This window comes from Niallia sp. NCCP-28 (assembly GCF_023168165.1).
Taxonomy (GTDB): Bacteria; Bacillota; Bacilli; order Bacillales; family Cytobacillaceae; genus Niallia.
On record NZ_BQYJ01000002.1, the window covers coordinates 865,071 to 922,741 of the forward strand.

54 protein-coding genes, 1 pseudogene and 1 other annotated feature (1 of these 56 only partly in view) are annotated in these 57,671 nt (G+C 36.3%); of the genes and pseudogenes, 51 read left to right on the forward strand and 4 right to left on the reverse strand.

All coding sequences use genetic code 11. From position 1 onward, the window contains the following. Positions 1-40 precede the first annotated feature (40 nt). The 4 genes from NCCP28_RS08685 (at position 41) to coaD (ending at position 2,569) form a co-directional block, all read left to right on the forward strand. A complete protein-coding gene (locus NCCP28_RS08685) occupies positions 41-490 on the forward strand; it encodes a YlbF/YmcA family competence regulator (RefSeq protein WP_248560991.1) in 450 nt (149 codons plus the stop codon). 250 nt (positions 491-740) lie between these two features. Next, positions 741-1,016: a YlbG family protein gene (locus tag NCCP28_RS08690; protein WP_248560992.1), complete on the forward strand. Its 276-nt coding sequence runs from the start codon at positions 741-743 to the stop codon at positions 1,014-1,016. A 488-nt stretch (positions 1,017-1,504) separates the two neighbouring features. After that, positions 1,505-2,071 carry a 16S rRNA (guanine(966)-N(2))-methyltransferase RsmD gene (rsmD, locus tag NCCP28_RS08695; protein WP_248560993.1) on the forward strand — a complete coding sequence of 189 codons (567 nt, stop codon included), beginning with the start codon at positions 1,505-1,507 and terminating at the stop codon, positions 2,069-2,071. A gap of 3 nt (positions 2,072-2,074) precedes the next feature. Beyond that, on the forward strand, positions 2,075-2,569 hold the full coding sequence (gene coaD, locus NCCP28_RS08700) for a pantetheine-phosphate adenylyltransferase (protein ID WP_248560994.1): 495 nt from the start codon (positions 2,075-2,077) through the stop codon (positions 2,567-2,569). Between the two features lie 41 nt (positions 2,570-2,610). On the opposite strand, the gene ylbJ is transcribed toward coaD, so the two are convergent. Further along, complete coding sequence (gene ylbJ, locus NCCP28_RS08705) at positions 2,611-3,831, reverse strand: sporulation integral membrane protein YlbJ (RefSeq protein ID WP_248560995.1); 1,221 nt, start codon at positions 3,829-3,831, stop codon at positions 2,611-2,613. Between the two features lie 331 nt (positions 3,832-4,162). Here ylbJ and NCCP28_RS08710 point away from each other — a divergent pair, with 331 nt between their 5' ends. Continuing rightward, complete coding sequence (locus NCCP28_RS08710; RefSeq protein ID WP_248560996.1) at positions 4,163-4,954, forward strand: patatin-like phospholipase family protein; 792 nt, start codon at positions 4,163-4,165, stop codon at positions 4,952-4,954. 462 nt (positions 4,955-5,416) lie between these two features. Here the strand turns inward: NCCP28_RS08710 and NCCP28_RS08715 are convergent, their stop codons facing one another. Beyond that, entirely contained in the window at positions 5,417-6,628 is a 1,212-nt protein-coding gene (locus NCCP28_RS08715; RefSeq protein ID WP_248560997.1) for a nucleotidyltransferase, read from the reverse strand. 358 nt (positions 6,629-6,986) lie between these two features. Between NCCP28_RS08715 and NCCP28_RS08720 the strand changes: the two genes are divergently transcribed. The 4 genes and pseudogenes from NCCP28_RS08720 to NCCP28_RS08735 all read left to right on the forward strand — a co-directional run bounded on the left by NCCP28_RS08720 (position 6,987) and on the right by NCCP28_RS08735 (position 9,109). Continuing rightward, complete coding sequence (locus NCCP28_RS08720) at positions 6,987-7,496, forward strand: YceD family protein (protein WP_248560998.1); 510 nt, start codon at positions 6,987-6,989, stop codon at positions 7,494-7,496. A 99-nt stretch (positions 7,497-7,595) separates the two neighbouring features. After that, positions 7,596-7,769, forward strand: coding sequence for a 50S ribosomal protein L32 (rpmF, locus tag NCCP28_RS08725; RefSeq protein ID WP_016200993.1), 174 nt, complete (start codon positions 7,596-7,598; stop codon positions 7,767-7,769). Positions 7,770-7,891: 122 nt separating this feature from the next. Further along, a pseudogene (locus NCCP28_RS08730) lies at positions 7,892-8,355 on the forward strand (2-thiouracil desulfurase family protein). Between the two features lie 178 nt (positions 8,356-8,533). Continuing rightward, positions 8,534-9,109: an RsfA family transcriptional regulator gene (locus NCCP28_RS08735; RefSeq protein ID WP_248560999.1), complete on the forward strand. Its 576-nt coding sequence runs from the start codon at positions 8,534-8,536 to the stop codon at positions 9,107-9,109. Between the two features lie 158 nt (positions 9,110-9,267). Here NCCP28_RS08735 and NCCP28_RS08740 read toward each other — a convergent pair whose 3' ends face one another. Beyond that, positions 9,268-9,690, reverse strand: a complete 423-nt coding sequence (locus NCCP28_RS08740; protein WP_248561000.1) for a GNAT family N-acetyltransferase — start codon at positions 9,688-9,690, stop codon at positions 9,268-9,270. A 218-nt stretch (positions 9,691-9,908) separates the two neighbouring features. Between NCCP28_RS08740 and NCCP28_RS08745 the strand changes: the two genes are divergently transcribed. From NCCP28_RS08745 to pyrE, 42 genes are all read left to right on the forward strand, one after another. Next, positions 9,909-10,802 (forward strand): ketopantoate reductase family protein, encoded by an 894-nt coding sequence (locus NCCP28_RS08745; protein ID WP_248561001.1) that lies wholly within the window; start codon positions 9,909-9,911, stop codon positions 10,800-10,802. Between the two features lie 15 nt (positions 10,803-10,817). After that, positions 10,818-11,207 (forward strand): DUF3397 domain-containing protein, encoded by a 390-nt coding sequence (locus NCCP28_RS08750; protein ID WP_248561002.1) that lies wholly within the window; start codon positions 10,818-10,820, stop codon positions 11,205-11,207. Positions 11,208-11,522: 315 nt separating this feature from the next. Beyond that, positions 11,523-13,157, forward strand: coding sequence for a bacillithiol biosynthesis cysteine-adding enzyme BshC (gene bshC, locus NCCP28_RS08755; RefSeq protein WP_248561003.1), 1,635 nt, complete (start codon positions 11,523-11,525; stop codon positions 13,155-13,157). A gap of 263 nt (positions 13,158-13,420) precedes the next feature. Continuing rightward, entirely contained in the window at positions 13,421-13,852 is a 432-nt protein-coding gene (mraZ, locus tag NCCP28_RS08760; RefSeq protein WP_248561004.1) for a division/cell wall cluster transcriptional repressor MraZ, read from the forward strand. Positions 13,853-13,951: 99 nt separating this feature from the next. Then, the gene (gene rsmH / locus NCCP28_RS08765) at positions 13,952-14,884 is read left to right on the forward strand and encodes a 16S rRNA (cytosine(1402)-N(4))-methyltransferase RsmH (RefSeq protein ID WP_248561005.1); all 933 of its coding nucleotides are present in this window, start codon (positions 13,952-13,954) and stop codon (positions 14,882-14,884) included. A gap of 23 nt (positions 14,885-14,907) precedes the next feature. Continuing rightward, entirely contained in the window at positions 14,908-15,270 is a 363-nt protein-coding gene (ftsL, locus tag NCCP28_RS08770) for a cell division protein FtsL (RefSeq protein WP_248561006.1), read from the forward strand. Continuing rightward, positions 15,270-17,420 (forward strand): penicillin-binding protein, encoded by a 2,151-nt coding sequence (locus NCCP28_RS08775; protein WP_248561007.1) that lies wholly within the window; start codon positions 15,270-15,272, stop codon positions 17,418-17,420. Before ftsL ends, NCCP28_RS08775 begins: the two co-directional genes overlap by 1 nt. A gap of 255 nt (positions 17,421-17,675) precedes the next feature. After that, on the forward strand, positions 17,676-19,589 hold the full coding sequence (locus NCCP28_RS08780; protein WP_248561008.1) for a stage V sporulation protein D: 1,914 nt from the start codon (positions 17,676-17,678) through the stop codon (positions 19,587-19,589). 490 nt (positions 19,590-20,079) lie between these two features. Then, positions 20,080-21,549 carry a UDP-N-acetylmuramoyl-L-alanyl-D-glutamate--2,6-diaminopimelate ligase gene (locus tag NCCP28_RS08785; RefSeq protein WP_248561139.1) on the forward strand — a complete coding sequence of 490 codons (1,470 nt, stop codon included), beginning with the start codon at positions 20,080-20,082 and terminating at the stop codon, positions 21,547-21,549. Further along, the gene (locus NCCP28_RS08790; RefSeq protein WP_248561009.1) at positions 21,546-21,986 is read left to right on the forward strand and encodes a hypothetical protein; all 441 of its coding nucleotides are present in this window, start codon (positions 21,546-21,548) and stop codon (positions 21,984-21,986) included. The genes NCCP28_RS08785 and NCCP28_RS08790 overlap by 4 nt, the downstream gene beginning before the upstream one ends. A 1-nt stretch (position 21,987) precedes the next feature. After that, complete coding sequence (gene mraY / locus NCCP28_RS08795) at positions 21,988-22,962, forward strand: phospho-N-acetylmuramoyl-pentapeptide-transferase (protein WP_248561010.1); 975 nt, start codon at positions 21,988-21,990, stop codon at positions 22,960-22,962. Continuing rightward, the gene (murD, locus tag NCCP28_RS08800; protein ID WP_248561011.1) at positions 22,963-24,315 is read left to right on the forward strand and encodes a UDP-N-acetylmuramoyl-L-alanine--D-glutamate ligase; all 1,353 of its coding nucleotides are present in this window, start codon (positions 22,963-22,965) and stop codon (positions 24,313-24,315) included. Positions 24,316-24,497: 182 nt separating this feature from the next. Then, a complete protein-coding gene (gene spoVE, locus NCCP28_RS08805; protein ID WP_248561140.1) occupies positions 24,498-25,598 on the forward strand; it encodes a stage V sporulation protein E in 1,101 nt (366 codons plus the stop codon). A 577-nt stretch (positions 25,599-26,175) separates the two neighbouring features. Beyond that, entirely contained in the window at positions 26,176-26,943 is a 768-nt protein-coding gene (locus NCCP28_RS08810; protein WP_248561012.1) for a cell division protein FtsQ/DivIB, read from the forward strand. After that, on the forward strand, positions 26,940-27,641 hold the full coding sequence (locus NCCP28_RS08815; protein WP_248561013.1) for a DUF881 domain-containing protein: 702 nt from the start codon (positions 26,940-26,942) through the stop codon (positions 27,639-27,641). The genes NCCP28_RS08810 and NCCP28_RS08815 overlap by 4 nt, the downstream gene beginning before the upstream one ends. A gap of 311 nt (positions 27,642-27,952) precedes the next feature. Continuing rightward, positions 27,953-28,678, forward strand: coding sequence for a DUF881 domain-containing protein (locus NCCP28_RS08820; protein ID WP_248561014.1), 726 nt, complete (start codon positions 27,953-27,955; stop codon positions 28,676-28,678). Continuing rightward, on the forward strand, positions 28,678-29,028 hold the full coding sequence (locus tag NCCP28_RS08825) for a small basic family protein (protein WP_248561015.1): 351 nt from the start codon (positions 28,678-28,680) through the stop codon (positions 29,026-29,028). Before NCCP28_RS08820 ends, NCCP28_RS08825 begins: the two co-directional genes overlap by 1 nt. Positions 29,029-29,234: 206 nt before the next feature. Beyond that, positions 29,235-30,524 (forward strand): cell division protein FtsA, encoded by a 1,290-nt coding sequence (gene ftsA, locus NCCP28_RS08830; RefSeq protein WP_248561016.1) that lies wholly within the window; start codon positions 29,235-29,237, stop codon positions 30,522-30,524. 112 nt (positions 30,525-30,636) lie between these two features. Beyond that, positions 30,637-31,812, forward strand: coding sequence for a cell division protein FtsZ (gene ftsZ / locus NCCP28_RS08835; RefSeq protein ID WP_248561017.1), 1,176 nt, complete (start codon positions 30,637-30,639; stop codon positions 31,810-31,812). Positions 31,813-32,506: 694 nt separating this feature from the next. Further along, positions 32,507-33,442 carry a sigma-E processing peptidase SpoIIGA gene (spoIIGA, locus tag NCCP28_RS08840; protein ID WP_248561018.1) on the forward strand — a complete coding sequence of 312 codons (936 nt, stop codon included), beginning with the start codon at positions 32,507-32,509 and terminating at the stop codon, positions 33,440-33,442. A 43-nt stretch (positions 33,443-33,485) separates the two neighbouring features. Beyond that, on the forward strand, positions 33,486-34,205 hold the full coding sequence (sigE, locus tag NCCP28_RS08845; RefSeq protein WP_248561019.1) for an RNA polymerase sporulation sigma factor SigE: 720 nt from the start codon (positions 33,486-33,488) through the stop codon (positions 34,203-34,205). Between the two features lie 149 nt (positions 34,206-34,354). Then, the gene (gene sigG, locus NCCP28_RS08850; protein ID WP_101178672.1) at positions 34,355-35,134 is read left to right on the forward strand and encodes an RNA polymerase sporulation sigma factor SigG; all 780 of its coding nucleotides are present in this window, start codon (positions 34,355-34,357) and stop codon (positions 35,132-35,134) included. A gap of 225 nt (positions 35,135-35,359) precedes the next feature. Next, the gene (gene pgeF, locus NCCP28_RS08855; RefSeq protein ID WP_248561020.1) at positions 35,360-36,190 is read left to right on the forward strand and encodes a peptidoglycan editing factor PgeF; all 831 of its coding nucleotides are present in this window, start codon (positions 35,360-35,362) and stop codon (positions 36,188-36,190) included. Beyond that, the gene (locus NCCP28_RS08860) at positions 36,184-36,861 is read left to right on the forward strand and encodes a YggS family pyridoxal phosphate-dependent enzyme (protein ID WP_248561021.1); all 678 of its coding nucleotides are present in this window, start codon (positions 36,184-36,186) and stop codon (positions 36,859-36,861) included. The genes pgeF and NCCP28_RS08860 overlap by 7 nt, the downstream gene beginning before the upstream one ends. Before the next feature lie 13 nt (positions 36,862-36,874). Continuing rightward, positions 36,875-37,360: a cell division protein SepF gene (locus tag NCCP28_RS08865; protein WP_248561022.1), complete on the forward strand. Its 486-nt coding sequence runs from the start codon at positions 36,875-36,877 to the stop codon at positions 37,358-37,360. Between the two features lie 6 nt (positions 37,361-37,366). Then, positions 37,367-37,630, forward strand: a complete 264-nt coding sequence (locus NCCP28_RS08870) for a YggT family protein (protein ID WP_248561023.1) — start codon at positions 37,367-37,369, stop codon at positions 37,628-37,630. Between the two features lie 108 nt (positions 37,631-37,738). Next, complete coding sequence (locus tag NCCP28_RS08875) at positions 37,739-38,509, forward strand: YlmH family RNA-binding protein (RefSeq protein ID WP_248561024.1); 771 nt, start codon at positions 37,739-37,741, stop codon at positions 38,507-38,509. Positions 38,510-38,828: 319 nt separating this feature from the next. Next, positions 38,829-39,326: a DivIVA domain-containing protein gene (locus NCCP28_RS08880; protein ID WP_101178665.1), complete on the forward strand. Its 498-nt coding sequence runs from the start codon at positions 38,829-38,831 to the stop codon at positions 39,324-39,326. 60 nt (positions 39,327-39,386) lie between these two features. Further along, positions 39,387-39,628, forward strand: a binding site (T-box leader). A 151-nt stretch (positions 39,629-39,779) separates the two neighbouring features. Then, positions 39,780-42,551: an isoleucine--tRNA ligase gene (gene ileS / locus NCCP28_RS08885; RefSeq protein WP_248561025.1), complete on the forward strand. Its 2,772-nt coding sequence runs from the start codon at positions 39,780-39,782 to the stop codon at positions 42,549-42,551. A 378-nt stretch (positions 42,552-42,929) separates the two neighbouring features. Next, entirely contained in the window at positions 42,930-43,214 is a 285-nt protein-coding gene (locus NCCP28_RS08890) for a hypothetical protein (protein ID WP_248561026.1), read from the forward strand. Between the two features lie 243 nt (positions 43,215-43,457). Next, on the forward strand, positions 43,458-43,946 hold the full coding sequence (lspA, locus tag NCCP28_RS08895; RefSeq protein WP_282579537.1) for a signal peptidase II: 489 nt from the start codon (positions 43,458-43,460) through the stop codon (positions 43,944-43,946). Continuing rightward, positions 43,939-44,850: an RluA family pseudouridine synthase gene (locus tag NCCP28_RS08900; protein ID WP_248561027.1), complete on the forward strand. Its 912-nt coding sequence runs from the start codon at positions 43,939-43,941 to the stop codon at positions 44,848-44,850. Before lspA ends, NCCP28_RS08900 begins: the two co-directional genes overlap by 8 nt. A gap of 180 nt (positions 44,851-45,030) precedes the next feature. Beyond that, positions 45,031-45,573 carry a bifunctional pyr operon transcriptional regulator/uracil phosphoribosyltransferase PyrR gene (gene pyrR, locus NCCP28_RS08905; protein WP_248561028.1) on the forward strand — a complete coding sequence of 181 codons (543 nt, stop codon included), beginning with the start codon at positions 45,031-45,033 and terminating at the stop codon, positions 45,571-45,573. A gap of 194 nt (positions 45,574-45,767) precedes the next feature. Beyond that, entirely contained in the window at positions 45,768-47,078 is a 1,311-nt protein-coding gene (locus NCCP28_RS08910; RefSeq protein ID WP_248561029.1) for a solute carrier family 23 protein, read from the forward strand. Between the two features lie 198 nt (positions 47,079-47,276). Further along, complete coding sequence (locus tag NCCP28_RS08915; protein WP_248561030.1) at positions 47,277-48,218, forward strand: aspartate carbamoyltransferase catalytic subunit; 942 nt, start codon at positions 47,277-47,279, stop codon at positions 48,216-48,218. Continuing rightward, the gene (locus tag NCCP28_RS08920) at positions 48,181-49,467 is read left to right on the forward strand and encodes a dihydroorotase (RefSeq protein WP_248561031.1); all 1,287 of its coding nucleotides are present in this window, start codon (positions 48,181-48,183) and stop codon (positions 49,465-49,467) included. The genes NCCP28_RS08915 and NCCP28_RS08920 overlap by 38 nt, the downstream gene beginning before the upstream one ends. Beyond that, the gene (locus NCCP28_RS08925; RefSeq protein ID WP_282579538.1) at positions 49,464-50,561 is read left to right on the forward strand and encodes a carbamoyl phosphate synthase small subunit; all 1,098 of its coding nucleotides are present in this window, start codon (positions 49,464-49,466) and stop codon (positions 50,559-50,561) included. The genes NCCP28_RS08920 and NCCP28_RS08925 overlap by 4 nt, the downstream gene beginning before the upstream one ends. Next, entirely contained in the window at positions 50,548-53,760 is a 3,213-nt protein-coding gene (gene carB / locus NCCP28_RS08930; protein ID WP_248561033.1) for a carbamoyl-phosphate synthase large subunit, read from the forward strand. Before NCCP28_RS08925 ends, carB begins: the two co-directional genes overlap by 14 nt. Next, on the forward strand, positions 53,757-54,536 hold the full coding sequence (locus tag NCCP28_RS08935) for a dihydroorotate dehydrogenase electron transfer subunit (protein WP_248561034.1): 780 nt from the start codon (positions 53,757-53,759) through the stop codon (positions 54,534-54,536). Before carB ends, NCCP28_RS08935 begins: the two co-directional genes overlap by 4 nt. Next, the gene (locus tag NCCP28_RS08940; RefSeq protein ID WP_248561035.1) at positions 54,533-55,474 is read left to right on the forward strand and encodes a dihydroorotate dehydrogenase; all 942 of its coding nucleotides are present in this window, start codon (positions 54,533-54,535) and stop codon (positions 55,472-55,474) included. The genes NCCP28_RS08935 and NCCP28_RS08940 overlap by 4 nt, the downstream gene beginning before the upstream one ends. Continuing rightward, the gene (gene pyrF, locus NCCP28_RS08945; RefSeq protein ID WP_248561036.1) at positions 55,446-56,162 is read left to right on the forward strand and encodes an orotidine-5'-phosphate decarboxylase; all 717 of its coding nucleotides are present in this window, start codon (positions 55,446-55,448) and stop codon (positions 56,160-56,162) included. Before NCCP28_RS08940 ends, pyrF begins: the two co-directional genes overlap by 29 nt. Continuing rightward, positions 56,159-56,782: an orotate phosphoribosyltransferase gene (pyrE, locus tag NCCP28_RS08950; RefSeq protein WP_248561037.1), complete on the forward strand. Its 624-nt coding sequence runs from the start codon at positions 56,159-56,161 to the stop codon at positions 56,780-56,782. The genes pyrF and pyrE overlap by 4 nt, the downstream gene beginning before the upstream one ends. Positions 56,783-56,835: 53 nt before the next feature. On the opposite strand, the gene NCCP28_RS08955 is transcribed toward pyrE, so the two are convergent. Further along, a protein-coding gene (locus NCCP28_RS08955) for an Rqc2 family fibronectin-binding protein (RefSeq protein ID WP_248561142.1) crosses the window boundary here: on the reverse strand, positions 56,836-57,671 show its 3' portion. 877 nt of this gene lie beyond the right edge of the window; the window shows 836 of its 1,713 coding nt (coding positions 878-1,713); the start codon falls outside the window, past its right edge; its stop codon occupies positions 56,836-56,838.

Sequence of the window (57,671 nt, forward strand, 5' to 3'; positions counted from 1 at the left end):
AGCTATTTCAAGTAAAATATAGTTGGAGGTGAGCGGATACGTGCTTGCTACAACTGAAATAATTATTATTCAAGAAGAAGCAGAGGCAATTGCTGAAATGATCGTAGATTCAGATGTCGCCGAACAATATCGTATTTGTTTATCCAATTTAAATACAAACCAAAAAACGCAGCAAAAAATTCTTCGTTTTAATGAAATGAAGGATCTTTATGAAGAAGTGCAGCGTTTCGGTAAATATCATCCTGAATATAAAAAGGTAATGATGGATATTCGAGTGCTGAAGAGGGAAATGGATCTTGATCATCATGTAGCTGCATTTAAAGTGGCAGAAAATAATCTGCAAAAACTCCTTGATGAGATAAGTGTTATGATTGGCCGGTCTGTATCGGAATATGTAAAGGTTCCTACAGGAAATCCATTTTTTGATGAAATTTCTGGCTGTAGTTCTGGAGGATGCGGTAGCGGCGGCAGTTGCAGTTGTTCTGCCTAAAATAAAGGGTGGCGAAAGCATATATATAAGGCTATCGCCGCCATTTTTTATATTTCAGTTAAGGTTTGATAAGCTGTTTGTTTGCTTGTTTTTTGTGTAAAAAACTACTATGATCGATGTACAGCAGCTAATAAGAAAAGACATTCAATGGATAAATATACATAAATTATAATAGAAATCTATTCTGGTTTGCTATTGATGGTATGGCAGAATAAATGAAAAATACAGAAATGGATGAAGGAGATATAACATGCTAGGGCAAAGACAAGGGATTATTGTTTGGCTATACTCGTTAAAACAAGCCAAAACATTACGAAGATTTGGAAATGTTCACTATATATCAAAAAGATTAAAATATGTGGTTATTTACACAAATCAAGAGGATGTAGAACAAGTGATGGCAAAAATCAACACCTACTCTTATGTGAAAAAAGTAGAGCCATCTTATAAACCATATTTGAAAGTGGAGTTTGAAAATTCTAAACCCGATAAAGCGAAAGAATACGATTATAAAATGGGCATATAAAGCGAAGGAGACAATCTTTTGCTTTTTTTATGCATAAAAATAAAAAAACCCGCAAGCGATACTGCTTACAGGTTCCTTCTATATCCTTTAAAAAGGAAAGAAGGTAAAGGGAGAGGAGAAACCGGAGGAAGAACTTATGGGGAAACGTAAGTCTTCTCCGCGGTTGGCAACAACATCCTCTTATTAGATGCTGTTGTTTACAGTATTGCCAATGAACAGGTTCTTATACATTAGAAAAAAATTTTAGAGAATACTCAGCAAAAATACACTCTTTTAAAAAGTAAGCTAGATGAAAAATGTTTATTTTATAGCCGAATTATTTTCAAAAGCGAAAGAATGTTGGCTGCATACTTTGTTTATGGTAGGATAGGAAAGGATAAAGTAGAAGTCAAAGATTTATTGGCGGTTTTTATTGCTGCACAATATGAAAATTAAGTTTTTTAATAAGGATAAATAGTTTATTTATTAAAAGTATAGTGGTGATTACAATGAGAGTAGTTTCTGGAGAAAATAAAGGAATTCCGTTAAAAGCAGTCCCGGGAAATTCTACTAGACCTACAACGGATAAAGTAAAAGAAGCAATATTTAATATGATTGGCCCCTATTTCAGAGGAGGCATCGCCTTAGATTTATTTGCAGGAAGCGGTGGCCTTGGAATTGAAGGATTAAGCAGAGGCTTGGCGCAGGCAGTATTTGTTGATAGAGAAGGGAAAGCTATTGCTACAATAAAATCCAATCTTGCTGCCTGCAAATTAGAAGATAAAGCAGAAATATACAGAAATGATGCCAACAGAGCAATAAAGGCACTTGTAAAAAGAGAACGCAGCTTCGATTTCATTTTTTTGGATCCGCCGTATAAGCTGCAACAATTAGAGCAGCTCCTTTCTACCATTGAAGAGGAACACTTGCTCAAAGCAGACGGGGTTATTGTTTGTGAGCATAGCTCTGATGTCGTTCTGCCAAAAAACGTTGGCCGTCTAGAACAGATAAAATATGAAAAGTATGGGATTATTGCGATTTCTATTTATCATTTTACATCTTGGGTGGAGGAATAAGGTATGGCTAGTATTGCAGTATGTCCTGGAAGTTTTGACCCTATTACATATGGTCATCTTGATATTATTAAAAGAGGAGCAAAAGTATTTGGGCAAGTTTCTATTTGTGTTTTAAATAATTCAAGCAAAAAACCTTTTTTTACAGTGGAAGAGAGGCTTGCATTAATTAAAGAAGTAACAAAAGACATTCCTAATGTAACGGTGAATTCCTATGAAGGATTATTAATTGACTACGCCAAAAGCATTCAGGCAAATGCGATTATACGCGGATTGAGGGCAGTATCTGATTTTGAATATGAAATGCAGATTACCTCAATGAACCGTGTATTAAGCGAGGAAATAGAGACCTTTTTTATCATGACCAATAATCAATATTCTTTTTTAAGTTCAAGTATTGTAAAAGAAGTAAGCAAATATAATGGCGACATATCGGAATTAGTTCCTAAAGTGGTAGAAGAAGCTCTCACAAAAAAGTACCAAGCACTAAAAAAAGTTTGATTATACATAAAACCCCCGTTCAAGAGGAACGGGGGTTGTTCTTATATTGTTCTGTTTTTCATGCGCCCCAGCAATATAAAACAATAAAAAAGCAAACAACCAATGGTAAATACGGGGCCGAACGTCGATAATTTTTCAAAAGCTGTTTGTATGAATGAAGAAGAGTCTCCTAATAGATCAGGAACTGCCATAGCTGGTTTTTCTGAAGTGAAAAAATGCTTGGCGAAAAAGTCCCATGAAAGAAATGTATAAAGGCATGCAAATAAAGCTTGTAAAATTCTTGCAAAGAAAAATGGTTTAAAGCGGATATCTGTTTGTGCAAGGATACTCGCTACTTGTGCTTGTACGCTTAAGCCGCTAAACCCTAGGATAAAGCTTGTAATAATTGCCTTATGCATCAGCGTGGCAGATTCTGCATCGCTTGTTAGCTTGCTGCCCAGTGTGATTTCAAAAATTCCTGCAATAAAAGGAATGCTTAAATCGGCTGGAAAATGAAACAGCTGAAAAAAAGACTGGAGAAATTGTGCAAAAAAAGATGTGATATGTAGGTGAAATAATAGACGATTGATGACGGAAAAAAGAATAATAAATCCACCGACCATAAGGAGAGACTGGATGGAAGAACTGACGGCATCGCCAAGCAGCTTTCCGATAGGCCGCTTATCCTTTAGGCGGGTACGATGCAGTTCCGTTAATGCTTTGCGCAAAGAAGGTCTCCTAATTTTTTCTGTTTTTTTCTTTTCATCTTTGCTGCCATAAAACCTCATACAGATGCCCACCGTAAAATTAGCCAAATAATGGGCGAATGCCAGCAAAAACCCCAGTTTCGGATTATGAAAAAAAGCAGCAGATACAGCGCCGATAATAAACATGGGATTGGAAGCATTGGAAAAGGAAGCAAGCCTTTCTGCTTCTATTTTTGTTAATTGCTTTTCTTCGCGTAGTCTCGCTGTTAATTTTGCCCCTGTTGGAAATCCGGATACCATTCCCATTGCCCAGACAAACCCGCCAACTCCTGGAACCCGAAAAAGGGGTCGCATCAAAGGCTCTAATAAGACACCTAGGAAACGGACAACACCAAATCCAATCATTATTTCTGAAAGAATCAAAAAAGGCAGCAAGGATGGAAATACGATGGTCCACCAAGTATTAAGTCCTTTTTTTGATGCGTCTACTGCAACGGCAGGAAAGGCTATTAAAGCAAATGCCAAAAGAGATGCAGATAAGGCCAATAAAATAGTTTTTATTTTTGAACGGTACAAATAAGGCACCCTCCTTTGTTATTGAAATGATTTTATAAGCAGTGCCAAAAAGAACAAAATAAACGTATAGTGCATAATAAAAAGTAGAAGCAAATATACCTGCTATTTTTTCGATTGTCTTGTGAACCTCGTCCTATTTATCTCCTTATCCTTCAATATACTCATATCTAAAAAAAAAAGACCATAAGATTGATAAGCAAAGGTGTTTTTAAGAGAAGGAGAGGAGAAACATTTTCGATTATGAAACCTTTTTAAAGGTTCAAAATAGAAAGTGCATCCCAGTATATGAATGAATATATTTTTCAATAAAATTGGAGAGGGGGAAAAAGGAATGGGGCCTCCAAAAATAGGGTTAGCGTTGGGATCAGGCGGGGCAAGAGGATTCGCTCATATTGGTGTAATAAAAGTTTTAACAGAAGAGAATATACCAATAGATTTTATTGCTGGAAGCAGCATCGGATCTATTGTTGCAACACTTTACGGAGCCGGATTAGATATAGAGCGATTATATGATTTATCTAAATTTTTTAAACGAAAATATTTTTTAGATTTTACTGTGCCGAAAATGGGATTTATTGCTGGTAATAAAGTAAAGGAAATGATTCGTTTATTTACATTTGGGAAAAATATAGAAGAATTAGATATTCCTGTATCCGTTGTTGCGACAGATTTATTATCAGGGGAAAAAGTTGTGTTTTCAAAAGGTCCCATTGCAGAAGCGGTTCGAGCAAGCATTTCCATCCCAGGGATTTTTATTCCTGAAAAAATAGATGGCCGCCTTCTCGTAGATGGCGGTGTGATAGATCGTGTGCCAGTTTCAGTTGTCAGAGAAATGGGAGCTGATCTAATTATTGCGGTCGATGTTGCGAATGTAAATATAACAGCGGAAATTAACTCGATTTATGATGTGATTATGAGAAGTCTTGATATTATCCAAATGGAACTAGTGAATAGCAGAGAAATAGCAAGTGATTTTATGATTCGTCCTCCTGTTGAAATGTTTAACAGCAAAGCATTTACTAATCTAGAGAAAATTATTGAACTGGGTGAAGAAGAAACAAGGAGACAAATGGGAAATATAAAAAAAATGATAAAAGATTGGGAACTGGAAAATGGTGTTTAAAGCTATAGTTATAAAAAAGAAAGCAGAGATAATGTGAAATTCTCCTGCTTTCTTTTTTATAGGCTGTCTTCTTAAAATTTGTTGTTTTTAACAGGGGAAATGGGAGAAGAAAGACGTAGAAGCCTGAAAAAACAGGAAGGATTTCTACAGGAACTGTATGCGACGAGGTGTCTTGGCGCCCATTCGCAGTATATTAAGCTTGCATCTTCAAAAGCAATAATCTATAGCAAAAAAAAAGTTTGTATAAATAAAGTTTCTAGATAGGGAAAAATTAATTCTTTGTCATATCTTAACCGGCTTTTGTCCACCGTCTAAGGGATTATAAGAGAAGAAGAGGAATCTAGATGGATAGAAACTTGCCCGTATAAAAGCCTAATTGGTTTAACTAACAATCAGTGGGGAGGAAGAAACCTCCACTGATTGAAGTTTCACTTTATCTATAATTTAAGAAATCTTGTTCTTTTATTTCATAATAGGCGGCTGGCTATATTCCAATTTTGTTAATTTCTGCTGAAACGAAAGCGGGGCCCCTAGTGAATAGATCGCAGCTGCTTTACTGTCCAATGCGATTTGTTTATTGTGAAAACTAGACAGTTTGCTTACAACAGGAAGAAGAAAAGCCTTTTTCTTTTCCTTTAAATAAAGCCTCCCGCTGGCTGTACTTCCTAATAAACGAATATAAGTGGGTTCTGACATTTTTTTTATATCTGTTTTTTGGGTATTAGTTAAGATATGAGTGCAAATGCGCTGTAATCTTGTCCAAGTATATCGTTTTGTTTTCACTAGCGTTAAAAAATGATGGAAGGACTCTGCTTTTTTAATACTAGCAAGCAATCGATGCTCCAATCCTTCTTCTACTTCGTATATGCCAGACAATTCATCTGCTTTTGTCTGCAGCAATCGGAATTTTAAATAGGGCCAATAATTTTCCCACTGCATATAAACGCCGTATTCCATTTGGAATGCTTTCAGAATAGCGCTTGTATGTGCAGGGATATAAGGTGCAATTGTTTCTCTGCTACTTTTGGCATCCAATAGCTGTTTGCGAATGCTAGTAGCGCTTGCAATGGTTTCAGAAGAAAAGTCTGTATCATGATAATTGGCATCTTTGCGGGTTATGGTGACCAATTGGATAGCTAGTTTAAGTGAACGAACTGCTTTTACATATTGAAACCCTAACATATTATTTGGTTTGCTTAAATCTGGCATGGCCATTTTCTTTTCTTTCAGCTGCAAAAATGCAAGAGAGGCAGCTTTCGGATAACTATTCCCTTCAGTCATAAAAGCCTTTAGTGACTGTTCATAACTTGTTTTATTCTCTTCAAGGAGAGAATAAGCATTGTAAAAGGATTGGATATCCCCTGACTCACTTCCAAAACATATAAAGTCGCATCTGAGGCTATCTAGGAGGCGAATGGCACCATAAGCGAATATTTCAGCATGTTGTGTGGCAAAGACATAAGGGAGTTCAATAACAAGATCTATTCCATGCTGCAAGGCCATATCTGCCCGGTGCCATTTGGAAACAACAGCAGGTTCGCCTCTTTGGAGAAAAGGGCCGCTCATTACAGCAATAACAATATCTGCATTTGTTAATTCTTTTGCTTTTTGTATATGATATAAATGTCCATTGTGCAGTGGATTGTATTCGACGATTAAACCAACAGCTTTCATGTGCATTCTCCTTTCTTAAATCGTGTTTTTTAGGCGATGATTAGTTTCAGGCATTGTTAAGGAATGGTTAAATACATGCAAATTTGCTAAAAATAGAATACAGGAAGTTGCAACTATAAGCTAGTTTAGTATACTGATTTTTAGGAGATGACAGTATTGTGAAAATTTAATAATAGAGCTCCATTTCCCATAAATATTAGCCAAAAAACGGAAGACTTGCAATTCTTCTTATTATGGGTACAATAAATAAGAATGTATTTAAAGCTCTAAAAAACTAACATTTAGACTGTAAAGAAAAAATATTGACAAATAATTATATGAAAGCTATAATTACCTTTGTTGCCTTGAGGTGATATATATGAAATGGACGTTAAGCCAGTTACAAAAATATCGAAGTAAGGGATATCCAATTGATGAAACGATAAATGTAGATAGTATTAAAAAAGTCGACCCATCGATTAGAAGGGTTTCGCCGATTCATGTACTAGGTCGCACAGATATTGATTCGACAAAAGTGACTTTTCATTTGCAAATTAAAGGGTCCTTAATATTACCTTGCTCTCGTACTTTAGTAGACGTGGATTATCCAATTAATGTTGAAACAACAGAAACTTTTCTCTTAAAGGTTTCCGAATATGAAACAGATGTAGAGGAAGTTCATCAAGTAAATGGTGATGTGATTGACTTAATGCCAATCATAGAAGAAATCCTTTTGCTTGAAGTGCCTATGCAAGTTTTCTGTGAAGATAGCAAAGAAGAAGGTGCTCCTCAATCTGGTCATGATTGGGAAGTGATTCAAGAGCAAGATAAACAGGATAAAATTGATCCTCGTCTTGCTGAGCTTGCTAAGTTTTTTGAAAACAAGTAAATAATGCCCGATTATTCGTTGGCAGAACAAAAGAAACATTTGAGAATAGAGTAATCTGCTCTCATTACTTTCTTAATACTCTTTAAGGAGGTGGGAAGAATGGCTGTACCTTTTAGAAGAACATCTAAAACTGCGAAAAGAAAACGTCGTACACATTTTAAATTACAAGTGCCTGGTATGGTAGAATGCCCTAACTGTGGTGAAATGAAACTTGCTCACCGCGTTTGCAGCGCTTGCGGAACATACAAAGGTAAAGAAGTTGTAAGCAACTAATTATCTTTTTGTTGGAAAAAACACAAGAACTTATTGTTCTTGTGTTTTTTTTTGTTGTTCCACTATTAAAATGATATATAGTGAAGATAATACCTATTATTTCAAAGAAAGGAGGAAATAACATGATTATTGTAAGCTCCTGTTTAGCTGGGATGGAAGTAAGATATAATGGAACCCATTGTCTGCATAATAAAATTCAAGAGCTGATTCAAGAAAAAAAGCAGTAGCTGTTTGTCCAGAGCTGCTTGGCGGTTTTCATACGCCAAGGGAACCAGCAGAAATTATCGGAGGAAATGGATATGATGTGCTAAAAGGAAAGGCAAAAGTAATTGAAAAAAACGGAAAAGAAGTGACAGACCTCTATGTAGAAGGGGCATATAAAACATGGGAGCTAGTCTCTGAGCACCAAGCATCTATTGTAGTATTAAAAGAAAATAGTCCATCCTGTGGCAGCAAAATGATATATAGTGGCGAATTTTTTCATAAAAGGATAGAAGGAGTGGGAGTAACGACAGCGTTACTGCGAAAAAAAGGAATACAGGTGCTTTCAGAAGAAGAGTTATCTGAACTAGTACAAACCTTCTAAAGGGAAATAAATAGAAGTTTTTTTAGCCTAAATGAAAAAAATGCCTTTTTCCATCTACATGCAAGATGGAAAGAAAAAGTATAATATAAATTTTTTTAGCTAATCAGGCATGATATCAGTCTATCTTTTCTAGTAGATGCATATGTATGAATAAAAAACACTAGGGAGGAAAAGACAAATGACAACAACAAGACAAGATGCTTGGTCAAAAGATGAAGATATACTACTAGCTGAGGTAGTATTACGCCTTATAAGAGAGGGAGGAACACAGCTTCAAGCATTTGAAGAGGTAGGGAAACTGCTTTCAAGAACAAGTGCTGCCTGCGGATTCCGCTGGAATTCATATGTTAGAAAGCAATACAAATCAGGAATTGAACTAGCAAAAAAACAAAGGAAATTGCATAAAAAAGTAACTGTGCTGCTAGATGAAGAAGAACAAAAACAATCATCACAAGAAGAATCACAAGAACAAAAAGAAATACTCCCATTAAAAGACTTTGATGAGGTTATTTTATATTTAAAAGAAATGCATAGTAGTGCCTTAAAATGGGAAACTGCAGCAGCAGATACTGATGCTTATCAGGAAAAACAACAAGTGTTAGAAGAAAAAGTAACAAAGCTGACAGCTGAAAATGAAAAGCTGCAGCGTGAATTAAATTCGATTGAAGAGGCTTACAAAGCGCTAGTGGAATTAATGGAAAAAGCCAGGAATATGGTTGCATTAAAAGAAGAGGATAAGCAGCAGAAGGTCTAATTGCAATATAGATGCGGAGGAATTTAATTCGTAGTTGGAAGACTAAAAAGTGAAAAATTCCTTCGCATGATTAATAGAATCAGAGATGAATAGGTGCTTTTTTTATCCTCTGTCATAAAATGTATGAAGATTTTTAATCTCCCCCTTTTTTCCTCTTTTTATGGAATCCAAACATAGGATGTATTCGTTTTCTCCTTTATTGGTTTAAATTGAAGTTTTTCCCAAAAAGAATTCGTTTCGTTTAATGGGTATGTTTTTATAGGTTTATTAAATTGTTTAACAAAAGAAATGAATTTTTTGCCAAGCCCTAATTTTTGATATTCTGGCAGTATTTCCACTTTGCATAATTCTAAATAATCATTTTCAGCAGAAAGTTGTTCGACAGAATGATTCAGCTGCATTCTTCCGACGAGTTTTTCCTCTTCGTATAATCCGAAGAAGGAGGAAGAAAGACTATTTTCAATTAAATCATGCTGCAATTCTTCTGTAATGGCTAATGGGTCTGAAGCCTTTTTATTAAATAGCTGAAATTCTTCTAAGGTCTTATAATTAATCGTTAATTTTTTGATGAAAGTATTCATGATAGCCTCCTTGGTAGTAATGGTTTAAAAAAATAGATAACGCTTACATATACAGTATACTATAATTTGGATATTTTTGCTTCTGCAAAGCATGGGAAAAAGCACATAAAATTATTGCAGAAAGAGGCAACTAAGCAAACAAGATAAACAATTTCGAAAATTAATGGTAATATAGAATTATTAAAAAAATGGAGAATGATGATAGAAAAGGAGTCAGCATGGAAATAGCAATTATTGGCGGTGGCGCGGTTGGTTTGCTCACGGCTTATTTTTTAGAAGAAGATTATGAGGTGACAATTTATGTTCGCAGCATAAAACAGCTGCAGGAATTATCCAATAAAGGACTTTGTTATAAAAGGGGGGACAAAAAAGAATGGAGACACATAAATATTGATCTTTTTCAAAATTGGCAGGCGAAAGAAGAGATAACATTTGTAACAGTAAAACAATATCATCTTGAAGCAATTTATAAGAAAATAAATGATTATGCTACAGAAAATAATGGGTTTATATTTATGCAAAATGGAATGAGCCATTTGCAGGAGATAAAAAAATTAAAGACGAAGCAAATAATGGTAGGGATTGTCGAACATGGCGCGGTAAAAGTAAATGATTATACAGTGGAGCATTTGGGAGTGGGATCAATAAAATTAGCTGCTCTTCATTCATTTAATTCCTTTTTGAAAATTCTTGTAGGCAACAAAAACTCTTTTTTTGCTATTCAAGAAGAAAAAGACTATTTTGCTGTTATGCAAAAAAAATTAGTTGTTAATAGCTTGGTGAATCCGTTAACGAGTATATTGGGCATTAAGAATGGAGCGCTTCTTGAAAATACTTATTTTTATGGATTAATAACAGCCTTTATGGAGGAAATAGCCACCATTTTAAACTTAAGCGAAATAGAAAAAAAAGATTACTTTTTTTATTGTGTGGATGTAATAAAAAAAACCGCCAATAATAAATCTTCCATGTTAAAGGACATAGAAGAGAAAAGAAAAACAGAAGTGGACAGCATATTAGGGTATTTGCTGCTCACAGCAAATAAACGAAGCATTTCTGCAAAGCTAACAGAGTCATATTATAATATGGTGAAAGGAAAAGAGTCTAATTAGAAAGGAGAACGAAATTTGATTTCTTTTATAGCGTCTATTATCAGTTTTTTTGTTTTGTTTCCGTATTTTTGTTATGTGCTTGTATTTAGTATTTGCAAACTATTAACGAAAAAACACCGATTTTCCTTTCATCTTGCGTTAGATGCTAGTACGATTTTTTTTATTGGTTCTGTACATTTTATTATGCAGACTATTTGGGAAATATCCTTTTTAGGTTATATTCTACTACTGGTTGTTGTAATAGGATTAGTTCTAGTCTTTTATCATTGGGGAATACAAAAGCAAGAAATCAATTATAAAAAAGTACTTCGAGCATTTTGGAGAGTAAACTTTCTTATTTTTTTTGGCATTTATTTTATTTTCAGCACGTATGGAATCATTTATTATATAATAAAATCTATTTAGTTTTTTTACATAATGTGTTTTTTTTTGAGCAGGGATAACGATGTTTTATTAGATTGAGTGCTTGCTGATTTTTTTAAAAAAGGTAAGCAAAGTTTTTTTCTTTTTATTTTAGACAATGCTATACTCATAATGATATAAATGAGGATAAATTTGTTTTCAAGAATTTTTAGGTTTTGCTTTTCATCATCATTAGCCTAGCCGAGCATTCTAGCATTGGCAGGAAAACTTATTATGATAGAAGTTTCACTTTATAAAAAACTATTTTAATTATAGGAACAACTGAAAAATTTTGCATAGAAGAAAGGGAGTACATAAATGGAGATGTTGAATCTCTCGTTGCAGTCAGGCAATTCATTTGTGACAAATTATTTATCGCAAACGAAAGGAATAATGGATTTTTTTCATTATTCGTTCTCTGATGATGCTAGTTATAAAGAACGAGTGAAAGAATTACAGTCAAGGCAATTTATGCGTAATGAAGTAGCCGATTACATAGAGAAATATATGGAAAAATTCTCCCAATCGAAGTCTGTTCAAGAATCAATCAGCAAGCTGCGCAAAAAGGATAGCGCAGTAGTGATTGGCGGACAGCAGGCGGGTATGTTAACAGGGCCATTGTATTCTATCCACAAAGTAATCAGCATTATCTTGCTTGCAGAGCAAAAGGAAAAAGAGCTGGGCATTCCAGTTGTTCCAGTATTTTGGGTGGCTGGGGAAGATCATGATTATTTAGAAATTAATCATATTTACACGCCTGGAAAAGAAAAGATGAAAAAAACAGTTTATCCAGAAAAAGTGCTGGAAAAGAAAATGGCTTCAGATATTCTGCTGGACAAAAAAATCTGTAAAAGCTGGATAGAAGAAGTGGTGGAGAGTTTTGGAGAAACCGAATATTCTAAACCATTATTGCAATTATTAAAAGAAGCGGTGGATAAAAGTGATACAGTTGTAGATTTATTCAGCTATTTAACCATGAGCTTATTTCAAGAATATGGCTTATTATTAGTAGACTCGGGAGATAAAAATATTCGCCTATTAGAAAAGGAAATTTTTCTTCAGCAAATTAACCTATTTCAAGGAATAGCAGCTAGTGTAAAAGAACAGCAGCATATCGTAGAAAATAGTGGATATTCTCTTGTTATCGAAATGAGCGAAAACCCAGTCAATTTATTTTATTATGATGAAACCATACAAGAGAGAGTGCTTTTGCAATATGATGCAAAAGAGCAGCTTTTTATCGGAAAAAACAGCAGCATTCAATTTACTGTTTCTCAATTAAAAGAAATTGCAAGTGAGTTTCCAAATAAATTAAGCAATAATGTAGTGACAAGACCAATGACGCAAGATTTATTATTTCCTACATTAGCGTTTATTGGTGGTCCTGGAGAAATTGCTTATTGGGCTGAATTGAAAAAAGCATTTGAGCACCTTGGCATTAAAATGCCTCCAATAGTGCCTCGCTTAAACCTTACGTTTTTAGAGCGGGGAGTAGAAGCAGATATAAAAGAATTGAATTTAGATCTACTAGATGTGTTGACTCATGGCACAAGTGAAAAATGCAGCGAATTTCTCCAGTCTGTTTCGAATGAAAAAGTGGAATGTTTAGTAAAAGATATCAAAGAATATATTCAACAAAATTATCGTAAGCTTGAAGAAGAAATCAGCAAAGAGGAAAAGGGACTGCTACCGCTTTTAGCAAAAAATGAAAGCTTTTTAATCAGCCAGCTTGAATTTTTTGAGGGGAAAGTAGAAAGTTCAGTCAAAATAAAACATGAAGTGATCGTCAATAAATTTAATCGTATTGAAAGAAACTTAAAGCCAGAAGGCTCTCTGCAAGAAAGAATCTGGAATATCACCTATTTTCTAAATAAATATGGTCTTGATTTTCTGGACAATATTATGGAGTTACCGATGGAGTTTGATGGAAAACATAAATTGATTAAGCTGTAAAAAGCATAAATGTTCCCTATAATCATTATGGTTATAGGGTTTTTCCTATGTTTGAATAGTAGCACTTTTCGGGAGAATATTTCTTCTTTTTTAATAATGTGGTAGTATTTTTGATTGTGTTCTATTTTTATCACGATGGAGGCGTATGCTAAAATATGCTTTTGCTTGCAGGAAATTATATAAATAGATAGAATTTATATTATTAGTGGTAGAGAGTGGGGGATTGTGGTACATTGAGGAAGGGAAATGAGGTTATTTAAGAGATGTTTATGGGCGAATATCATCATAATGCTGATGCAAAAGGTCGTTTAATTGTGCCTGCAAAGTTTAGAAGTCTTTTAGGAGACATCTTTATTTTAACCCGTGGACTTGATCAATGTTTATTTGGTTATCCTCTAAGCGAATGGAAAGTTATAGAAGAAAAACTAAAAGCACTTCCACTAACAAAAAAAGATGCCCGCGCTTTTACCCGATTTTTCTTCTCTGGAGCAGCAGAATGCGAGCTGGATAAACAAGGACGCATCCAGATTGCCTCACCTTTGATTCAATACGCAAAATTAGAAAAAGAATGTGTGGTTTTAGGAGTATCCAATCGAATAGAAATATGGAATAAAAGTCTTTGGGAAGATTATTTTTCTGAGTCTGAGGATTCTTTTGCAGAAATTGCAGAAAATATGATTGGATTTGATTTTTAAGCTGTTAGATGCTGAAATTAAAAGCTTTCCTATTCCATCAACCTAGCGCATTATAAACACAATAACTACTTTAGAATAATTTATAGACAGGTGGACAACATGTTTAATCATACGACAGTACTACTTAATGAAGCAGTTGATGCTCTAAATATTCAACCAGATGGCATTTATGTCGATTGTACTCTTGGCGGTGCAGGGCATAGTGAATTAATTCTTTCTAAACTTTCTGATCAAGGGAGACTGATTGCTTTTGATCAAGATGATACAGCAATCAGCAATGCACTGGAAAAATTAGAGCAATACAAAGACAAGCTAACCATTGTAAAAAGCAATTTTATTCATCTAAAAGAACAAATTAATCAATTAGGCATTTCCCATGTCGATGGCATTTTATATGATTTGGGAGTTTCCTCCCCTCAGTTGGATACACCAGAAAGAGGATTCAGCTACCATCATGATGCTCCACTTGATATGAGGATGGATCATGATGGAGAGATAACAGCATATGATGTTGTCAACAATTGGAGCTATGAGCAATTGGTGAAAATCTTCTTCCGTTATGGAGAAGAAAAATTTTCTAAACAAATTGCAAGAAAAATCGAAGCGGCAAGAGAAATAAGCCCAATTAAAACAACTGGCGAGCTTGTTGAGTTGATTAAGGAAGGAATACCTGCTCCTGCAAGACGAAAAGGCGGACATCCTGCCAAAAGAGTGTTTCAGGCAATCCGTATTGCGGTAAATGATGAATTAGGTGTATTTGAGTCTTCTCTCACACAAGCGATCTCTCTACTAAATACAGGAGGCCGCATCAGCGTTATTACCTTCCATTCTTTAGAAGACAGAATTTGCAAGGCTACATTTAAAAAAGAAAGTGATTTGCCGAACCTGCCAAAAGGTTTGCCGATGATACCAGATGAATTCAAACCAGAGTTAAAACTTATTACAAGGAAACCAATTTTGCCGTCTGAAGAAGAATTAGAAGCCAATAATCGAGCAAGATCCGCAAAATTGAGAGTGGCTGAAAAATTATAAATGGACCTACAGGAGGTAATAAAATGAGCAATTTAGCTAGAAAGCTGCAACAACAAGAAACTTATCAAGCGTCCGAGCAAAAGCATACGGTTAAACGAGCGATTATTCGCACAAAATCCTTATTATCTCCTGGAGAGAAAGTGCTTGGAGTGGCATTTGCGGCAGTTTTATGTTTTGGAGCTGTAAAAATTGTCGGCAATCAGGCCGAAATTTATCAAGTAAACAAGGATATACAAGTTGCCGAGAGCAGTATCAGTAAATTGGAAAAGTCGAATAAGGAATTAGATATCCAAGTAAAAGATTTAAGCAGCTATGAAAGAATCAGAGAAGTAGCAGAAAAATTAGGTTTGAATTTCAGCAAAGATAATGTGAAGGTTGTGCAATAATGTCTCGTAAACAGCCAAATATTAATTATGGAGCAGCCGGTTTATTTGTTTTTTTCTGTCTGCTCTTTTTTATATTGATAATCCGTTTTGTGTATATTCAGGCAACAGGAGAAGTGTCAGGAGAAGCGCTTGCAGCAAAAGCTGAGAAAAAATATGCGACAAACAAGGTGCTAGAAGCATCTCGAGGAAGCATCTTTGACCGAAATGGGGAGGTGATTGCGGAAGATACAGCTTCCTATAAATTGGTGGCTATAACGGATGCCTCTTTAAGCGAAAATGATCCAGATAATCCAGTTCATGTAGCTGACCCGGAAAAAACAGCTGAAAAACTTGCCAAGTACATAAATTTAGATGAATCAGAGATTTATAGAATCTTAACAAAAAAAGGGGCAAAACAAGTAGAGTTTGGAACCGCAGGGAAAAACCTTTCTTATGATGTAAAAAAGAAAATCGAAAAGTTAAAACTTCCTGGCATTGCCATTGTTGAAGGAAAAAAACGCAATTATCCAAATGGAACATTTGCTTCTCATGTTGTTGGTTTTGTAGAAGAAAAAGAAGATGAGGTAACAAGAGAATATACGGAAACTGGAAAACTGGGGATTGAACAAAGCTTAAACAAACTATTGACTGGAAAAAATGGCAGCATGTCTTATGATAGTGATTATTGGGGCTATATTATTCCAGGAAGCAAAGAAAAGGTTACACCCGCTCAAAATGGCGATAATGTGTATTTAACATTAGATCAAAAAATCCAATCCTTTTTAGAAGATACAATGAAAAAGGTGGCTGCTGAGTATAATCCTAAAAAAATGATTGCGATTGTGGCTAATCCGAAAACAGGGGAAATACTTGCTATGAGCCAGCGCCCAACTTTTAATTCTGCAACAAAAGAAGGATTGGCAGATTCTTGGCATAATGAAGCGATCGAAACATCCTATGAACCAGGTTCGACGATGAAGATTTTTACACTAGCAGCAGCGATTGAAGAAGGCGTTTTTAATGCAAATGAAAAATATAAGTCAGGCTCTTACAAGGTAACAAAAAATTCATCGCCTATCCATGACCATAACCGAGTTGGCTGGGGGACAATTACCTATTTAGAAGGAGTGCAGCGCTCTTCTAACGTAGCATTTGCAAAAATCGCCAAAGAAAAATTAGGATTTGAAACATATCGGGAATATTTAACTAAATTTGGTTTAGATAAAAAAACGGGCATTGATTTGCCAAATGAAGCAACTAGTTCAATCGCTTATAAGTGGCCGATTGAAAAAATTACAACGGCATATGGCCAAGGCACAGCTATTACACCAATTCAGCAGATTCAAGCAGCAACAGCTGTTGCAAATGATGGGAAAATGGTTAAACCATATGTGATTGATAGGATTGAGGACAGCTCCACAGATAAAGTCATTAAAAAAACCAAAACAGAAGTGGTCGGCACGCCAATTTCTGCGGAAACAGCAAAAGAGGTCCGAGATATTTTAGAAACGGTTGTAACAGGCAAAAATGGCACCGGGCAAAAATATGCGATTAAAGGCTATAATGTTGCCGGCAAAACAGGCACTGCTTCTATTCCAAGCAGCGGCGGCTATTTAACCGGGGATAATAATTATGTTTTTTCTTTTTTAGGAATGGCTCCAAAAGATGATCCAGAATTGATTATGTATGTAGCAGTACAGCAGCCCCAATTAGCTGCAGGTGAAACGGGATCAGACCCAGTATCTGCAATTTTTACCGCTGTGATGAAAAGCAGCCTTCAGCATATGGACATTACACCATCAAATAAACCAAAAGTCCAGTCCATTAAAGTTCCAGATTTATCGGGATTATCTATAGCTGAAGCAAAACAAGAACTGAAAGAAAAAGGTCTTAAGGCAGTGGTGATTGGAAAAGGCGAAAATATTATCGACCAATTGCCAAAGGCTCCGGATACGTATCTGGAGGGAGAAAAAGTCATTATTAAAACAGATGGAGAAAAAACGATTCCAAATATGAAGGGGTGGTCCCTCCGAGATGTTTTAAAAGTAACAGAGCTAAATGGAATCAAATTAAAGAAAAATGGCAGCGGGTATGTCTATACACAAAGCATTAAAGCTGGCAGCACGGTGAAAGAGGATGCCACTCTTACTGTGACATTAAAAACACATTAAAAAGACCGCAGAACAATAAGGAGTTATTGTTCTGCGGTCTTTTTGTATCGAAGTTTTGTCAAAAATAGCTATTATTAAAAAAATGAAGCTAAAAGTTAGAAAATCGAACGAAAGCAAGAGGAACTCGAACTAAAATGGAAAGAGATAGAACGAAAGGGTTTACCGTTCCTTCTATCTCTAAAAGGCGTTGTTCTATTCACAGTGGTACAAGCATATATTGAAGGGAGCCATTAAAGAGGGAGGGTTCTTTCAGTTATGCGTGTATCCAATGTTACCGTGCGAAAACGTTTGATGATAGCATTAATAGCCGGTATAATAATATTTTTTATTATTGATTTACGATTAGCGTATGTTCAGTTTTTTCGTGGAGAAGAATTAACGGAAAAAGCAAAAAGCTTATGGAGCAGGCAAATCCAGTTTGAACCAGAACGAGGAGAAATAGTCGATCGAAATGGTGTAGCCTTAGCCACCAATATTAGTGCACCAACTGTCTATATTGTACCTAGGCAAATAAAAGATCCCGCAGATGCAGCGGAAAAGTTGGCGGCTGTGCTAGAAGGGGACAAGGAAAGCATTTATAAACAATTAATCAAAAAAGAGATGAGTGTCCGTCTTCCAGAAGGCAGAAAAATTACTCATGCGAAATCAAAAAAAGTACGAGCACTTGATATAGAAGGTGTATATATTGGGGAAGATTCAAAAAGGTCTTATCCTTTCGGCAATTATTTATCCCATGTACTCGGATTTGCAGGAATTGACAATCAAGGATTAATTGGATTGGAATTGGAATATGATGATGAATTAAAAGGAAAAAAAGGCTCTGTACAATATTATTCTGATGCAAAAGGTCAAAGAATGAATGACATGGCAGATGATTATGAAGCACCTGAAAATGGAAATAACTTAGAACTTACGATTGATACAAAAGTGCAGACTATTATTGAAAGAGAGCTTGATATTGCGGAACAGACGTATAACCCGGACTCGCTTATTGCCATTGCGATGGATCCAAATACAGGTGAAATCTTAGGAATGTCAAGCAGACCAGGATTTGATCCTACCGATTTCAAAAATGTTTCATCGGAAGTATACAATCGAAATTTGCCGATTTGGAGTGCCTATGAGCCAGGGTCAACCTTTAAAATTATTACACTGGCCGCAGCATTGGAAGAAGGCAAGGTAGATTTGGAAAAAGACCGCTTTTTTGATTCAGGTTCTGTGGAAGTAGGGGGGGCAAGATTAAAATGCTGGAAGCGGGGAGGCCATGGCTCTCAAAGCTTTTTAGAAGTAGTTCAAAACTCCTGCAACCCTGGATTTGTAGAATTAGGGGAACGTTTAGGCAAGGAAAAGCTATTTAAATATATCCGTAATTTTGGTTTTGGGGAAAAAACAGGCATTGATCTTCAAGGAGAATCAAAAGGGATATTATTTAATATGGCTCGAGTCGGTCCTGTAGAACAAGCGACAACCGCCTTTGGGCAAGGGGTGGCGGTTACGCCGATTCAGCAAGTCACCGCATTGTCTGCAGCCATTAATGGCGGTACATTATATACACCATATGTTGCCAAAAAATTAATTGATCCAAAAACAAAGGAAGTAATTATGGAGAAACAACCTACAGCAAAACGAAAAGTCATTTCAAAGGCGACATCGAAAAAAATTAGAGCAGCATTAGAAAGTGTTGTCGCTCAAGGGACTGGGGGAAAAGCATTTGTTGAGGGATACAGAGTGGGAGGAAAAACAGGTACTGCTCAAAAGGCTTCTGGAGGCAAATATTTAGAAAACAACTTTATTGTTTCCTTTATTGGATTTGCTCCGGCGAATAATCCAAAACTTGTCGTTTATGTTGCAGTCGACAATCCAAAAGGCACAGTACAGTTTGGTGGTACAGTTGCCGCTCCGATTGTAGGGAAAATCATGGGAGACAGTTTGCGGGCATTGGGAGTAAAGGAGCAGAAAAATCAAATTGAAAAAGAGTATAAATATCCAGATACACCATTGATTGAAGTGCCGGATTTAGTAGGCATTTCGAAAAAAGAAGTGAGCGAGATTTTTCTTAATTTAAAAATTGATTCAAGCGGAAGTGGAGGTACGGTTATTAAACAATCTCCAAAACCTGGTTCTAAAGTAGCGGAAGGTTCTACGATACGCATATACTATAATGATTAAGAGCGGATTTTTCACCGCTCTTTTTTCTTAGAAATAAAATTAGGAAGATTAGCTTTAACAAAGCATGTTAGAGAAATATAAAGCATTTTTCTTTTTTAGGAAAGGCAGCATACATAAATATTTTTGGTTAGAGAAGAAGTGATTCATAAAGCTAGATAGCCAAAATCTTTTGTTTAAGTGGAATAGTTTTATAAGAAATGCAAATAGATTAAAAGTGGGGAAAAGGGAAGCAAAAGATGTTTTTGAAAAAATGGGAAAATAATAATGAACATAGCGTAATTGTCAACAATCATGTAAAATAAAAAACGCTAATGTATGTTTTGTTCGGGCGCATTGCTATCTTTTGGTATAATATATAGGATTGTACCAGATTAGACTTATAAGTACAGTGAATCTGGGCGTGAGTTTTGAATGCCTTAATATGGGGACTACTATTTATGAGTGTTTTAACTTTACATATGAAAGTGAAAGAAAAGAGGAATCAACAACCATGCAATTAAAAAAGTTAATCGAAAGTCTTCAGCCATATACAGTATATGATGGAGAAGATATCGAGATAGTATCGATTGAAAATGATAATCGTAAAGTAACAAAGGGAAGTCTGTTTATTTGCATTAAAGGATTTACAGTAGATGGCCATCAGTTTGCTAAACAGGCATATGAGGCAGGTGCAGCGGCCATTCTGGCAGAAAAACCATTAGATTTTCCTATTCCTGTAATTGTAGTAAAAGATACAAAAAAAGCGAGCAGTATTTTAGCAGATGCTTTTTACGAACATCCTACAAAAAAGTTGCAGCTAATCGGCATTACAGGCACAAATGGAAAAACAACAACCAGTCATTTAATAGAAGCGATATTAAAAGAAGCAAATCAAAAGACTGGCATTATTGGTACGATGTATACAAAAATAAACGATGAAATCCAAGAAACAAAAAATACAACGCCTGAACCAGTTACATTGCAAAAGATTTTTTATGAAATGGTTGAAAAAGAGGTCGAAACGGCTGTAATGGAAGTGTCTTCTCATGCTTTAGTGGAAGGCAGGGTGCATGGGTGCGATTATGATGTGGCAGTTTTTACTAATCTTTCTCAAGACCATTTAGATTTCCATGGCACCATGGAAGAATACAAACGAGCAAAAGGGTTGTTGTTTACAAGGCTTGGAAACACTTTTTCCCAAGAAAAACCGAAGTATGCTATTCTTAACAGTGATGATCCAGTAAGCTGCGAGTATGAACAGCAAACAGCTGCTCTTGTTTTAACATATGGAATTGATAATGAAGAAGCAGATATTAGAGCAAAAAATATTCAAATTCACGCTTTAGGAACCACTTTTGAATTGGAGACACCATTTGGGGAATTTCCTGTTTCAATTAAAATGATTGGCAAATTTAATGTGTACAATGTTCTTGCAAGCATTGCAGCAGGAATAGCTATTCGCATACCAGTAAGTATCATCATAAAGGCTATCGAAAAAGTAGAAGGGGTAGCTGGAAGATTCGAAGCAGTCTATAACGGGCAAAATTTTGCTGTTATTGTTGATTATTCTCATACACCAGATAGCCTCGAGAATGCGTTAAAGACAGTAAAAGAGTTTGCCAAAAATGATATTTACGTAATAGTGGGCTGCGGGGGAGACCGAGATAAAACGAAACGGCCGCTGATGGCAAAAATCGCTTGTGAACATGCTACACATGCTATCTTTACGAGCGATAATCCAAGAAGCGAGGATCCAGCGCAAATTTTGAAGGATATGGAAGAAGGAGTGCGTGGCGAAAAGTATATATTAATAGAAGATCGCAAAGAAGCGATTTTTTATGCGGTGGAGCAAGCAAAAGAAGGGGACGTTATTTTAATTGCTGGGAAAGGCCATGAAACATACCAGCTGATTGGTTCAAAGGTGCTTGATTTTGATGATAGACTAGTAGCAAAAGAAGCCATTGAGGAGCAAAAAAAATGACATTGTCTTATAAGCTTATAAATGAAGCAATTCCAGATGCAAAAGGATTTAAAGAGGAAACGATGATGTTTTATACAGTTTCTTTTTATGCTGATGTTGTGCAGCCAAAAGGGCTTTTTGCGCCTTTTTATGAAAACTCATCAGGCTTATTGCAAGAGGCTATTGCCAATGGAGCAATTGGCGCCATTTGGGAAGAGGGAAAAGAGATACCATCCTATACACCAAATCATTTCCCTATATTCTATACTAAAGATATAAAGAAAGGCTTAATTAAAATGATTGAATTAATGGAAGAAAACGTACAAACACAAAGTAGTGTACATACAAAATTTATTTACAAAAAAGAAACAAGTCTGAATACAACACTTGAAACATATGATGTATCGGTAATGGCTAAATGGCTGAAAAATGAATCAGAACAGAAAGGAGGGGAATAAAATGTTGGAGCAAGTAATCTTTTTTACGATTATATTAGGTTTTTTGATAACAGTGCTATTGTCTCCAATTTTTATTCCTTTCTTGAGAAGATTAAAATTCGGACAAAGTATTAGAGAAGAAGGGCCAAAATCCCATCAAAAAAAATCTGGAACACCAACAATGGGTGGGGTAATGATTCTTTTATCTGTTACCATCACAACATTAGTGATGACAGGGAAGTTTTCGGAGCCAACAAGCAAAACCTTTATTCTTTTATTTGTTTTATTAGGCTTTGGTTTATTGGGCTTTTTAGATGATTTTATTAAAGTAGTGATGAAGCGGAACCTAGGACTAACGTCTAAGCAAAAGCTCCTTGGGCAAATCATTATTTCCATTGTTGTATATTTTGTGCTAAAACAAACAGAATTTTCTACAGCCGTATCTATTCCATTTGTGGATAAATCTATTGATCTTGGCTTTTTTTATGTACTGTTTATCATCTTTTGGCTAGTTGGATTTTCCAATGCTGTTAATTTAACTGATGGGCTCGATGGATTAGTTTCTGGAACTGCCGCAATTAGTTTTGGCGCTTTTGCTGTACTTGCATGGAGCCAGTCCCAATATGAAATCAGTATTTTTGCTGTTTCTGTTGTCGGAGCTGTATTAGGCTTTTTAGTGTTTAATGCACATCCTGCAAAGGTATTTATGGGAGACACCGGTTCTTTGGCATTAGGGGGAGCGATTGCTGCTATTGCTATTCTGACAAAATTAGAAATCATCCTTATTCTAATCGGCGGTGTGTTTGTTATCGAAACGCTTTCCGTTATTTTACAAGTTATTTCCTTTAAATCGACTGGCAGAAGAATTTTTAGAATGAGTCCTCTGCATCATCACTATGAACTGGTCGGCTGGTCTGAATGGCGAGTGGTTGTTACATTTTGGAGTGTTGGTCTATTATTTGCGGCTTTAGGAATCTATATCGAGGTGTGGTTATAAATGAAACAAATTAATGATTATCATCATAAGAAAGTATTAGTGCTTGGTTTAGCAAAAAGTGGGGTTAGTGCTGCAAGCCTGCTTCATAAGTTAGGAGCTTTTGTAACGGTAAATGACAGTAAACCGCTAAATGAAAATCCGGAGGCGCAACAGCTGCTCGAACAGGGAATTACCGTTATTTGCGGAAGCCATCCCATTGAGCTATTGGATGAAGGGTTTCAATTAATTGTGAAAAATCCAGGGATTCCTTATCATAATCCGATGATACAAAGAGCAATGGAAAAGGAAATTCCGATTATAACAGAAGTGGAGCTTGCTTATCGTATTTCAGAAGCGCCGTTTTTGGCGATCACTGGTTCAAACGGAAAAACAACGACTACGACACTTCTGTTTAATATGTTAGAAAAAGATAATAAAAATCCTCTTATTGCAGGAAATATTGGCACAGTTGCATCAGATGTCGCACAAATGGCAGAAAAAGATAATCAGATTGTTATTGAACTATCTTCTTTCCAATTGATGGGTATTGATCAATTTAAGCCGAAGATTGCAATCATCACTAATATTTATGATGCCCATTTGGACTATCATGGAACTCGTGAAGAATATGCCAAAGCAAAAGGCTATATCACTAAAAACCAAGAGGAAGCAGATTATTTAATTGTTAATATCGAACAAGAAGCAGTAATGGATATTGCGCGCCGCTCTAAAGCAACGATTATTCCTTTTTCAGCCCAACGCGAATTAAAGCTTGGGGCATATGTAAAAGATGGAAGCATTTATTTCCATGATGAAAAAATAATGGATGTAAAAGATATTGTGCTGCCAGGCGCTCATAATTTAGAAAATATATTATCCTCTGTAGCTGCAGCAAAATTGACTGGGGCAAAAAATGAAAGCATTATTGCTGTTCTAAATACGTTTGAAGGGGTAAAGCATCGCCTCCAATATATTGGGGAAATAAAAGGACGCAGATTTTACAATGATTCAAAAGCAACCAATATATTGGCTACAAAAAATGCTTTAGCAGCCTTTGATGCGCCAACTATTTTGCTTGCAGGAGGACTTGATCGAGGCAATGAATTTGATGAACTATTGCCAGCTTTAAAAAACGTAAAAGCAATGATTACATTTGGCGAGACAGCTGAAAAGATGGAGCGTTTAGGAAAGATGGCTGGAATAAAAAACATTCAACGTGTCGATAATGTAGAAAAAGCTGTACCAGCAGCCTTTGACTTTTCTGAACAAGGGGATGTCATTCTTCTTTCACCAGCATGCGCAAGCTGGGATCAATATAAAACTTTTGAGGTAAGAGGAGACATTTTTATAAATGCGGTGCATAAGCTTAAATAAGGGCTTGTTTTGCTACCTACATAAGATATGAATGATACACCACGATTTGATTTACTTGCATTTCTTTTATAAAGCAAAGCTGCAAAAGAATAGCAGTTTTTCTAGACAACTTGGCGCATTTATAAAAGAAGGGATTAAGTCTATTGCAAGCCCTAATACTTGCAGTTCGAGGTGTGGAAAAAGTGCCGACAAAAAAAACGACTCCAGATATAATTTTAATCATTATCACATTTACATTGCTTGCGATTGGGTTGATTATGGTGTACAGCGCTAGTGCTGTATGGGCAGATTATAAATTCGATGACTCCTTTTTCTTTGCGAAAAGGCAGATGCTTTTTGCAGGCGTTGGAATTGCGGCCATGTTTTTTATTATGAATGTCGATTATTGGACATGGCGCACGTATGCAAAAGTGATGGTAATTGTCTGTTTTATTTTATTAGTGCTAGTATTGATTCCAGGAATCGGGAATGTGCGGAATGGATCAAGAAGCTGGATTGGAGTAGGTGCATTTTCCATTCAGCCTTCAGAGTTTATGAAAATAGCGATGATTGCTTTTTTGGCTAAGTTTTTATCAGATAATCAAAAAAACATCACTTCTTTTAAAAGAGGGCTGCTTCCTGCCTTAGGTATTGTATTTTTAGCATTTGGCATGATTATGATGCAGCCTGATTTGGGAACAGGCACTGTTATGGTCGGGACAAGTGTTGTGATGATTTTTATTGCAGGGGCAAGAATTCGCCATTTTGTCATATTAGGATTAATTGGACTGGCGGGGTTTGTTGGACTTGTGGCAAGTGCACCATACCGGATGAAAAGGATTACTTCCTTCCTTGATCCTTGGTCTGATCCACTAGGAAGCGGGTTTCAAATTATCCAGTCTCTTTATGCGATTGGCCCCGGGGGATTATTTGGTTTAGGGCTTGGTGAAAGCAGACAAAAATTCTTTTATTTGCCTGAACCACAAACGGATTTTATTTTTGCCATCCTTTCAGAAGAACTAGGTTTTATTGGTGGATCATTAATTCTATTGCTTTTTGCCTTGCTATTATGGCGAGGAATCCGTATTTCACTTGGAGCACAAGACTTATTTGGCAGTTTTTTAGCGGTAGGAATTATTGCAATGGTAGCTATTCAAGTAATGATTAATATAGGGGTAGTATCTGGTTTAATGCCAGTAACTGGAATTACTCTGCCCTTTTTAAGCTATGGAGGTTCTTCTTTAACTCTTATGCTTATCGCAATCGGAATATTGCTGAATGTCAGCAGATATTCCAGGTACTAAGTTGACTATGTATATATGAAAGATGTTTCTATAGACGCTATAGAAACATTTTTTTTTGCCGTGGCGATTACAGAAAGATGAGAAATAAGACATTTTTGTAATAAAAGAATAAAAACTTTAACAGAAGAAAGCCGAAAGGGAAAACTATCTTGTTTTTTTTATGAAGAGAATCTAGAGAAATAAAGGGTTTAATAAGCAAGCAGGCAGCATATTCTTTTCTCTAAACATATTACAAATAGTTATCAATTTGTTATTCGGGCAAAAAAAAGTTTCATTTATAGTACAATGGGGTAGGTTACTTAGTGGTCTTTGTAAATTTTCTTAAGGATATTCATTATCTGTAGGGAGAAAAAGCTTTGCTGATGGAAGTTTCCCTTTATCCAAATTATTTTTATGTTATAATAAAAAGCTGAAAAGTGCAGAGCAATTATTGATTATCCAATATACATAGCAGGTAGAAGAAGGAATTAGCAAAGAAAAAAAGAAACTAGTAGTGATAGCTTTTTTTAAAATTCTTTTTTTACAAGCAAATGGGACAAGCACTTATCGAGTTTTTTATTTCTGAGGTGATTATTTTTTGGGAAAAAGCAAAGTGGTTTCCATAGAAGATAGAATTCCTAAATTAAAACAACAGCGTCGAAAGAAAGCGAATCGTCGACTGATTTTTTTACTTCTTCTTTTTTTTCTTTTAATTATATGCATTATTTATTTTCAGTCTCCTCTTAGTCGTGTTAAAACAATTGAGGTGAAAGGAAATAGGTTGATTCAAGATGAAGAAATTGAAAGGCTAAGCGGTATAAAAAATGATGATAATATTTGGAAAGTTAACAAAAAAAATGTAGAAAAAAAGATTAATGCTTTTTCTGAAGTGAAGGATTCAGAGGTATCTATTTCTTTGCCAAACACCATTGTGATTCAGGTAAATGAACATAAAAGATTAGCTTATTTAGCTAAGGGAACATCTTATATTCCGATTGGCGAATCAGGAAAGATGCTCAAAGAAAGCAGTACAGAAGAAATGCCTTCAGATGCTCCTATTATCGTTGGATTTAAGGAAGGAAAAGTATTAAATAAAATGGTTGCAGAGCTAGGCAAGCTTCCAAAAGAAGTCTATAACACGATTTCTGAAATTCATTCCACTCCAAAAAAGGCAGACGCTTTTCATATTAATGCTTTTATGAATGATGGTTTTGAAGTCTCTGCTTCACTAGACACATTTTCTGAGAAAATGGAGCATTATCCATCGATTATAAGCCAATTGGATCCTAAGAAAAAAGGCATAATTGATTTAGAAGTAGGCTCTTATTTTAAAGCATATGAAGGGGAAGGAGAAAAGGAAAAGTGAAGAAGAAAAGAAAGGGAAGTCATGTCATTTTTTCCTTTGTATTTCTTGTTTTAGGTTTTATTGTCTCTTTTGCCTATCAAATCGCTCGTGAAGATAAAGAAAGGCCAAAAATTAGTGACAGCCAGTTTGAACGAGATTTAGCATTGCGAAATGAATTAATTGCTCAAGAGGAGAAAAACGCTGAATTAGAACAACAATTAAAAAAATCGCAAACAAAATTGGTCAGTTATGAAAAGGAACTATCGAATGAAGCAAAAAATTTTTCTGTCCTTGCAAGTGAGGCAAGGGACTATCGGATGTATGTTGGAAAAGTGCCTGTAAAAGGGGAAGGCATTTCCGTCACGCTTGAAGATGGAGAATATATTCCGAATAAAGGAAATGTCAATAATTACTTAGTTCATGAACATCATATTTTTCAAGTTGTTAATGAATTATATATCGCAGGAGCAGAGGCCATTAGCATTAATGGGCAAAGATTGTCCCATCATTCTTATATTCTTTGCAATGGTCCTGTTATTGAAGTGAATGGATATCAGCATCCTGCGCCATTTGTCATTACAGCCATCGGTGACTACAGTGTGCTTGCCAATGCCCTTAATATAGCAGGCGGGATAAAAGATTTATTGGTAAATGAAAATGTGAAATTTACCCTTGAGAAAAAAACAGCGATTCAAATGGATGCATTAATTGGCGGATAAAACGAAACGAAACTTTAATCAGGTTTTTACAGGCAAGTTTTGCCTACCCAGATTTCTCGTCTTCTTTTATCTTCCCTAAGGTGGAGCTAAAAGTCCATTAATGTGCCAGAAATAGATCCCGCAATACAAGATAAGTGATATATCCTTTTTTGCATGTTAGGCGATGAAGCTGGATTGCATTCTACTGAAAAAGCTATGTTAACTAATGAACTCATTTTATGGAGCATTCATGAAGCTAGGAAGGAAAGGGAAATGAATGTTTTCGGGAGAGGCGTTAGTTTATAAATGGTTGCAAGAAAGTTGGGGAAAGTGTGAATAAGCAGCTTTTTACTATGACGTTCATCTCTTTAATTATTGGCTTTATGATTGCCGTTCAGTTTCAAACGATAAATGATGAGCCGAAAGTGCGTGATACAAGAGACAGCTTCCAACTTAGACAAGATTTATTAAAAGAAAAAGAAGCAGAATTAACCCTCCTAGAAGAGATTCGTTCGACAAATGACAAATTGGATCAGTATGCCAATGATGAACGGAGAACAAAAGAAAAGGTATTAGAAAAAACCATTATGGAATTAAAAGAAGAAATGGGACTAACAAGCATTAAAGGAACGGGAATTATTCTGACTATTGATTCGATTGATAAAGAGCTATTATTAGGAGAGAAAACAGGCAAAGTAAATGCTGGGTTGATAAGAAGGCTGATTAATGAGCTGAATATGTATGGAGCGCAAGAAATATCGATTAATGGAAACAGGCATGTTAATACAAGTGCAATTAGAGATATTAATATGGAAACGAAAATCGATGGGAATGCATTAAGTACTCTTCCTTTAGAAGTGAAAGTGCTGGCAAAAGATGAACACGCTGCAGGTGAATTGTATAATCGAATGAAGGTTTCTAATTCAGCAGATGATTTTTTTGCTTATAATCTCCTTATAACAGTAAAAAAATCAGCAGAAATTACAATTCCTTCTTATAAAAAACATATGATTATTCGTTATATGGAGCCGGTTATGGATAAAGGAGGAGATTCCTAATGTGGCTGCCTTTTTTTGGCTTAATTGTAGGAATTGTCCTTGGTTTGCTTTCGGATATTACAATTCCAAAGGAGTATGAAAATTATCTATCAATCGCAGTGCTTGCTGCACTTGATACTCTATTTGGAGGAATACGGGCACATTTGCAAAATATATATAATGAAAAAGTATTTGTTTCCGGTTTCTTTTTTAATATTTTATTGGCGGCAAGTTTAGCTTTTCTCGGTGTTCATCTTGGTGTAGACTTATATTTAGCTGCCATATTTGCATTTGGTGTACGCTTGTTTCAAAATATTGCAGTGATAAGAAGGCTTATTTTATCAAGGTGGGAAAAGAAACACGAAAAGTAGAAAAAAAATAATTGATAAAAAAGGGAATACATTAATTTTTGGCGAATAGTTACTGTAAAATAAATTTACAACTGGTTTAGGAAGGACAACCTTATCTTTAGTGAAGCAAAAGGTGAAGGATTTCCCATAAAGTAAAACGAATTGTTCGTCCAAATAATATAATTTGTTGTTCACTTATATTTAAAAGCAAAAGGAGGTGCCCGAGAATGAACAGCAATGAATTTTATGTAAGTCTTGACATCGGTACATCCAGCGTAAAGGTAATCATCGGTGAAATGATGAATGAATCTTTAAACATTATTGGAGTAGGCATCGTACCTTCTGAAGGATTAAAAAAGGGTTCCATTGTGGATATAGATGAGACAGTTCATTCCATTCGGAAAGCAATAGAACAAGCAGAAAGAATGGTCGGGATAGAAATTAAACAAGTGATTGTTGGCGTTTCGGGAAATCATGTTAGTTTGCAGCCTTCACACGGGGTTGTAGCCGTATCAAGCGAAAATCGCGAAATTACAGTTGATGATGTTATGCGGGTAAAAGAAGCAGCGCAAGTAGTTTCCATTCCCCCAGAAAGGGAGATTATTGACATTATTCCAACACAATTTATTGTCGATGGATTAGAGGAAATTACAGATCCTAGAGGAATGATTGGTGTTCGGCTGGAAATGGAAGGTATCATCATTACAGGAAGCAAAACAATTTTACATAATACGTTAAGATGTGTAGAAAGAGCGGGACTTGAAATTGTTGATATTTGTTTGCAGCCTTTAGCTGCTGGCTCTTTTGCCCTATCCAAGGATGAAAAAAATCTTGGTGTTGCACTTGTAGATATCGGAGGAGGCTCTACTACTGTTGCCGTCTTTGAAAATGGTTTCCTAAAAACTACAAGTGTCCTTCCGATTGGGGGGGAACATATAACAAAAGATATTTCCATCGGACTCCGCACGACTACGGATGATGCGGAAAAAATTAAAGTGAAGTATGGTTATGCTTTTTACGATCATGCATCCGAGGATGAAGTATTTAGTGTTCCAATTATCGGGAGTGATCAGCATCAACAATTTAATCAATTGGAGATTTCTGATATTATAGAAGCTAGAATAGAAGAATTATTTGAATTAATTGTAGAGGAATTAAAAAGATTAAGAGTATATGACTTACCTGGTGGATTTGTATTAACAGGCGGTGTTGCTAATACAAAAGGGATTTTAGAACTTGCACAAGATGTATTCCAAAATCGCGTTAGAATAGCCATTCCTGATTATATCGGAGTAAGAGAGCCTCAGTATTCAACTGCAGTTGGTTTAATTAAATTCTCCTATAAAAATAATAAGCTTCAAGGTGGGAATATTCATCAAGCAGTTCCCGCAGCTGCTCAAGAACATAAAGAAAAAAGAATTCAAAAACAAACAAACGAAGCCCCTGTGTATGAAAAACAGGCGCAAGAAAAAGGACCATCAAAATTCAAAAAGTTTATGGGGTATTTTTTTGATTGATGCTGGGAGACTTATAGCCTGCTAAAATTAAAATAGTGCCCCATAGCATCAATGTTTAGAAGAGGCGGACAGTTCGATACTGCAGAATATCGACGAATTAGGAGGATTTGTCATGTTAGAATTTGATACAAATATAGATACATTAGCGACAATTAAAGTTATAGGGGTTGGCGGCGGCGGAAACAATGCGGTTAACCGAATGATTGAACATGGTGTTCAAGGAGTAGAGTTTATCGCAGTTAATACAGATGCTCAAGCCTTGAACCTATCAAAAGCAGAAACAAGAATGCAAATTGGCGGCAAATTAACAAGAGGACTTGGCGCTGGCGCTAATCCAGAAGTGGGAAAAAAGGCAGCAGAAGAAAGCAAAGAACAAATTGAAGAAGCTCTTAAAGGAGCAGATATGGTATTTGTTACTGCCGGTATGGGCGGTGGAACAGGTACTGGTGCTGCACCAGTTATTGCGCAAATTGCAAGAGATTTAGGAGCATTGACAGTAGGTGTAGTAACAAGGCCATTCACTTTTGAAGGAAGAAAACGTTCGACACAAGCTTCTGGCGGAATTTCTTCTATGAAAGAAGCGGTAGATACACTGATTGTAATCCCAAATGACCGTTTACTTGAAATAGTAGATAAGAGCACACCGATGCTTGAAGCATTTAGAGAAGCAGATAATGTATTGCGCCAAGGTGTACAAGGCATCTCTGATTTAATTGCTACACCTGGATTAATTAACTTGGACTTTGCTGATGTAAAAACAATTATGGCAAATAAAGGGTCAGCGTTAATGGGAATTGGAGTCGCTGGTGGAGAAAACCGTGCGGCAGAAGCAGCGAAAAAAGCTATTTCTTCTCCACTATTAGAAAAATCAATTGATGGTGCCCAAGGGGTACTGATGAATATAACTGGGGGCACAAACTTAAGCTTGTATGAAGTGCAAGAAGCTGCCGATATTGTTGCATCTGCTTCTGATCAAGAAGTTAATATGATCTTCGGTTCTGTTATTAATGAAGATTTAAAGGACGAAATTGTTGTTACAGTTATTGCAACAGGCTTTAATCAGGAAGTAATTCCTACTTCCCCACAAAGACCGTCCTTTGGTGGTGTAAAGCCGTCAAATACTAATAGTGCACCTGCACCTAATACAAGGGAAAGAGAAACAAAAAGAGAAGAAACACAGCAGCATGCTACTACAAAAGAATCTGCCCCGCGTCGCGAATCTATGCCGCAAGGGGAAGAAACTTTGGATATACCAACATTTCTTCGCAATAGAAACCGTCGCAGATAATGCAAGGGTTTTAAGAAAAGCGGCTTTCTGTAAAGAAAGCCGCTTCTTTTTATAACCTGGGAAATATCATTAAGTATAATTTAATGTTTAAGTTTTTACAAAAAATCACCCCGAAATGAATAAGAAGCGTAATAATATACAATTAAATACACTTCCTTTTTATTCCTCTCATTATAGCTTTTGACCCCCAACCCGAGACTAGGAGCTTAAATAAGAAAACTAGGTGGGAAGAAACTGATAAAATTTTGCCTTTCTTAATTTTCCTCCAGCACTTCCTTTAAAATTTATCAAGTATGAATATTTTTTTGACCCCCTTTTAAGATTAGTAAGAGAAAATGAGAAATATAGGTGGAAAGAAACTTGCCCGTAAAAGCCTGATTGTATAGTACCCATGTTCTGTGGCAACTTCTGTGTGATTTATATCCTATGGGCCTCGACTAACAATAAATGGAGGATGAAGTAACTTCAATACCGATGGAAATTTCATCTTATTTCTACTTTAATAACTTGACAATTCATCAATAGAACTTAAATAGTTGCAAGAACGATAAATGTTGACAAAATCCATGAACAATAGTGAAAATTTCTGATTTTTTGATTACAGGAAGTGACACACTTTCATAGGGATGTAGGTTATACTTTTTCGTAACAGATTAATAGAGTTTGATTTTTACGAGGGGAGGCTTAAGGAAGTGTGGCCATTTATTTAGATGTAATATGGCTATTAAATTTTTTGTTTGACAGTCTGCTGCTCTACTTAACAGCCATTGTTTTAAAAAGACAGGTTCCAGTGTGGCGTATATTGATAGGAGGCCTTATTGGAAGTCTTATCATTTTATTTGCAATTACTCCGTTCTCCGTTTATACAAGTCACCCTATTTCTAAATTGCTTTTTTCGGTTGTTATGATTTTAACGGTATTCGGCTATAAAAAATTCCGTTATTTTTTAAGTGGACTAATGACTTTTTATTTTGCAACCTTTTTAATTGGCGGCACGCTAATTGGTGCACATTATTTTGTTCAATTTGACTTTGAAATGTCTTCCTCTGTTTTGCTTGCAAGCGTAAGGGGATTTGGTGATCCTATCAGCTGGCTTTTTGTGATGCTGGGCTTTCCCCTTGCTTGGCATTTTTCGAAACGAAATGTGGAAGGCATTGAAATGACTAAAATAAAGTATGATCAAATGGTCCAAGTTTCGTTCCAGTTTGGCAATAAAAAATTTTCTATTAGGGGATTAGTGGATAGTGGAAATCAAGTATATGATCCTATTTCAAGAGTCCCGGTTATGTTTGTTTCCCTCCATAAAATTATCGCAGATATTCCTAATGATTTGCTGCTACTGACAGAAAATGCAGAAGCGGTCATTTACGGCACAGAAAAAGTGTCAGAGGAGTGGGAAAGTAAAATGCGCATTATTCCATATAAAGTAGTAGGAAAGGAACACCAATTAATTATTGCGGTAAAACCAGAAGAACTTTTGATTGAAAGAGAGGGTGAACTGACAGCTGTAGAAAAAGGGCTTATCTCCTTTACCAAGCAGCCGTTATCGTCTGATGACTCTTTTGATTGCATCGTCCATCCTAAAATGCTAACAGGTAAGAAAATCTTACAAAGTGAATTAGTCAGTTAGTATAGTATACTCGTAAAAATCATCTTTTAGAAGGAGGATAATGATGAAAAAATTTATGTTTCGATTAACTTATTACTGGTATAAATTATTAATAAAATTAGGGTTGAAATCAGATGAAGTTTTTTATATTGGAGGAAGTGAAGCACTGCCCCCTCCATTAAGCAAAGAAGAAGAAGAAAAGCTATTAGAAAAGCTGCCAAAAGGAGACGAAGCAGCAAGGTCTATTCTGATTGAACGAAATTTACGCCTTGTCGTTTATATTGCAAGGAAATTTGAAAATACGGGAATTAATATCGAAGATTTGATAAGCATTGGCACAATCGGCTTAATTAAGGCGGTAAACACCTTTAATCCTGAAAAAAAAATAAAGCTTGCTACATACGCTTCGAGATGCATTGAAAATGAAATTCTTATGTATTTAAGAAGAAATAATAAAACACGTTCAGAAGTCTCCTTTGATGAGCCATTAAATATCGACTGGGATGGAAACGAACTTTTATTGTCTGATGTTATGGGCACAGAAGATGATATTATTACAAAAGATTTGGATGCAAGCGTTGATAAGAAATTATTAGTAAAGGCATTGCAGCAGTTGTCTAAACGAGAAAAGCAGATTATGGAATTGCGTTTTGGTTTAGGGACAGGAGAAGAAAAAACACAAAAAGATGTGGCGGATATGTTAGGAATTTCTCAATCTTATATATCCAGATTGGAAAAAAGAATCATTAAACGATTACAAAAAGAATTTAATAAAATGGTGTAAAAATTTTTGTTAAAAAAACCCTTGTTCTATAAGAGATGAACAAGGGTTTTTTTATGAAATAAAAATAATGGCAATTTCATTATGCATATTTTTCCTTCTCAAGGAGATACTGTTTTTTGTACAGCAGCTCCTATGAGGAGGGAAATAGATTGACTCGAAATAAAGTAGAAATTTGCGGTGTGGATACATCAAAGCTTCCAGTGTTAAAAAACGAAGAAATGAGAGAACTCTTCAAGCAAATGCATCAAGGAAATATAACCGCTAGAGAAAGTCTAGTGAATGGAAATCTTCGTCTTGTCTTAAGTGTTATTCAACGATTTAACAATAGAGGCGAATTTGTAGATGACTTATTTCAAGTTGGTTGTATTGGTCTTATGAAATCTATTGATAATTTTGATTTAAGTCAAAACGTAAAGTTTTCCACCTATGCTGTCCCGATGATTATTGGAGAAATACGCCGTTACTTGCGTGACAATAATCCAATAAGAGTATCCAGGTCTCTTCGTGATATTGCTTATAAAGCATTGCAAGTGAGAGAGCGGCTTATGAGCAAAACATCCAAAGAACCGACAGCAGAAGAGATAGCGAAAGAATTAGATATTCCCCATGAGGATATTGTGTTTGCCTTAGATGCTATCCAGGATCCTGTTTCGCTATTTGAGCCTATCTATAATGATGGGGGAGATCCAATCTATGTGATGGATCAGTTAAGTGATGAGAAAAATAAGGATATCCAATGGGTAGAAGAGCTTGCTTTAAAAGAGGGCATGAGACGGTTGAATGACCGAGAAAAGCTTATTTTAAGAAAAAGGTTCTTTCAAGGGAAAACACAAATGGAAGTGGCAGATGAAATTGGAATATCACAAGCACAAGTTTCAAGACTAGAAAAAGCTGCTATTAAACAAATGAATAAGAATATTCAAAGCTGATTGCTTAGCCGCCATAAATTGGCGGCTATTTTTATGGAAACTTAATCAGCTATTGTGCACCCATTAATTAAAATAAAAGCATATTTTTTTTGAGCTGCATAAAAGAAATTTTTTTATAGGTGTTTTCCTTGCGAAAAATGGGAAAGAAAGGATTAGATAAATGATTTTCTGTGACCAAATTAAGTCGTATATGGTACACTATAAAAAAACAATGAGGTTATAAGTATGGAACCATTTATTCTACAAGATAAAGAATATTTTACGATTAAATCATGGTGTGAAAAACATCCCCAGTTGGCAGCCGGATTTTCGACGAAAAATGGGGGTTTAAGCGAAGGAGATTTAGCAAGTTTAAATATTGCTTTTCATGTAAATGATGCAGAAGAAACGGTTAGGAAAAATCGCCGAATCCTTGCAGATAAACTGCATTTTCCAATGGATAATTGGGTTAGTGCAGAACAGACGCATAAAATTACTATTAAAGAGGCTGCAAAAGCAGATAAAGGAAAAGGCGCCTATAATTATGAAAGTGCTGTTCCTGATACAGATGGATTTTTCACATTAGAAAAAGGTGTGCTGCTAACATTATGTTATGCTGATTGTGTGCCATTATACTTTTTTCATCCAAAGACAGGAGCAATTGGCATTGCGCATGCTGGCTGGAAGGGAACCGTTTTGGGCATTGCCAAAGAGATGATAGAAGTGTTTCGTTCCCATGGCATTGATTCAAAGGAAGTGCAAATAGTAATTGGTCCCTCCATTACAGAACAGCATTATATAGTGGACAGTAAAGTAATAGGGGAAGTGGATAAAATAATTAAAGGGGCAATAAAACCGTATAAATTGGTATCTCCTGGGCAATATCAGCTAAATCTGCAGCAGCTTAACCGGCAGATTTTAGTGGATGCTGGCGCGAAGGAAGAATATATCCAAATAACGGGCTATTGCACTAGCAAAGATGAAGACTACTTTTTTTCTCATCGAAGAGATCGTGGGAAAACTGGGAGAATGATGAGTTTTATAGGATGGAGAGAGGATGAAAAGGCAAAATGCTAGTTCGGGATAATTTAAATGAAATTCAAAAAGCAGTAGAAGCAGCTTGTCAAAAAGTAAATCGGGCAAAAGATGATATTACGCTAATTGCTGTGACAAAATATGTTACAATAGAAAGAGCTGAAGAAGCAGTAGAAGCTGGTGTCCTTCATCTTGGAGAAAACCGTGAAGAAGGGCTTCTTGCGAAATATGAAGCATTAAAAGATAAGCCGGTATGGCATTTTATCGGATCTCTGCAAACACGAAAAGTGAAAAATATCATCGATTATGTAGATTATATTCATTCTCTTGATCGAATTAGTTTAGCAAAAGAAATACATAAACGCGCTAATAAGAAAATAAAATGTTTTGTACAAGTAAATGTTTCGCAAGAAGAATCAAAACATGGATTAGCAGCAAATGAAGTGGTGGATTTTATCAAGGAATTAGCTCCATTCACCAATATTGAAGTAGTTGGGTTAATGACAATGGCGCCATTTACAGAAGATGAAACAATGCTTCGCAATTGTTTTCGAACATTAAAAGAGCTTCAGCAAACGATTCAACAATTATCGTTTAAGTATGCACCATGCAGAGAGCTTTCTATGGGAATGTCAAATGATTATTCAATTGCTATCGAAGAAGGAGCAACCATGATAAGAATTGGGACTGCTTTAGTAGGTAATGACAAATAGGAGGCTGAATGAAATGAGTCTAAAATCCAAGATTAAGACGTTCTTTTTTTTAGAAGATGAATACGATGAAGAAGAACATAAATATGAAGAGGAAATGGAACCAGTGAAAAATTATCGACCACAAGGGCAAACGCAGCAACAGCATGCCGTACAGCAAAATTATCAGCCAGCAGCACAGCAAAAACAAAATGTTGTCAGTCTGCAAAGTGTGCAAAAATCATCAAAAGTCTTTTTAGCAGAACCAAGAGTGTATGCAGAGGCGCAAGATATTGCCGATCAATTGAAAAACAGACGAGCTGTAGTCGTCAATTTGCAGCGCATTGAAAAAGACCAGGGCAAAAGAATCATTGATTTTTTAAGTGGCACCGTTTATGCAATCGGTGGAGATATTCAAAAAGTAGGTACTGATATTTTTTTATGCACCCCAGATAATGTGGAAGTATCAGGGAATATTTCGCAAATCCTGCAAGAAACTGAATTCGAAAATACGAGGTGGTAGCGTTTAATGGATCTATTATTTGTTATTCTTCAAAATGTTATTAAGTATTATTCCTATGCGTTAATTATTTATATATTGATGTCATGGATACCTAATGCAAGAGAAACATCTATCGGCGCCTTTTTAGCCCGCATTTGCGAACCATATTTAGAGCAATTCAGAAAAATTATTCCTCCTCTTGGAATGATTGATATTTCACCAATTGTGGCTCTTTTTGTTTTGCAGCTGGCTAACGGAGGCCTCTATCAATTATATAAATGGATTGCATAAAAATATTTTTGCAAAAAACAAGGGCTGATGAGGGCCCTTTTTTGATTGTACATTAAGGCATATTGCAAAAATATTCGCTGTAAAGGAAAAAATATAAGGAGTTTAACTATGTCGATATATCAGCATTTTCGCCCAGAAGAAAAAGACTTTATTGATCAAGTATATTCTTGGCGCAGCTATGTAGAAAATGCCTATTCACCAAAATTAACGGATTTTTTAGATCCTAGAGAACAAAAGATTCTTCAGTTGATTATTGGAGAGAATCAGGAAATAAAATATCAATTATTTGGAGGGCATGTGCAGGCGGAACGCAAACGTGCATTATTATTTCCCGATTATTTTGAACCGGAAGAAAAAGATTTTCACATTTCTTTAATGGAAGTGGAGTATCCTAAAAAATTTGTAACAATTGAACATCCACAAGTGCTTGGCAGTGTGATGTCCCTGGGATTGGATAGAAGCAAATTTGGCGATATATTGATGGAAGGGGAGCAAATTCAGCTAATTTTATGTGGCGAAATAAAAGAGTATGTGGGTTTGCAGCTAGAATCCATCGGAAAAGCAAAAGTCCAGCTAAAAGAAAAGAATTGGAAAGCATGTATTCAAGGAAAAGATAGCTGGATAGAGTCAAGCACTACTGTTTCTTCTTTACGTTTAGACACGGTGGTTGCAGGAATCTATAATATTTCCAGACAGAAAGCGCAGCAATACATTCAACAAGGATATGCTAAAGTGAATTTTACTATTATAGAAAATACTGCTTTTTTATGCGAAGAAGGAGATCTTATATCAGTCAGAGGACAAGGAAGATCTATTATTAAAGCAATTGAAGGGAAAACAAAAAAAGATAAATGGCGTATTGTTATCGGCAAGATGTAACATGCTAAGCAAATAGAGAGCAAAGTTTTAACAGCAAATGGGCAATTATTATTCAGAAATAACACATAAATCATTACCAGTGAATAATTAAAAATTTACTAGATAGATAAAGCGCAAAACCATAGATTTAACAGCAGAACAAAAAACATTAGTTATTTTCCATTCTTTCTATGATACAATAACAAAAACAGGCCAATTTGATAAGATTACTTTTTTTATACTAATTGCTAAAAAATGCAGGAATTACATGAATCCTGTCGAATTGATTGTTAAGATGATACATAACTTAAAAAGAAATTAATGCTTGGGAGGTGGCATCATGCCATTAACACCGTTAGATATTCATAATAAAGAGTTTAGCAAAGGTTTTCGTGGATACGATGAAGATGAGGTAAATGAGTTTTTAGATCAAATTATTAAAGATTATGAAAGTATCATCCGTGAGAAAAAAGCTTTAGAAGAGCGTTTAAATGAATTAACTGACCGCATCGGCCATTATAATAATATAGAAGAAACCTTAAATAAATCCATTGTTGTAGCGCAAGAGGCTGCGGAAGAAGTGAAACGCAATGCTCAGAAAGAAGCAAAGCTGATTCTTAAAGAATCAGAAAAAAATGCAGATCGCATTGTAAATGAATCATTGTCAAAAGCGCGCAAAGTGGCATTGGAAATCGAAGAACTGAAAAAACAGTCAAAGGTTTTCCGCACACGATTTAAAATGCTGATTGAAGCGCAATTGGATATGCTAAATAATGATGATTGGGATCATCTCCTTGAATATGAATTGGATGCGACAGAATTAAATTCCACAAAGTAACCAACATATCTTGACGAACAATAGGATTATAGCCTATAATTTTTTAACAAATATATATTCATGTTTACGTTGATAGGGATAGTACAATTTGTATGATATTTCTTCTAATAAGCGAATCAGGGATGGTGAAAGCCTGATAAGAAAAACAAATTGGAAAATCACCCTGGAGTTCCTTTTTTGAAAGCATTGAGCAATTAGGAAAAGGCGGTTCATTACTGTTAAAAAATGCTTTAAGTGGATAGAATATCTTCTATCTATAAGGGTGGTACCGCGGGATTATATAAAACCTTCTCGTCCCTTTTATGGGATGAGGGGGTTTTTTGCTGTTTGCTGATAAAAATGAAAAAAATAAGTCCATACTAGAGAAAAACTTGCTTTTATTTTTACATATTCACAATAGGGAAAAAGCGTACATGAGTTAAAATGAATTTACTTAACAGGAGGAAATAAGAAATGGAGTACAAAGATACATTACTGATGCCAAAAACGGCTTTTCCGATGAGAGGAAATCTTCCAAATCGAGAACCGCAAATTCAGGAAAAATGGAATGAAATGAATATTTACCAAAAGGTGCAAGAACGTACAAAGGATCGACCAAAATATATTCTTCATGATGGCCCACCTTATGCTAATGGCGATATTCATATTGGACATGCCCTCAATAAAATTTTAAAAGATTTCATTGTTCGTTTTAAATCCATGACAGGCTATAATGCCCCATACGTTCCTGGTTGGGATACACATGGTTTGCCGATTGAACAGGCGCTTACTAATAAAGGTGTAAAACGCAAAGAAATGACGATTGCAGAATTCCGCAAACTTTGCGAAGAATATGCACTAGGTCAAATAGACAGTCAAAGAGAACAATTTAAACGTTTAGGTGTGCGTGCTGATTGGGAAAATCCATACATTACACTAAAGCCTGCATATGAAGCTCAGCAAATTAAAGTATTCGGCGAAATGGCGAAAAAAGGCTATATCTATAAAGGGAAAAAGCCAGTATATTGGTCTCCGACAAGTGAGTCAGCTTTAGCAGAAGCAGAAATTGAATATAAAGATAAACAGTCTCCTTCTATTTATGTAGCTTTTAAAGTAAAAGAAGGAAATGGAGTTTTAAGTGAGGATATACAAATTATTATTTGGACAACTACTCCATGGACAATTCCAGCAAACCTAGGCATTTCTGTACATCCAGATTTAACTTATGTAGTGGTTAGCGAAAAAGGCAATAAATATTTAGTTGCAAAAGATTTGCTGGAAAACGTAAAAACAGAAATTGGTTTTGAAGAAGCAGAGATAATTCAAGAGGTAAAAGGATCGGCGCTTGAAAACATTAAAGCTGCTCATCCGCTATATGAACGTGAATCATTAGTAATGCTTGGGGAGCATGTTACAACAGATGCTGGTACAGGCTGTGTTCATACAGCTCCAGGACATGGGGAAGATGACTTCCTTGTTGGACAAAAGTATGGCTTAGAAGTATTATGTCCTGTTGACGACAAAGGGGTAATGACAAAAGAGGCTCCTGGATTTGAAGGATTATTTTATGATAAAGCAAATAAACCAATTACTGAAGCATTAGAAAATGCTGGTGCATTATTAAAGCTAACGTTTATTACACACTCCTATCCACACGATTGGAGAACAAAAAAACCAGTTATTTTCCGTGCTACAGCCCAATGGTTTGCATCCATCAAAGATTTCAGAAACGACTTATTAGATGCAGTAAAAGAAACAAAATGGGTGCCTGCATGGGGAGAAACAAGACTATTTAACATGGTTCGCGATAGAGGAGACTGGTGTATTTCCAGACAGCGTGCATGGGGTGTTCCAATTCCTGTATTCTATGCAGAAAATGGCGACAGCATTATTACAGATGCAACAATCGATCATATCTCTAATTTATTTAGAGAACATGGATCTAATATTTGGTTTGAAAAGTCTGCAAATGAATTATTGCCAGAAGGATTTACACATCCAGGCAGCCCAAATGGCAAGTTTACAAAAGAAACAGATATCATGGATGTTTGGTTTGATTCCGGTTCTTCCCATCAATCAGTATTGGAAGAAAGAGAAGAATTGCAGCGCCCAGCAGATTTATATCTAGAAGGTTCTGACCAATATCGCGGGTGGTTTAACTCGTCCCTTTCAACAGCTGTTGCCGTTACAGGAAAAGCACCATATAAAGGCGTATTAAGCCATGGTTTTGTTTTAGATGGCGAAGGAAGAAAAATGAGCAAATCTCTTGGAAATGTAATGGTGCCTGCAAAAGTAATGAACCAGCTTGGTGCAGATATTCTTCGTCTATGGGTTGCTTCTGTTGATTTCCAGGCAGATGTGCGTGTATCTGATGCTATTTTAAAACAAGTAACAGAAGGCTATCGCAAAATTAGAAATACATTCCGATTCCTGTTAGGAAATCTTTCTGACTTTAATCCGCAAAAAGATTTATTAAAGTATGAAGAATTGCGTGAAGTTGATCAATTTATGATGGTAAAACTGAATAATTTGATTAAAAATGTTACAGAATCCTATGATAAATTTGAGTTTTCAACAATTTATCATGCAATTAATAATTTCTGTACACTTGATTTAAGTGCATTCTATCTAGATTTCTCAAAAGATGTTCTTTATATTGAGGCAACAGACAATAAAGAGAGAAGAGCTATTCAGACAGTGTTGTATGAAAGTTTGTTAAGTTTAACAAAACTTGTTGCACCAATTCTTCCGCACACTGCAGATGAAGTATGGGAGCATATTGCATCAGTTGAAGAAGAAAGTGTGCAATTAACGGATTTCCCTAAAGGGTCTGAGTATCCAAATAGCCAAGAGCTATTAGACAAATGGAGCAAATTTATGCTTCTGCGTGATGATGTATTAAAAGCATTAGAAGAAGCACGCAATCAAAAAGTAATTGGAAAATCTTTGCAAGCTAGCATCACGCTTTATGTAAATGAAGATACAAATGCATTACTTGATTCTATTCAAGAAAATCTAAAACAACTATTTATTGTTTCAGGTTTTGAGGTAGCAGGCGAATATGAAGCGGCACCTGAGAATGCATTAAAGCTGGAACATGCAGCAATTGTTGTTTCTAAAGCAGATGGAGAAACTTGTGAAAGATGCTGGACGGTTACGCCAGATGTTGGAGAAGATAAAGAGCATCCGACATTATGTGTGCGTTGTGCATCTGTTGTAAAGGAAAGCTATAGTGATTTAGTTTAATAAAAAAAGCTTTAGGCTGTCAATCATGATTTTTGATTAGCCTAAAGCTTTTTTATTTTTGGCTGTTTTCGCAGGGATTGCTGTTTTTAAAATAAAGCCTGAATAACATGTTGTTTTCCATGGACGAGCACCGAATGAGCACCAACTTTTTCGCATTTTCAAAGGAGTCTGCATGTATTCAGGCTGCTGCGTCTTTTTTTCTATTTTGTATCTGAAACAACAACAGTCTTTGAAAAAACAGCCTCTGAGTTTAGGGGAATATTTATAAAAAATTCCACATCCGACAATTGTTGTTATCGCTGTTAAAAGTTAAGTGGACTGATGACTTGCTTTTTAGGGGAATCTAGTCTTAACAACATAGGAACGGAGGAAAATCGTATGAATATGAAATTAGAAGAGCTTTATACAGAACTCCGTATGACACAAATTGAATTAATGACAACACTACGAGTAAAAAGAAAATCCAAAATTAATCAATATATTGAAGCTGAATTAAAAGACGTGGAAGAATCAATGAAACGTTTAGAAAATGGTGATTTTGGCAAATGTGAAATTTCAGGTGAACTTATTCCCGAAGATATATTATCGATGATACCCCTTGTTAAATCCAACCAAGATATACAAAAAATGCAGTATTTTTATCGTAAAGGTTTTTATTATTAACAAGATGATTTTGGCAAAAAATGCCGCTAGAGTTGGAAAGGGAAATTCGCTTTTGCTGGAGTAAAAACATTTATTTCTATCAACAATATTCAAAAACAAGTTTTTGTTCATACAAATGAATGATGAAGATGATGGCGTTTTTAAGTTTTAGTGGCAAGAAGAGCAGGAAATGCTTGTATGAGAATCAGGATAAACTATCGTTTTTATGCATATTATGCTAAAATGCTAAAGGAGACTCGAGAAATGGAGGAAACTTTGGTGTTTTATTACATAATTGCACTTTTCGTTATAATAGCGGATCAGCTGACAAAATGGCTAGTAGTTAAAAATATGAAGCTTGGCGAAAGTATAGAAGTAATTCAAAATGTTTTTTATATTACCTCCCATAGAAATGCTGGTGCAGCATGGGGGATTTTGCAAGGCAAAATGGCATTTTTCTATATTATTACAAGTGTTGTGATTGTGGGGATTTGCTATTTTATTCAAACGACAGCAAAAGGCAAGATAATGTATGGCATTTCATTAGGGTTAATATTAGGCGGTGCTATTGGCAATTTTATCGACCGCATCAGACATCAATATGTAGTCGATTTTATTAATACGTATATCTTCAGTTATGATTTTCCAATATTTAATATAGCAGATTCAAGTTTAGTAATCGGCGTTATCTTATTGTTGATTGTAATGCTGAGGGAGGAAAGCGCAGCAAAAAAGGAGAAAAAACATGGATAAAAGGGAACATACCATTACAGAAGAGCAAGTGAATGAAAGAATCGATAAAATTATTTCAACGATAGATAAAGATTGGTCCAGAACACAAGTACAGCAATGGATTAAAGAAGGACATGTAACAGTAAATGGAAATATCGTCAAAACAAAATATAAAGGTGTTTTGAATGATTTAGTAGCAATAGATATTCCCGATCCTACAGAATTAGATGTAGTGGCAGAGGAAATGAATTTGGACATCTATTATGAAGATGCTGATGTCATTGTTGTAAACAAACCAAAAGGCATGGTTGTCCATCCTGCGCCAGGGCATGTCTCAGGCACGCTTGTAAATGGCTTAATGGCCCATTGCAAAGATTTATCTGGAATCAATGGAGTAATGCGCCCAGGAATCGTACATCGCATTGATAAAGATACATCTGGTTTATTAATGGTTGCAAAAAATGATGCCGCTCACGAAAGTTTAGTCAATCAGTTAGTTGCAAAAACGGTTACACGCAAATATAAAGCACTCGTTCATGGTTCGATCCCCCACGATTATGGAACAATTGATGCGCCTCTTGGCCGTGATCCGAAAGATAGACAAAGTATGACTGTTGTGGATAATGGCAAACATGCAGTAACTCATTTTCATGTATTAGAGCGAATGACTGATTTTTCATTTGTTGAATGCCAGCTTGAAACAGGGAGAACGCACCAAATTCGTGTGCATATGAAATATATTGGTTTTCCTCTTGCTGGTGATCCAAAATATGGACCTCGGAAAACAGTGGATATTGGTGGACAAGCGCTTCACGCAGGAATTTTAGGATTTAACCACCCAAGAACAGGGGAGTATATCGAGTTTGAAGCACCGCTTCCCACATATTTTGAGGAACTTTTAAATAATTTAAGGAATAATCGTTGACATATGCCTAAATATATATTACTATAACGTTAGTTGAATAAGTCCTTTAAGTCAATCCAGAGAGGTTGAGAAGGAAACGGATATGCCATATTTATATGGCGGCTTATGCTATCAGTTTATCCTCTCACACCTTGGGTTGAGAGGATTTTTGTATTGCATAGAAGAAAGGTGAACATATATATGTCGCAGAAAGCACTTGTACTAGATGAACAAGCAATTAGAAGAGGGTTAACAAGAATTGCCCATGAGATTATTGAAAAGAATAAAGGGATAGACAATTGTATTCTAGTAGGTATTCGTACAAGAGGGATATATATCGCCAATCGCCTAGCAGAGAAAATCTCTCAAATCGAAGGTAAAAGCATTCCTGTTGGTGAATTAGACATTACATTATATCGAGATGATTTATCGGAAAAAACAAGCAATCACGAACCATTAGTAAAAGGTTCCGATATTCCAACAAGCATTAAAGATTTAAAAGTAATCCTAGTTGATGATGTTTTGTATACAGGAAGAACGGTTCGGGCAGGAATGGATGCATTAATGGATATGGGAAGACCATCGTCCATACAGCTTGCTGTATTAGTGGACAGAGGCCATAGAGAACTTCCAATCCGAGCAGATTATGTAGGGAAAAATATTCCAACATCCAGCTCAGAAAAAATTGTGGTGGAATTGGCGGAAGTAGACGGCCACGATGAAGTGAATATTTATGAAAATTAAATAAAAGCCCTTTTAAAGGCAGTCCTGTGAGACTGATAAGGGGAGTGGACAATGGAGGGTTTATTTCCTCCTGCGTAAAACCCCTTATGTGCATCATACAACATAAGGGGTTTTATTTTGATTAAAAGCACATACTAGTTTAAACAACACAATAAAAGTTATTTTAGTATAATCGTATAAGAGGAGATTACAGCATGAATAATAACAAACCAATACTAGGAATTAAAGATAAACCATCTCCTATACAATGGTTGACATTAAGTTTACAGCACTTATTTGCCATGTTTGGCGCAACAGTTTTGGTTCCTTATTTAATTGGATTAAGTCCAGCAGTCGCATTAATTTCAAGCGGGCTTGGAACATTAGCATTTTTATTGATTACTCAATTTAAAGTGCCAGCATATTTAGGATCATCCTTCGCATTTATTGCACCAGTAATCGCAGCAAAAGAACTAGGGGGACCTGGTGCTGCCATGATTGGAACCTTTATCGCCGGCATCGTTTACGGGCTTGTTGCATTATTGATTAAAAAGGTTGGCTATCGCTGGATTATGAACATCCTGCCACCGATTGTAGTAGGACCGGTTATTATGGTTATTGGATTAGGGCTTGCAGGCACAGCAGTTAATCAAGCAATGAATAATCCGGTAACACAAGAATACAGCTTATTGTACTTCTCAGTAGCACTGGTAACATTAATAGCAACAATTCTTTTCACCATGTTTGGCAAAGGGGTATTCAGCTTTATCCCGATTTTAGCAGGGATTATCGTTGGATATATTTACGCATTAGTGGTTGGTGTAGTTAATTTTCAGCCTGTGTTAGATGCGAAATGGGTGAAAATGCCAGACTTTATCTTCCCTTTTGTTGACTATGATATAAACATAAATACAGCAATACTCGCGTTATTTGTTCCAGTAGCGATTGTAACATTAGCGGAGCATATTGGACATCAGCTTGTATTAAGCAAAGTAGTGGGAAAAGATTATATTAAAGATCCAGGTCTTCACCGCAGCATTTTAGGTGATGGAACCGCAACAATGATTTCAGGGCTTATGGGAGGACCGCCAAAAACGACATATGGCGAAAACATTGGAGTGCTTGCGATTACAAAAGTATACAGTGTCTATATCTTGGCAGGGGCAGCAGTACTTGCAATAGTGTTCGGCTTTATCGGCAAAGTGACAGCTTTAATCAACTCGATACCGGCTCCAGTAATGGGTGGTGTATCCATTCTGTTATTTGGAATAATTGCTTCATCAGGTTTGAGAATTTTAGTAGATGCAAAAATGGATTTCAGCAAAAATCGCAATTTAGTAATAGCATCGGTTATTCTAGTGACGGGAATTGGCGGAGCATCCATCCACTTTGGAGAGCAGTTTAAGTTAGAAGGAATGGCTTTGGCAGCGATTTTAGGTGTAATCTTAAATCTAGCACTGCCAGGAAAAGAAAAGGTATCAGATGATTTATTCGAAGAAGCAATAGATGTAAAAGAAACAAAATAGAAACACCTTTTAAAAAAGTACAGAGAGACTTCTAAGGGTGTTGGATGTTTTTATGTGCAAAAGAGTTCGGCAGTTTATTTTCTACCGACTTTAAGCGACATAAAACTATTCAACTCAGACACCCTGCGAATAATAGGGTGTCTTTTTTTAGGAAAACAGCAGCACTTAAGCTTTCTATTGATAAGGAGGAAAAAAATAATGGAAAACTTATTAACAACATCGGAATTAACGGTTGTAGAAATTCAGCAAATCCTTCAAGATGCACAAAACTTTGCAAATGGAGCTGAGTGGAGGCCAAATAAACAGCAGTTTGTTGCAAACCTATTTTTTGAGCCAAGTACAAGAACAAAATGCAGCTTTGAAGTGGCAGAAAGAAAATTGGGGCTTGAAGTAATTCCGTTTGAAACAACTAGTTCAAGTGTTGTTAAAGGAGAAACATTATATGATACTATCCGTACTCTTGAATCAATCGGAGTAAATGCGGTTGTTGTAAGACATAAAGAGGATAATTATTTTAAAGATCTTGTAGGGAAAATAAATATTCCTATCATCAATGCCGGCGATGGGTGCGGCAATCATCCGACACAATCGCTTTTAGATCTTTTGACAATTAAACAAGAATTCAATCGATTTGCGGGCTTAAAAATAAGCATTATCGGTGATATCCGCCATAGCCGTGTCGCAAGGTCCAATGCAGATGCCCTAACAAGACTTGGAGCAGAAGTTGTTTTCTCTGGACCAAAAGAATGGTTTGATGAAAATGTTCTGAATGATGCCAATTATGAAGATATTGATACAGCAATAGAAACATCAGATGTGGTCATGCTTCTCCGCATTCAGCATGAAAGGCATAATGAAAATGATATAGAGATGACAAAAGAAAAGTACCATAAGCAATATGGGCTGACTGTGGAAAGAGAAAAAAGAATGAAAAAAGGCAGCATCATTATGCATCCGGCACCTGTTAACCGCGACGTTGAAATTGCAGATGAGCTAGTGGAATGCGAACGTTCTAGAATTTTTAAACAAATGCAAAATGGTGTATATATCCGCATGAGCGTACTAAAAAGATCACTTACAACTATTGAAGGGGGAAATTTACATGTCAATGATTATAAAAAATGGCCGATTGCTTACTAATACAGGGGAATTAGTAGAACAAGATATTCTGATTGAAAATGGCATTGTTAAAGAAATTGCATCTTCTATACAAGAGGAAGCTCAAGAAATCATTGATGCAAAAGGCAAAATCGTTTCTCCAGGATTTATTGATGTGCATGTTCATTTAAGAGAGCCAGGCGGAGAGAAAAAGGAAACAATTGCAACGGGTACAATGGCAGCGGCAAGAGGAGGCTTTACAACCATTGCAAACATGCCAAATACAAGACCAGTTCCAGACACAGTGGAACATCTACATAATTTAAATGAAAAAATAAAAGAAACAGCAAATGTTCATGTGCTTCCATATGCATCTATTACCATCAGACAGCTTGGCCAAGAATTAACTGATTTTAAAGCATTAAAGGAATTGGGTGCATTTGCTTTCACAGATGATGGTGTCGGCGTACAAGAAGCTGGCAAAATGCTAGAAGCGATGAAGCTTGCTGCAAGCTTAGACATGGCAATTGTTGCCCACTGTGAAGACAACAGCTTAATTAATAAAGGCTGCGTGCATGAAGGGGAATATTCCAAAGCAAATGGATTAAACGGTATCCCATCGGTTTGTGAATCAGTACAAATTGCACGAGATGTATTGTTGGCAGAAGCAGCAGACTGCCACTACCATGTATGCCATATCAGCACAAAAGAATCAGTGCGCGTTGTAAGGGATGCGAAAAAAGCAGGCATTAAAGTAACGGCAGAGGTTTCACCACATCATCTATTATTATGTGAACATGATATTGTCGGCAAAGATACGAATTACAAAATGAATCCGCCATTAAGAGGGAAAGCAGATCGGGATGCATTAATAGAAGGTTTGCTTGACGGAACAATCGACTTTATTGCAACAGATCATGCACCGCACACAGCAGAAGAAAAAGCACAGCCAATCGAAAAAGCTCCATTTGGAATTGTTGGTCTGGAAACAGCTTTTCCACTTCTTTACACACATTTTGTGAAAACTGGAAAAATGACGCTTGTAGAACTAATCAATTATTTAACAAAAAAACCTGCAGATACATTTAAATTAGCTGCTGGAACATTAGAAGTAGGAGCTAGAGCAGATATTGTTATCCTTGATTTGGAAGAAAAAGAAAAAATCAACTCAGACAGCTTTTTATCAAAAGGTAGAAATACACCATTTGCAGGTTGGGAATGTCAAGGATGGCCAATTGCAACAATAGTAAAGGGCAAGATTGCTTGGAGAAAGGAAAGTGTACACGCATGAAAAAACAATTAATTCTTGAAGATGGTACAGTGTTTATTGGAGAAGGATTTGGCGCAGACAAAAGCACAATCGGAGAAGTAGTATTTAATACAGGAATGACAGGCTATCAAGAAATATTATCAGATCCATCTTATTGTGGACAGATCGTAACATTAACATATCCTTTAGTAGGCAACTATGGCATTAATCGCGATGATTTTGAATCAATCACTCCGGCCATTCAAGGATTTATTGTAAAAGAAGTTTGTGATTTTCCTTCGAACTGGAGAAATGAACTTTCTTTAGATGAATATTTTAAACAAAAAAACATTCCAGGATTAGCTGGGATTGATACAAGAAAATTAACAAGAATCATTCGTCAGCACGGAGCATTAAAAGGTGCTTTCTGCAATATGGAAGAAGATGTAGAAGCAGTATTGGAAAAGCTTCGCAGCACAAGACTTAGCACAGACCAAGTTAGTCGTGTTTCTACAAAAAAACCTTATCCAAGTCCAGGACGGGGCCATAGAGTAGTGCTTGTTGATTTTGGAATGAAACATGGTATCTTGCGCGAGTTGAATCAGCGTGATTGTGATGTAATTGTAGTGCCATATAATACAACAGCAGAAGAAATTTTAAGTTTAAGTCCAGATGGCATTATGCTGTCAAATGGACCTGGAGATCCAAAAGACGTTCCAGAAGCAATCGCAATGATTCAAGGATTAATCGGGAAAGTTCCTGTGTTCGGCATTTGTCTAGGACATCAACTGTTTGCCTTAGCAATGGGAGCAAATACTGAAAAAATGAAGTTTGGGCACAGGGGATCCAATCATCCGGTTAAAGATTTACTAACAGGGAAAGTATCCTTAACCGCACAAAACCATGGTTATACAGTAGAAGAGGCATCTGTAGCCAATACGGATCTTGAAGTAACGCATATTGCCTTAAATGATGGAACAATTGAAGGGTTGCAGCATAAAAATTTCCCGGCATTTACCGTTCAGTATCATCCGGAAGCATCACCAGGTCCAGAAGATGCAAATTACTTATTTGACCGTTTTATCTCGATGATTTTATCACATAAACAGGAAGGTGCAGCATATGTCAAAGCGTAAAGATATTAACAGCATACTAGTAATCGGATCAGGACCAATCATTATTGGCCAAGCAGCAGAGTTTGACTATGCAGGAACACAAGCTTGTATGGCGCTAAAAGAAGAAGGATATCGTGTAATTCTTGTCAATTCCAATCCTGCAACGATTATGACAGATACAGAAATGGCGGACGCTGTTTATATTGAGCCATTAACACTAGACTTTGTAAGCAGAATTATCCGCAAAGAAAGACCGGATGCGATCTTGCCAACATTAGGTGGACAAACAGGGCTGAACTTGGCAGTTGAACTATCAGAAGCTGGCGTGTTGGAAGAATGCGGCGTAGAAGTATTGGGAACAAAATTATCAGCTATTCAGCAAGCAGAAGATCGAGATCTTTTCCGAAACTTAATGCACGAGCTTGGAGAACCAGTGCCAGATAGTGATATTATTCATAACATGGAAGAAGCAAAAAGCTTTGTAGAAAGAATTGGCTACCCAGTAATCGTTCGCCCAGCCTTTACATTAGGAGGAACTGGCGGAGGAATATGCCATAATGACGAAGAACTGCATGAAATTGTGACAAGCGGTTTAAAAAATAGTCCAGTAACACAATGTTTATTAGAAAAAAGTATTGCAGGCTTTAAAGAAATTGAATATGAGGTAATGCGTGACAGCAATGACAATGCGATTGTTGTGTGTAATATGGAAAATATTGATCCAGTTGGAATCCATACTGGTGACAGTATTGTTGTGGCACCAAGCCAAACTTTAAGTGATAGAGAATATCAATTACTGCGCAACACTTCATTAAAAATTATCAGAGCCTTAAAAATTGAAGGCGGATGTAATGTGCAGCTTGCATTAGATCCATATAGCTTTCAATACTATATTATTGAAGTAAATCCGCGTGTCAGCCGTTCATCAGCACTAGCAAGTAAAGCAACAGGTTATCCAATTGCCAAACTTGCAGCAAAAATCGCTGTTGGCTTAACATTGGATGAAATGATGAATCCTGTTACAGGGAAAACATATGCAAGCTTTGAACCAGCATTAGATTATGTTGTCAGCAAAATACCTCGTTTCCCCTTTGATAAGTTCGAATCGGCAAAACGCAATTTAGGGACGCAGATGAAAGCAACAGGGGAAGTAATGGCAATTGGACGCACATTTGAAGAGTCCTTGTTAAAAGCAATTCGTTCCCTAGAAGCAAAAGTATATCATTTTGCTTTAAATGGCGGAGAGGAAATTAGCGATGCTCTATTAGAAAAACGAATCCGCAATGCCGGAGATGAGCGATTATTCTATATTGCAGAAGCTTTGCAGCGCGGCATTACCATTGAAACCATTCATGAATGGAGTAAAATAGACTTATTCTTCTTATATAAATTAGAAGGAATCATCAAACTAGAGAAAGAACTTGCTGCACATCCATTTGATTTAGAGTATGGAGCAAAAGCAAAAGATAAAGGCTTTGCTGATATTCAACTAGCAAAACTATGGAATGCAAAAGAAATTGAAGTATATGACTGGAGAAAGGAAAATAACTTGATTCCAGTATATAAGATGGTGGATACATGTGCAGCTGAGTTTGAATCAGAAACACCATATTTTTATGGCACATATGAAGACGAAAACGAATCGATTGTGACAGACAAAAAAAGCATTGTGGTATTAGGGTCTGGTCCTATTCGAATCGGCCAGGGAATTGAATTTGATTATGCAACAGTTCACTCTGTATGGGCGATTAAAGAAGCAGGGTATGAAGCAATTATTGTTAACAATAATCCTGAAACAGTATCAACAGACTTCAGCATTTCCGATAAATTGTACTTTGAGCCATTAACCATTGAAGATGTAATGCATATTATTGATCTGGAAAAACCAGAAGGAGTAGTAGTGCAGTTTGGAGGCCAAACAGCAATTAATCTAGCAGCGCAATTAGTGGAACGTGGTGTGAAAATTCTTGGAACATCACTAGAAGACTTAGATCGTGCAGAAGATCGGGATAAGTTTGAACAAGCATTGCAAGATTTAGGCATTCCGCAGCCAGAAGGAAAAACGGCATTAACGGTAGAAGAAGCGGCTGCTGTAGCCAAAACAATCGGCTATCCAGTATTAGTGCGCCCATCCTATGTATTAGGCGGAAGAGCCATGCAAATTGTGTACAATGAATCAGAACTTATTCCATATATGGAGAATGCCGTAAAAGCAAGTCCTGGTCAACCAATCTTAATCGACCGCTATTTAACAGGAAAAGAAATTGAAGTGGATGCAATTTGTGATGGAACAGATGTTGTAATCCCAGGAATTATGGAGCATATTGAACGAGCAGGAGTCCACTCTGGAGATTCTATTGCTGTATATCCGCCGCAAAGTTTATCAAATGAAATTAAACAAACATTGATTGACTATACAACACGCTTAGCAAAAGGACTAAATATTATCGGACTATTAAACATTCAGTATGTTGTATCAAAAGGAGAAGTATTTGTACTGGAAGTCAACCCACGTTCAAGCCGTACAGTACCATTTTTAAGCAAAATTACAAATGTACCGATGGCAAAAATTGCAACAAAAGTAATTTTAGGAGATACATTAAAAAATCTTGGCTATTCATCAGGAGTAGTTCCTGAACAGGCTGGAGTTTTTGTAAAAGTGCCGGTATTCTCTTTCGCAAAATTAAGAAGAGTAGATATTACCCTTGGACCTGAAATGAAATCAACAGGAGAAGTAATGGGCAAAGACATTACATTAGAAAAAGCATTATACAAAGGTTTAGTAGCATCTGGAATGAAGATTCAAACATTTGGAACAGTGCTGCTGACAATTGGGGATAAAGATAAAGAAGAAGCAGTTCAGCTGGCAAAAAGATTTATGAATATTGGCTATAGTCTTATGGCAACAAGCGGAACAGCAGCTTATTTGCAAAAAAGCAATATCCCTGTAAAAGTAGTGGATAAAATTGGCGGCGACGGCACTACATTAATTGATGTAATCAGAGACGGAAAAGCACAATTTGTAATCAATACTTTCTCTAAAGGAAGCCAGCCGACTCGGGATGGATTTAGAATCCGCAGAGAATCTGTAGAAAATGGCATTCCATGTTTAACATCACTAGATACTGCTGAAGCAATTTTGCGTGTTGTAGAATCAATGACATTTTCTGCTGAAGCAATGCAGTCAGGACAAAAAAACTTGGAGGCAGTATTTGCATGATAAGAAACGAATTATGTACAGTAGTTAGTCAAGCTGAAATTGCTGAAAATATAATGGAGCTCACCCTTAGAGGTGAGCTTGTTCATGAAATGGATGAGCCGGGAAGATTTGTTCATATCAAAGTAGGGGATACATTTGAGCCATTGTTGAGAAGACCAATCAGCATTTGCCGAGTTGATCAAAAGAACCTAACATTTACAATGATTTACCGCAAAGAAGGCAGAGGGACACAATTGCTTGCAGCCAAAAAAGAAGGCGAGTCAGTGGATGTTCTTGGTCCGCTTGGCAATGGTTTTCCAGTAGAAGAAGCACAGGGGCAAGAAACAGCTCTATTAGTAGGAGGCGGCATTGGAGTGCCCCCATTATATGAGTTGGCACATCGATTAACAGCCAATGGAGTGAAAGTCATAACTGTTTTAGGATTCCAAAATCGTGATGTTGTTTTTTATGAAGAAAAGTTTCGTGAGCTAGGAGACACATATGTAGCAACAGTGGATGGAACACATGGTACAAAGGGATTTGTAACAGATGTGATAGCACAAGAAAAATTAGCGTTTGATATTTTATATTCATGCGGTCCAACGGCGATGTTAAGAAATTTAGAAAAGTCATTCCCGCATAAGCGCGTGTTTATTTCACTAGAAGAAAGAATGGGCTGCGGAATCGGCGCTTGTTTTGCATGTGTTTGCCATACACAAGACGATCCAACAGGCTTTTCGTATAAAAAGGTATGTACAGATGGACCAGTGTTTAAGGCAGGGGAGGTAGTAATATGAATCGATTAAAGGTCAGCTTGCCTGGTTTAGAGTTGAAAAATCCTATTATGCCTGCATCCGGCTGCTTTGGATTTGGACGTGAATTCAGTAATTTATATGATTTGAGCAAACTTGGAGCAATTATGATTAAGGCGACGACAGTAGAACCTCGATTTGGCAATCCAACGCCACGTGTAGCAGAAACAACAGCAGGCATGCTGAATGCAATTGGACTGCAAAATCCTGGATTAGAGAAAGTTCGTGATGTTGAACTTGCCTGGCTTGCAAACTTTGATGTGCCGATTATTGCAAATGTGGCAGGATCATTGGAAGAGGATTATGTGGAAGTAGCAAAAGAAATTTCGAAAGCTCCAAATGTGCAAGCGCTGGAATTAAACATTTCCTGTCCGAATGTAAAAACAGGCGGAATCGCTTTTGGAACCATCCCAGAAGTGGCCAAGAACTTAACGAAAAAAGTGAAAGAAGTATCGGAAAAGCCTGTTTATGTAAAATTATCGCCGAATGTGACCAATATCGTAGAAATGGCAAAAGCTGTAGAGGACGGTGGAGCAGACGGTTTAACGATGATTAACACATTGCTTGGAATGCGTTTGGATTTAAAAACAGCTAAACCAATCTTAGCAAATAAAACAGGAGGACTATCTGGTCCTGCGGTGAAACCTGTTGCCATCCGCATGATTTATGAAGTAAGTCAAGCGGTAAACCTGCCGATTATCGGCATGGGCGGAATTACGTCAGCCGAAGATGTACTAGAGTTTTTCTACGCAGGTGCAAGTGCAGTCGCTGTAGGGACAGCAAACTTCGTAGATCCATTTGTATGTCCAAAAATTATTGATGAATTGCCAGAATTACTAGATCGATACGGATTTGAACACATCTCAGAATTAACTGGAAGGAGCTGGGGAAAACATGAGCAATTCGCTTATCATCGCTCTTGATTTTGCTAATAAAAAAGAAGTAGATATATTTCTTAGCCAATTTGAACAAGAAAAGTTGTTTTTAAAAGTAGGCATGGAACTATTTTATAAAGAAGGACCAGGCATTATTGCCGTATTAAAAGAAAAAAACCATCAGATTTTCCTTGACTTAAAACTCCATGATATTCCTAATACGGTAAAAAGTGCAATGCGTAATATTGCTTCACTTGGGGTGGATTTGGTTAATGTTCATGCTGCAGGGGGCATTCCAATGATGCAAGGCGCTCTTGAAGGGTTAGAAGCAGGCACATTGGCTGGAAGCAAACGTCCAGATTGCATTGCAGTAACCCAGCTGACAAGTACGTCTGAAGAACAAATGCAAAAGCAGCAGCTGATTCAAGTGCCGTTATTGGACTCTGTAATGCATTATGCATCGATTACAAAAGAAGCAGGACTAGATGGTGTCGTGTGCTCTACATTAGAAGCAAATGCCATCAGAGAAAAATTAGGGCCGGATTTCTTAACAGTTACACCAGGAATTCGTTTAGATTCTGATAATGTTCAAGATCAGGTTCGTGTTGCAACACCAAAAAAGGCAAAAGAAAATGGCGTTTCATCCATTGTTGTCGGTAGATCAATTACAAGAAGTGCAAATCCATATGAAAGCTATCTATTGTTTAAAAATGAGTGGGAGGGCGTTACACAATGAAACAACAAATTGCAGAGCAACTACTAGAAATAAAGGCTGTTTTTTTACAGCCATCCAATCCATTTACATGGGCTTCTGGCATTAAATCACCTATTTATTGCGATAATCGTTTAACCCTTTCATATCCTTCTGTTAGAAAAGATATTGCCAATGGACTGGCACAATTAATTAAAGAGAAGTTTCCGGAAACAGAAGTAGTTGCTGGAACGGCAACAGCTGGAATTCCGCATGCAGCATGGGCAAGTGATGTGTTGGATTTGCCAATGTGTTATGTTCGCTCCAAAGCAAAAGAGCATGGCAAAGGCAATCAAATTGAAGGGAAAATCGAAAAAGGGCAAAAAGTAGTTGTAGTAGAAGATCTGATTTCAACAGGCGGAAGTGTGATTACAGCAGTAGAAGGACTTCGTGATGCAGGTTGTGAAGTGTTAGGGGTTGTTTCCATCTTTACATATGAACTGCCAAAAGGAAAAGAATTATTGCAAGAAGCAGAAATTACAGCTTATTCTTTAACGGATTATACAACTCTATTAGAAGTAGCAGAAAAAAGCGGTTATATTCAAGCGGAAGATATGCTAAGTCTGCAAAACTGGCAAAAAAATCCCGGAGAATGGGGTAACTAATTGAAAAAAGGCCGATATTGATGAAATTCATCAATATCGGCCTTTTCAGGCTTTTATTGCTGTTTTAAGCGCAGTACGGTATCCTCGTCTGGTGTAACATAAACAGTCTGTTGATTATCATAAATAACAAAACCAGGTTTTGCACCGCTCGGTTTTTTTACATGACGAACTAATGTGTAATCTACTGGCACGGAACTAGATTGTTTGGCTTTGCTGAAATATGCCGCCAATTTTGCTGCCTCTATTATTGTTTCTTCACTAGGCTCTTTACTGCGAATGACGACATGAGATCCTGGAATATCCTTTGTATGCAGCCAAATTTCATCACGAGCCGCTACTTTATTTGTTAAGTAATCGTTTTGTTTGTTGTTTTTGCCGACTAATATTTCTGTAGTGTCGCTGGCAATGTATTGATCCAGCACTGGCCTTATGTTTTGCTGTTTTTTTGTTTGTTTTTTCTGACGTTCTCGAAGATAGCCTTCTTCTATCAGCTCTTCCCTAATTTCCTGAATATCTTTAGGGGAAGCAGAAATAATTTGCTGCAGCAATGTGTCAAAATATGCTAATTCTTTTTCAGCTAGGTTTATTTGCTCTTTAATAATATCAATTGAGTTTTTTGCTTTTTGATAGCGTGTAAAATACTTTTGCGCATTCTCAGAAGGCGTTTTTCTTGGATCAAGAGAAATTGTCACCATTTCTCCATCTGGATGATAATAATTTGCGACTTCTATTTCTTTCATGCCTTTTTTCGCAGCATAAATATTGGCTGTCAACAATTCCCCCAGCAATTGATATTGTTCTGCGTTTTCTGCTTCTTGCAGTGATCTTTTCAGTTTTTTGATTTTTTTTTCATTTTTATCCCGCTCATTTACGATAAAACGTTCTAAAT

Coding starts and splice junctions, on each gene's coding strand:
- pyrE (WP_248561037.1), top strand. CDS start 56,159: ATGAAACAACAAATTGCAGAGCAACTACTAGAAATAAAGGCTGTTTTT.
- rsmH (WP_248561005.1), top strand. CDS start 13,952: ATGTTTAATCATACGACAGTACTACTTAATGAAGCAGTTGATGCTCTA.
- ileS (WP_248561025.1), top strand. CDS start 39,780: ATGGAGTACAAAGATACATTACTGATGCCAAAAACGGCTTTTCCGATG.
- mraY (WP_248561010.1), top strand. CDS start 21,988: ATGTTGGAGCAAGTAATCTTTTTTACGATTATATTAGGTTTTTTGATA.
- NCCP28_RS08860 (WP_248561021.1), top strand. CDS start 36,184: ATGCTAGTTCGGGATAATTTAAATGAAATTCAAAAAGCAGTAGAAGCA.
- NCCP28_RS08775 (WP_248561007.1), top strand. CDS start 15,270: ATGTCTCGTAAACAGCCAAATATTAATTATGGAGCAGCCGGTTTATTT.
- pyrF (WP_248561036.1), top strand. CDS start 55,446: ATGAGCAATTCGCTTATCATCGCTCTTGATTTTGCTAATAAAAAAGAA.
- pgeF (WP_248561020.1), top strand. CDS start 35,360: ATGGAACCATTTATTCTACAAGATAAAGAATATTTTACGATTAAATCA.
- NCCP28_RS08780 (WP_248561008.1), top strand. CDS start 17,676: ATGCGTGTATCCAATGTTACCGTGCGAAAACGTTTGATGATAGCATTA.
- NCCP28_RS08935 (WP_248561034.1), top strand. CDS start 53,757: ATGATAAGAAACGAATTATGTACAGTAGTTAGTCAAGCTGAAATTGCT.
- ftsZ (WP_248561017.1), top strand. CDS start 30,637: ATGTTAGAATTTGATACAAATATAGATACATTAGCGACAATTAAAGTT.
- NCCP28_RS08690 (WP_248560992.1), top strand. CDS start 741: ATGCTAGGGCAAAGACAAGGGATTATTGTTTGGCTATACTCGTTAAAA.
- bshC (WP_248561003.1), top strand. CDS start 11,523: ATGGAGATGTTGAATCTCTCGTTGCAGTCAGGCAATTCATTTGTGACA.
- NCCP28_RS08865 (WP_248561022.1), top strand. CDS start 36,875: ATGAGTCTAAAATCCAAGATTAAGACGTTCTTTTTTTTAGAAGATGAA.
- NCCP28_RS08735 (WP_248560999.1), top strand. CDS start 8,534: ATGACAACAACAAGACAAGATGCTTGGTCAAAAGATGAAGATATACTA.
- NCCP28_RS08890 (WP_248561026.1), top strand. CDS start 42,930: ATGAATATGAAATTAGAAGAGCTTTATACAGAACTCCGTATGACACAA.
- sigE (WP_248561019.1), top strand. CDS start 33,486: ATGAAAAAATTTATGTTTCGATTAACTTATTACTGGTATAAATTATTA.
- murD (WP_248561011.1), top strand. CDS start 22,963: ATGAAACAAATTAATGATTATCATCATAAGAAAGTATTAGTGCTTGGT.
- NCCP28_RS08920 (WP_248561031.1), top strand. CDS start 48,181: ATGTCAATGATTATAAAAAATGGCCGATTGCTTACTAATACAGGGGAA.
- NCCP28_RS08870 (WP_248561023.1), top strand. CDS start 37,367: ATGGATCTATTATTTGTTATTCTTCAAAATGTTATTAAGTATTATTCC.
- lspA (WP_282579537.1), top strand. CDS start 43,458: ATGGAGGAAACTTTGGTGTTTTATTACATAATTGCACTTTTCGTTATA.
- NCCP28_RS08900 (WP_248561027.1), top strand. CDS start 43,939: ATGGATAAAAGGGAACATACCATTACAGAAGAGCAAGTGAATGAAAGA.
- NCCP28_RS08715 (WP_248560997.1), bottom strand. CDS start 6,628: ATGAAAGCTGTTGGTTTAATCGTCGAATACAATCCACTGCACAATGGA.
- NCCP28_RS08880 (WP_101178665.1), top strand. CDS start 38,829: ATGCCATTAACACCGTTAGATATTCATAATAAAGAGTTTAGCAAAGGT.
- NCCP28_RS08915 (WP_248561030.1), top strand. CDS start 47,277: ATGGAAAACTTATTAACAACATCGGAATTAACGGTTGTAGAAATTCAG.
- NCCP28_RS08925 (WP_282579538.1), top strand. CDS start 49,464: ATGAAAAAACAATTAATTCTTGAAGATGGTACAGTGTTTATTGGAGAA.
- NCCP28_RS08710 (WP_248560996.1), top strand. CDS start 4,163: ATGGGGCCTCCAAAAATAGGGTTAGCGTTGGGATCAGGCGGGGCAAGA.
- NCCP28_RS08720 (WP_248560998.1), top strand. CDS start 6,987: ATGAAATGGACGTTAAGCCAGTTACAAAAATATCGAAGTAAGGGATAT.
- ftsA (WP_248561016.1), top strand. CDS start 29,235: ATGAACAGCAATGAATTTTATGTAAGTCTTGACATCGGTACATCCAGC.
- NCCP28_RS08910 (WP_248561029.1), top strand. CDS start 45,768: ATGAATAATAACAAACCAATACTAGGAATTAAAGATAAACCATCTCCT.
- rpmF (WP_016200993.1), top strand. CDS start 7,596: ATGGCTGTACCTTTTAGAAGAACATCTAAAACTGCGAAAAGAAAACGT.
- NCCP28_RS08790 (WP_248561009.1), top strand. CDS start 21,546: ATGACATTGTCTTATAAGCTTATAAATGAAGCAATTCCAGATGCAAAA.
- mraZ (WP_248561004.1), top strand. CDS start 13,421: ATGTTTATGGGCGAATATCATCATAATGCTGATGCAAAAGGTCGTTTA.
- NCCP28_RS08740 (WP_248561000.1), bottom strand. CDS start 9,690: ATGAATACTTTCATCAAAAAATTAACGATTAATTATAAGACCTTAGAA.
- ftsL (WP_248561006.1), top strand. CDS start 14,908: ATGAGCAATTTAGCTAGAAAGCTGCAACAACAAGAAACTTATCAAGCG.
- NCCP28_RS08745 (WP_248561001.1), top strand. CDS start 9,909: ATGGAAATAGCAATTATTGGCGGTGGCGCGGTTGGTTTGCTCACGGCT.
- coaD (WP_248560994.1), top strand. CDS start 2,075: ATGGCTAGTATTGCAGTATGTCCTGGAAGTTTTGACCCTATTACATAT.
- rsmD (WP_248560993.1), top strand. CDS start 1,505: ATGAGAGTAGTTTCTGGAGAAAATAAAGGAATTCCGTTAAAAGCAGTC.
- pyrR (WP_248561028.1), top strand. CDS start 45,031: ATGTCGCAGAAAGCACTTGTACTAGATGAACAAGCAATTAGAAGAGGG.
- NCCP28_RS08825 (WP_248561015.1), top strand. CDS start 28,678: ATGTGGCTGCCTTTTTTTGGCTTAATTGTAGGAATTGTCCTTGGTTTG.
- NCCP28_RS08785 (WP_248561139.1), top strand. CDS start 20,080: ATGCAATTAAAAAAGTTAATCGAAAGTCTTCAGCCATATACAGTATAT.
- NCCP28_RS08875 (WP_248561024.1), top strand. CDS start 37,739: ATGTCGATATATCAGCATTTTCGCCCAGAAGAAAAAGACTTTATTGAT.
- NCCP28_RS08940 (WP_248561035.1), top strand. CDS start 54,533: ATGAATCGATTAAAGGTCAGCTTGCCTGGTTTAGAGTTGAAAAATCCT.
- carB (WP_248561033.1), top strand. CDS start 50,548: ATGTCAAAGCGTAAAGATATTAACAGCATACTAGTAATCGGATCAGGA.